General features: G+C 70.7%; 51 protein-coding genes, 1 tRNA gene, 1 pseudogene and 1 CRISPR repeat array (2 of these 54 only partly in view). Of the genes and pseudogenes, 32 read left to right on the top strand and 21 right to left on the bottom strand.

Translation table 11 applies throughout. From position 1 onward, the window contains the following. From mfd to DP939_RS19615, 15 genes are all read left to right on the top strand, one after another. Positions 1–208 carry the final stretch of a transcription-repair coupling factor gene (gene mfd, locus DP939_RS19685; protein ID WP_113982172.1) on the top strand. Its footprint begins 3,335 nt before the window's first position, so 208 of the gene's 3,543 nt are visible here — the last part of the coding sequence; the start codon falls outside the window, past its left edge; its stop codon occupies positions 206–208. Between the two features lie 32 nt (positions 209–240). After that, a complete protein-coding gene (locus DP939_RS19680; protein ID WP_147268051.1) occupies positions 241–924 on the top strand; it encodes a SurA N-terminal domain-containing protein in 684 nt (227 codons plus the stop codon). Between the two features lie 19 nt (positions 925–943). Next, a complete protein-coding gene (locus DP939_RS19675) occupies positions 944–1,894 on the top strand; it encodes a MazG family protein (RefSeq protein WP_113982170.1) in 951 nt (316 codons plus the stop codon). 65 nt (positions 1,895–1,959) lie between these two features. Beyond that, positions 1,960–3,957, top strand: a complete 1,998-nt coding sequence (locus tag DP939_RS19670) for a serine/threonine-protein kinase (RefSeq protein WP_113982169.1) — start codon at positions 1,960–1,962, stop codon at positions 3,955–3,957. Between the two features lie 65 nt (positions 3,958–4,022). After that, entirely contained in the window at positions 4,023–5,300 is a 1,278-nt protein-coding gene (eno, locus tag DP939_RS19665) for a phosphopyruvate hydratase (RefSeq protein ID WP_113982168.1), read from the top strand. Between the two features lie 75 nt (positions 5,301–5,375). Continuing rightward, positions 5,376–5,762, top strand: coding sequence for an FtsB family cell division protein (locus tag DP939_RS19660; RefSeq protein WP_113982167.1), 387 nt, complete (start codon positions 5,376–5,378; stop codon positions 5,760–5,762). A gap of 56 nt (positions 5,763–5,818) precedes the next feature. Then, a complete protein-coding gene (locus DP939_RS19655) occupies positions 5,819–6,361 on the top strand; it encodes a DUF501 domain-containing protein (protein WP_113982166.1) in 543 nt (180 codons plus the stop codon). Then, positions 6,358–7,275, top strand: a complete 918-nt coding sequence (locus tag DP939_RS19650) for a Ppx/GppA phosphatase family protein (protein WP_113982165.1) — start codon at positions 6,358–6,360, stop codon at positions 7,273–7,275. The genes DP939_RS19655 and DP939_RS19650 overlap by 4 nt, the downstream gene beginning before the upstream one ends. 168 nt (positions 7,276–7,443) lie before the next feature. After that, positions 7,444–8,829 (top strand): hypothetical protein, encoded by a 1,386-nt coding sequence (locus DP939_RS19645; RefSeq protein WP_113982164.1) that lies wholly within the window; start codon positions 7,444–7,446, stop codon positions 8,827–8,829. A gap of 78 nt (positions 8,830–8,907) precedes the next feature. Next, positions 8,908–9,717: a uracil-DNA glycosylase gene (locus DP939_RS19640; protein ID WP_113982163.1), complete on the top strand. Its 810-nt coding sequence runs from the start codon at positions 8,908–8,910 to the stop codon at positions 9,715–9,717. Between the two features lie 111 nt (positions 9,718–9,828). Then, positions 9,829–11,157, top strand: coding sequence for an NAD(P)/FAD-dependent oxidoreductase (locus DP939_RS19635; RefSeq protein WP_113982162.1), 1,329 nt, complete (start codon positions 9,829–9,831; stop codon positions 11,155–11,157). A gap of 546 nt (positions 11,158–11,703) precedes the next feature. Then, positions 11,704–11,776, top strand: a tRNA-Leu gene (locus DP939_RS19630). 548 nt (positions 11,777–12,324) lie between these two features. Then, positions 12,325–13,107: a Bax inhibitor-1/YccA family protein gene (locus DP939_RS19625; RefSeq protein WP_113982225.1), complete on the top strand. Its 783-nt coding sequence runs from the start codon at positions 12,325–12,327 to the stop codon at positions 13,105–13,107. A gap of 244 nt (positions 13,108–13,351) precedes the next feature. Then, positions 13,352–13,576 carry a DUF4287 domain-containing protein gene (locus DP939_RS19620; RefSeq protein WP_111168973.1) on the top strand — a complete coding sequence of 75 codons (225 nt, stop codon included), beginning with the start codon at positions 13,352–13,354 and terminating at the stop codon, positions 13,574–13,576. Positions 13,577–13,660: 84 nt separating this feature from the next. After that, positions 13,661–14,071 carry a PPOX class F420-dependent oxidoreductase gene (locus DP939_RS19615; RefSeq protein WP_113982161.1) on the top strand — a complete coding sequence of 137 codons (411 nt, stop codon included), beginning with the start codon at positions 13,661–13,663 and terminating at the stop codon, positions 14,069–14,071. A gap of 2 nt (positions 14,072–14,073) precedes the next feature. Here the strand turns inward: DP939_RS19615 and DP939_RS19610 are convergent, their stop codons facing one another. The 4 genes from DP939_RS19610 to DP939_RS19595 all read right to left on the bottom strand — a co-directional run bounded on the left by DP939_RS19610 (position 14,074) and on the right by DP939_RS19595 (position 20,073). Next, positions 14,074–16,323, bottom strand: coding sequence for a polysaccharide lyase 8 family protein (locus tag DP939_RS19610; protein WP_113982160.1), 2,250 nt, complete (start codon positions 16,321–16,323; stop codon positions 14,074–14,076). A 15-nt stretch (positions 16,324–16,338) separates the two neighbouring features. Continuing rightward, positions 16,339–17,556 (bottom strand): acetyl-CoA C-acetyltransferase, encoded by a 1,218-nt coding sequence (locus DP939_RS19605; RefSeq protein ID WP_113982159.1) that lies wholly within the window; start codon positions 17,554–17,556, stop codon positions 16,339–16,341. Between the two features lie 115 nt (positions 17,557–17,671). Next, entirely contained in the window at positions 17,672–19,039 is a 1,368-nt protein-coding gene (locus DP939_RS19600) for an outer membrane protein assembly factor BamB family protein (protein WP_113982158.1), read from the bottom strand. 50 nt (positions 19,040–19,089) lie between these two features. Then, on the bottom strand, positions 19,090–20,073 hold the full coding sequence (locus tag DP939_RS19595; RefSeq protein ID WP_113982157.1) for an SGNH/GDSL hydrolase family protein: 984 nt from the start codon (positions 20,071–20,073) through the stop codon (positions 19,090–19,092). 160 nt (positions 20,074–20,233) lie between these two features. On the opposite strand from DP939_RS19595, the gene DP939_RS19590 reads away from it, so the two are divergent. Further along, positions 20,234–21,604 (top strand): cystathionine beta-synthase, encoded by a 1,371-nt coding sequence (locus DP939_RS19590; RefSeq protein WP_113982156.1) that lies wholly within the window; start codon positions 20,234–20,236, stop codon positions 21,602–21,604. A gap of 5 nt (positions 21,605–21,609) precedes the next feature. On the opposite strand, the gene DP939_RS19585 is transcribed toward DP939_RS19590, so the two are convergent. After that, entirely contained in the window at positions 21,610–22,770 is a 1,161-nt protein-coding gene (locus tag DP939_RS19585) for a sensor histidine kinase (protein ID WP_113982155.1), read from the bottom strand. Between the two features lie 213 nt (positions 22,771–22,983). Here DP939_RS19585 and DP939_RS19580 point away from each other — a divergent pair, with 213 nt between their 5' ends. Then, positions 22,984–23,616, top strand: coding sequence for an NYN domain-containing protein (locus tag DP939_RS19580; RefSeq protein WP_113982154.1), 633 nt, complete (start codon positions 22,984–22,986; stop codon positions 23,614–23,616). A 37-nt stretch (positions 23,617–23,653) separates the two neighbouring features. Continuing rightward, entirely contained in the window at positions 23,654–24,790 is a 1,137-nt protein-coding gene (locus DP939_RS19575; protein ID WP_113982153.1) for a cystathionine gamma-synthase, read from the top strand. Between the two features lie 7 nt (positions 24,791–24,797). On the opposite strand, the gene DP939_RS19570 is transcribed toward DP939_RS19575, so the two are convergent. Then, a complete protein-coding gene (locus DP939_RS19570) occupies positions 24,798–25,226 on the bottom strand; it encodes a DUF2269 family protein (protein WP_113982152.1) in 429 nt (142 codons plus the stop codon). A gap of 46 nt (positions 25,227–25,272) precedes the next feature. Next, on the bottom strand, positions 25,273–25,416 hold the full coding sequence (locus DP939_RS46220) for a hypothetical protein (protein ID WP_158578622.1): 144 nt from the start codon (positions 25,414–25,416) through the stop codon (positions 25,273–25,275). A 266-nt stretch (positions 25,417–25,682) separates the two neighbouring features. Between DP939_RS46220 and DP939_RS19565 the strand changes: the two genes are divergently transcribed. After that, complete coding sequence (locus DP939_RS19565) at positions 25,683–26,087, top strand: DUF6292 family protein (RefSeq protein WP_225878368.1); 405 nt, start codon at positions 25,683–25,685, stop codon at positions 26,085–26,087. Between the two features lie 4 nt (positions 26,088–26,091). On the opposite strand, the gene DP939_RS19560 is transcribed toward DP939_RS19565, so the two are convergent. Together DP939_RS19560 and DP939_RS19555 are read right to left on the bottom strand one after the other, a co-directional pair. After that, positions 26,092–28,038 (bottom strand): vWA domain-containing protein, encoded by a 1,947-nt coding sequence (locus tag DP939_RS19560; protein ID WP_113982150.1) that lies wholly within the window; start codon positions 28,036–28,038, stop codon positions 26,092–26,094. 21 nt (positions 28,039–28,059) lie between these two features. Continuing rightward, positions 28,060–29,469: a sigma 54-interacting transcriptional regulator gene (locus DP939_RS19555; protein WP_113982149.1), complete on the bottom strand. Its 1,410-nt coding sequence runs from the start codon at positions 29,467–29,469 to the stop codon at positions 28,060–28,062. Between the two features lie 189 nt (positions 29,470–29,658). Between DP939_RS19555 and DP939_RS19550 the strand changes: the two genes are divergently transcribed. Both DP939_RS19550 and DP939_RS19545 read left to right on the top strand, forming a co-directional pair. Beyond that, the gene (locus tag DP939_RS19550) at positions 29,659–30,852 is read left to right on the top strand and encodes an FIST signal transduction protein (RefSeq protein ID WP_225878367.1); all 1,194 of its coding nucleotides are present in this window, start codon (positions 29,659–29,661) and stop codon (positions 30,850–30,852) included. A 1,477-nt stretch (positions 30,853–32,329) separates the two neighbouring features. Then, positions 32,330–33,772 carry a hypothetical protein gene (locus DP939_RS19545; protein WP_147268050.1) on the top strand — a complete coding sequence of 481 codons (1,443 nt, stop codon included), beginning with the start codon at positions 32,330–32,332 and terminating at the stop codon, positions 33,770–33,772. A 175-nt stretch (positions 33,773–33,947) separates the two neighbouring features. Here the strand turns inward: DP939_RS19545 and DP939_RS19540 are convergent, their stop codons facing one another. Continuing rightward, positions 33,948–34,418, bottom strand: a complete 471-nt coding sequence (locus DP939_RS19540) for an NUDIX hydrolase (protein ID WP_113982147.1) — start codon at positions 34,416–34,418, stop codon at positions 33,948–33,950. Between the two features lie 312 nt (positions 34,419–34,730). Between DP939_RS19540 and DP939_RS19535 the strand changes: the two genes are divergently transcribed. Further along, a complete protein-coding gene (locus DP939_RS19535) occupies positions 34,731–35,525 on the top strand; it encodes a hypothetical protein (protein ID WP_147268049.1) in 795 nt (264 codons plus the stop codon). Positions 35,526–35,625: 100 nt separating this feature from the next. Here the strand turns inward: DP939_RS19535 and DP939_RS19530 are convergent, their stop codons facing one another. The 4 genes from DP939_RS19530 to DP939_RS19515 all read right to left on the bottom strand — a co-directional run bounded on the left by DP939_RS19530 (position 35,626) and on the right by DP939_RS19515 (position 38,166). Then, on the bottom strand, positions 35,626–35,886 hold the full coding sequence (locus DP939_RS19530) for a hypothetical protein (protein ID WP_113982145.1): 261 nt from the start codon (positions 35,884–35,886) through the stop codon (positions 35,626–35,628). A gap of 294 nt (positions 35,887–36,180) precedes the next feature. Beyond that, the gene (locus DP939_RS19525) at positions 36,181–36,756 is read right to left on the bottom strand and encodes a hypothetical protein (RefSeq protein WP_113982144.1); all 576 of its coding nucleotides are present in this window, start codon (positions 36,754–36,756) and stop codon (positions 36,181–36,183) included. Then, the gene (locus tag DP939_RS19520) at positions 36,753–37,349 is read right to left on the bottom strand and encodes an RNA polymerase sigma factor (RefSeq protein ID WP_199565267.1); all 597 of its coding nucleotides are present in this window, start codon (positions 37,347–37,349) and stop codon (positions 36,753–36,755) included. Before DP939_RS19520 ends, DP939_RS19525 begins: the two co-directional genes overlap by 4 nt. Before the next feature lie 46 nt (positions 37,350–37,395). Then, entirely contained in the window at positions 37,396–38,166 is a 771-nt protein-coding gene (locus tag DP939_RS19515; RefSeq protein ID WP_199565266.1) for a siderophore-interacting protein, read from the bottom strand. 148 nt (positions 38,167–38,314) lie between these two features. Here DP939_RS19515 and DP939_RS19510 point away from each other — a divergent pair, with 148 nt between their 5' ends. Next, entirely contained in the window at positions 38,315–38,980 is a 666-nt protein-coding gene (locus DP939_RS19510) for a TetR/AcrR family transcriptional regulator (protein WP_225878366.1), read from the top strand. 4 nt (positions 38,981–38,984) lie between these two features. After that, the gene (ilvA, locus tag DP939_RS19505; RefSeq protein ID WP_113982141.1) at positions 38,985–40,199 is read left to right on the top strand and encodes a threonine ammonia-lyase; all 1,215 of its coding nucleotides are present in this window, start codon (positions 38,985–38,987) and stop codon (positions 40,197–40,199) included. Between the two features lies 1 nt (position 40,200). Here ilvA and DP939_RS19500 read toward each other — a convergent pair whose 3' ends face one another. Together DP939_RS19500 and hppD are read right to left on the bottom strand one after the other, a co-directional pair. Further along, entirely contained in the window at positions 40,201–41,643 is a 1,443-nt protein-coding gene (locus tag DP939_RS19500; RefSeq protein WP_113982140.1) for a M1 family metallopeptidase, read from the bottom strand. Positions 41,644–41,742: 99 nt separating this feature from the next. Beyond that, positions 41,743–42,843: a 4-hydroxyphenylpyruvate dioxygenase gene (gene hppD / locus DP939_RS19495; protein WP_113982139.1), complete on the bottom strand. Its 1,101-nt coding sequence runs from the start codon at positions 42,841–42,843 to the stop codon at positions 41,743–41,745. A 104-nt stretch (positions 42,844–42,947) separates the two neighbouring features. Between hppD and DP939_RS19490 the strand changes: the two genes are divergently transcribed. Both DP939_RS19490 and DP939_RS19485 read left to right on the top strand, forming a co-directional pair. After that, positions 42,948–43,433, top strand: coding sequence for an Lrp/AsnC family transcriptional regulator (locus DP939_RS19490; RefSeq protein WP_113982222.1), 486 nt, complete (start codon positions 42,948–42,950; stop codon positions 43,431–43,433). 125 nt (positions 43,434–43,558) lie between these two features. Next, the gene (locus DP939_RS19485; RefSeq protein ID WP_225878365.1) at positions 43,559–45,664 is read left to right on the top strand and encodes a transglycosylase domain-containing protein; all 2,106 of its coding nucleotides are present in this window, start codon (positions 43,559–43,561) and stop codon (positions 45,662–45,664) included. Between the two features lie 24 nt (positions 45,665–45,688). Here DP939_RS19485 and DP939_RS19480 read toward each other — a convergent pair. Continuing rightward, a pseudogene (locus DP939_RS19480) lies at positions 45,689–47,667 on the bottom strand (thioredoxin domain-containing protein). 73 nt (positions 47,668–47,740) lie between these two features. After that, positions 47,741–48,040, bottom strand: a complete 300-nt coding sequence (locus DP939_RS19475) for a hypothetical protein (protein ID WP_113982138.1) — start codon at positions 48,038–48,040, stop codon at positions 47,741–47,743. 132 nt (positions 48,041–48,172) lie between these two features. Between DP939_RS19475 and DP939_RS19470 the strand changes: the two genes are divergently transcribed. Then, a complete protein-coding gene (locus DP939_RS19470; RefSeq protein ID WP_113982137.1) occupies positions 48,173–49,321 on the top strand; it encodes a hypothetical protein in 1,149 nt (382 codons plus the stop codon). A 6-nt stretch (positions 49,322–49,327) separates the two neighbouring features. Here DP939_RS19470 and DP939_RS19465 read toward each other — a convergent pair whose 3' ends face one another. From DP939_RS19465 to mca, 3 genes are read right to left on the bottom strand one after another with little or no spacing between them, the layout of a single operon-like run. After that, the gene (locus tag DP939_RS19465) at positions 49,328–49,651 is read right to left on the bottom strand and encodes a GNAT family N-acetyltransferase (protein WP_113982136.1); all 324 of its coding nucleotides are present in this window, start codon (positions 49,649–49,651) and stop codon (positions 49,328–49,330) included. Then, a complete protein-coding gene (locus DP939_RS19460; RefSeq protein ID WP_113982135.1) occupies positions 49,651–49,857 on the bottom strand; it encodes a hypothetical protein in 207 nt (68 codons plus the stop codon). The genes DP939_RS19465 and DP939_RS19460 overlap by 1 nt, the downstream gene beginning before the upstream one ends. A gap of 48 nt (positions 49,858–49,905) precedes the next feature. Continuing rightward, on the bottom strand, positions 49,906–50,832 hold the full coding sequence (mca, locus tag DP939_RS19455; RefSeq protein ID WP_225878364.1) for a mycothiol conjugate amidase Mca: 927 nt from the start codon (positions 50,830–50,832) through the stop codon (positions 49,906–49,908). 159 nt (positions 50,833–50,991) lie between these two features. Here mca and DP939_RS19450 point away from each other — a divergent pair, with 159 nt between their 5' ends. The 5 genes from DP939_RS19450 to DP939_RS19430 form a co-directional block, all read left to right on the top strand. After that, positions 50,992–51,429: a DUF4307 domain-containing protein gene (locus tag DP939_RS19450; protein WP_113982133.1), complete on the top strand. Its 438-nt coding sequence runs from the start codon at positions 50,992–50,994 to the stop codon at positions 51,427–51,429. 112 nt (positions 51,430–51,541) lie between these two features. Then, positions 51,542–52,042, top strand: a complete 501-nt coding sequence (greA, locus tag DP939_RS19445; protein WP_225878363.1) for a transcription elongation factor GreA — start codon at positions 51,542–51,544, stop codon at positions 52,040–52,042. Between the two features lie 408 nt (positions 52,043–52,450). After that, entirely contained in the window at positions 52,451–53,737 is a 1,287-nt protein-coding gene (locus DP939_RS19440) for a C40 family peptidase (protein ID WP_225878362.1), read from the top strand. Positions 53,738–54,469: 732 nt separating this feature from the next. Next, a CRISPR array of direct repeats spans positions 54,470–54,863; the repeat unit is 28 nt; unit sequence GTGCTCCCCACGCTCGTGGGGGTGAACC. 269 nt (positions 54,864–55,132) lie between these two features. Beyond that, on the top strand, positions 55,133–55,720 hold the full coding sequence (locus DP939_RS19435; RefSeq protein ID WP_225878361.1) for a hypothetical protein: 588 nt from the start codon (positions 55,133–55,135) through the stop codon (positions 55,718–55,720). Positions 55,721–56,294: 574 nt separating this feature from the next. Beyond that, positions 56,295–57,671: the 5' portion of an aminotransferase class V-fold PLP-dependent enzyme gene (locus tag DP939_RS19430; RefSeq protein ID WP_113982130.1), read on the top strand. Its footprint extends 336 nt past the window's final position; 1,377 of the gene's 1,713 nt are visible here — the first part of the coding sequence; its start codon is at positions 56,295–56,297; the stop codon falls past the right edge of the window.

Raw genomic sequence — 57,671 nt, 5'->3', positions numbered from 1 at the left:
CAGGCTGGCCGAGTCGCAGCAGGTGCGGCAGCAGCGGCTCTACCCCAAGGCCCTGTACAAGCAGGCCGTGCAGACCCTGCTGGTGCCGGTGCCGAAGACCAAGCCGCTCGGCGGGCAGCCGCTGCGCGACCTGGATCTGCTGAAGTGGTGCGGCGACCTGGTCCAGGCGATGTTCCTCGAATCGGCTCCCGTCAAGCAGGCACGGTAAGGTAGGCGGGATTTGTCGGAAGGGATCCCACCGTGAAGACTCCAACGCGTCTGGCTGTGGCCGTGGCGGCCTGCGGCGTCGTCCTGCTCACCGCGTGCTCCCCGATGCAGGCGGGCGCGGCGGCGATCGTCGGCGACCAGCGGATCAGCACCGCTGACGTCGAGGACAGCGTCCGCGAGGTGCAGAAGGCCCTCCAGGCCGTCCCGCAGGCCCAGCAGCAGCTCCCGCGCCCGGTGCCGCAGTCGGTGCTGCTCCAGCTCGTCGAGACCAACAGGTACGCGCAGCTCGCCGCGCGCGAGAAGGTCAAGGTCACCGACGGCGAGATCGACGCCTTCATCGCCAACCAGAGCGGCGGCAACCCGCGCCAGATCGAGCAGGCCCTGCTGGTGCAGGGGGTGCCGCCGTCGCAGAGCCGCGACTACGTGCGCGCCTTCCTCACCGGCCAGAAGCTGATCGTCGAGCTGGGCGGCGGCACCGACGACGCGTCCCTGCAGCGCGGCCAGCAGGCGCTGGTCCAGAAGATCCAGCAGGTGCCGGTCACCTTCAACCCCCGCTACGGCCAGTGGGACCAGCAGCAGGGCACGTTCCTGGCGACCGAGCGCTTCGGCAAGGCCCCGCAGCAGGCACCGCAGCAGGCACCGCCCGGCCAGGGCATGCCCGAGCAGGGCGGCCCGCAGCAGGGCGGTCCCGAGGGCCAGTTGCCGCAGGACGGCTGACCCGGCGGGTGATGCCGACATGCCGCTGATCCTCATCACCACCTCGCCCCGGGTCGCGCCGGGGCTGCTCGGGCACGACGCCTGGCGGCTGCTGCGCGAGGGACGGACCTACACCGGCTCGGCCGGCCATCCCTGCCTGCCCTACCTCGCCGAAGCCGGGGTCCAGGTCGAGGTGATCGACCCCGAGCCCTCCCGGCTGGTGGCCGAGGCCCGGCAGGGCCAGGTCGTGTGGCTGGCCGCCCAGGACGGCGACGCCGACGTGCTGCGCGCGGTCGGGCAGGTGGCCGTCGGCCAGGACGACCCGCCGGTGATCGAGGTCGTGCCCGGCTCCTATGACCTGCCGGGCGCGCGGGTGCTCGACCTGGTGGGCGTGATGGACCGGCTGCGCAACGAGTGCCCGTGGGACGCCAAGCAGACCCACGAGACGCTGGTCCCGTACCTGCTCGAAGAGGCGTACGAGGTGCAGGAGACCGTCGAGGACGGCGACTACCCGGCGCTGCGCGAGGAGCTGGGCGACGTGCTGCTCCAGGTCGCCTTCCACTCCCGGCTGGCCATGGAGCGCGACGACGGCTTCGACATCGACGACGTGGCCGCGGGCATCGTGGACAAGCTGGTGCGCCGCCACCCGCACGTGTTCGGCTCGGTCGAGGTCGGCGGCGAGGCGGAGGTCACCGACAACTGGGAGGTCATCAAGGCCGCCGAACGGGCCGCCAAGGGCAAGGAGTCGGTCCTTGACGGCGTGCCGCTCGGTCAGCCGTCGCTGACGCTGGCGGCCAAGCTGCAAAGCCGCGCCGAACGCATCGGCGCGCCCGCGGACCTGCCAGGCGAGGGCGTCTCCGCGCTGGGCGCGCGGCTGTTCGAGCTGGTGCGCCAGGCGCGCGCCGAGGGCCTGGACCCCGAGGCCGAGCTGCGCGCCGCGGCCCGCGCCTACCGCGACCGCGTACGCGCGTGGGAGCGTACGACCGGCTGACCGGCCCCATTCTGTAGGGCCTCATCCCGTAGAGCCGCACCCGGTAAGAGGGAGGCGCCGCACCCATGGACGGCCGGAAGGCGCACATCGATCCGTTACGCCCGGGAGACCCGCCCATGCTGGGCCCCTACCGGCTCCTCGGGCTGCTCGGCGAGGGCGGCCAGGGCACGGTCTTCCTGGGCGAGGCCCCCTCCGGCGAGCGCGTCGCGGTCAAGCTGCTGCACGCCAGGCTCGCGAACGACGCCACCGCGCGCGAACGCTTCCGGCGCGAGGTGGAGACCGCGCGCAGGGTCGCCAGGTTCTGCACCGTCCCGGTGCTCGACGCCGACGTGCGCAACGACCACCCGTACGTGGTGAGCGAGTTCGTCGACGGCGTCCCGCTGGACCGGCTGGTACGCGAGCACGGCCCGCTCGCCGGCGGCGAGCTGACGCGCCTCGCGGCCGGTACGGCGACGGCCCTGGCCGCGATCCACCGCGCCGGGGTCGTCCATCGCGACTTCAAGCCCAGCAACGTCCTGGTGGCCACGGACGGGCCGCGAGTGATCGACTTCGGCATCGCCCGCGCCCTGGACATGGCCACGGCCACCACCACCAGCTCGGTCATGGGCACCCCGGCCTACACCTCGCCCGAGCAGATCTCCGGCCACCCGGCGAGCCCGGCGTCCGACGTGTTCGCGTGGGCGATCACGATGGTCTTCGCGGCCAGCGGGCGCCCGGCGTTCGGGGCCCAGACGATTCCCGCGGTGCTCAACCGCATCCTGAACACCCCTCCCGACCTCTCAGAGGTCCCAGAAGGCCCGTTGCGCCACCTGCTGGAGGCGTGCCTGGCCAAGGACCCCGCCGAGCGCCCTACGGCCGCTGAGGCGCTTCTGCGGCTGGTCGGCCCCGCGAGCCTCCCGGAGGACCCCGCCCCGGCTCCGCGCGCGAGCGGGCGGCGGGCGTGGATCGCGTCGGCGGCGGGGGCCCTCGCGCTGGCGGTCGCCGGGGTGATCGTGGTGCCCCGCCTGCCGGCGGGCGGCACCAAAGGCGGCACCAAAGGCGGCACCGAAGCCGGTACACAGGCGAGCCCGACGCCCGCGGACACCCCCGTCCCCACACCGACCGGCCCCCTGCGCGCAGGCCCCCGCTTCGGCCAGGCGGGCACGGTCTACACCCGCCACTCCGACGAGGTGACCGCCGTGGCCGCCGCCCGCCTGCAGAACCGCGACGTCGCCATCTCCTCCGACCGCAACGGCCGGATCATGGTCTGGGACCTCAAGACCAGCGCCCCGATGGGCCGCCAGTTCTTCGTCGGCTCGGAGGTGCTCGCCGAAGTCGAGGTGATCGACCTGAACGGCCGCCCCACCGGCGTGCTCGGCGGCTACGACGACGCCGTACACGTCTGGGACCTGGCCACCGGCGAGACGGTCAGCGTCTTTCGCGGGCACACCAGCGACGTCACCTCGGTCGCCGTCGTCCGCCTGTCCGGCAGGCCGGTGGTGGTGTCCGCGGGTCCTGGCGGCACCCGCCTGTCGGACCCGGCCACCGGCCGCCAGATCGGCGGCGTGATGCTCGGCCACAGCGGCGGCGTCCTGTCGACGACCGTCGCGGAGCTGCGCGGCAGGCCCGTCATCGTCACCTCCGGCGTGGAGCGGGACGGCCGGCTCATGATCTGGGACGCGGCCACCCAGCGGCGGATCGGCCCCGCCTTCAACAGGCCCGGCAGCCAGAAACTGGTCTCCAGCGCGGTGGCCGGGCGCCCGGTGGTCGCGATGGAGAACGAGAAGACGATCACCGTGCTGGACCTGGAGACGGGCAGGCCGCTGTACGCGCCGCTGCGCGGCCACGAGGCCCCGGTGTCGGGGCTGGCGGCGGCCACGCTCGGCGGGCATCCGGTGCTGCTGTCGTCGAGCTGGGACATGTCGGTGCGGGTCTGGGACCTCGCCAAGGGCGTCCTGCTGGGCCGTCCGCTGGGCGGGGCGGAGGACTGGGTGCTCGACGTGGCCGCGGGCCGGGTGGACGGCCGGCTCGTCGCGATCGGGGCCGTCGAGGACGCCACCGTACGGACGTGGTGGCTCGAATAGAACCACGCCGAGCGTGTCGATAGGCTGCTCACCGCCAACCGTACTTCCGAACCAAGGAGCGCTTCGTGGCTGCCATCGAGGCCGTTAACGCTCGCGAGATCCTCGACTCCCGGGGCAACCCCACGGTGGAGGTCGAGGTCCTGCTGGACGACTACAGCACCGGCCGCGCCGCGGTCCCGAGTGGCGCCTCCACCGGCCAGTTCGAGGCCGTGGAGCTACGCGACGGCGACGAGCGCTACGGCGGCAAGGGCGTGGAGAAGGCGGCGCTCGGCGTCACCGACGAGATCGCCCCCGAGATCGCCGAACTCGACGCCGAGGACCAGCGGCTGATCGACCAGACGATGATCGACCTGGACGGCACCGACAACAAGTCCCGGCTGGGCGCCAACGCGATCCTGGGCGTCTCGCTGGCCGTGGCCAAGGCCGCCGCCGACAGCGCCGACCTGGAGCTGTACCGCTACCTGGGCGGCCCGAACGCGCACCTGCTGCCGGTCCCGATGATGAACATCCTGAACGGCGGCGCGCACGCCGACACCAACGTGGACATCCAGGAGTTCATGATCGCGCCCATCGGCGCGAGCACGTTCTCCGAGGCCGTGCGCTGGGGCGCGGAGGTCTACCACACGCTGAAGGCCGTGCTGAAGGAGAAGGGCTACGCGACCGGCCTGGGCGACGAGGGCGGCTTCGCCCCCAACCTGCCCTCCAACCGCGACGCGCTCGACCTGATCATGGTCGCCGTCGAGCGGGCCGGTTACACCCCCGGTGAGGACATCGCGCTGGCGCTCGACGTGGCGGCCACCGAGTTCCACTCCGGCGGCACCTACACCATCGACGGCAAGGGCCTCACCACCGAGGAGCTGATCGCCTTCTACGCCGACCTGGTCGACTCCTACCCGCTGGTCTCCATCGAGGACCCGCTGGACGAGGAGGACTGGGCGGGCTGGAAGGCCATCACCGCCTCACTGGGCGCGCGGGTCCAGCTCGTGGGCGACGACCTGTTCGTCACCAACCCCGAGCGGCTGGCCAGGGGCATCGCCGAGGGCGCGGCCAACGCGCTGCTGGTCAAGGTCAACCAGATCGGCACCCTCACCGAGACTCTCGACGCGGTCGAGCTGGCCCACCGCAGCGGCTACCGCTGCATGATGAGCCACCGGTCCGGCGAGACCGAGGACGTCACGATCGCCGACCTGGCGGTGGCCACCAACTGCGGCCAGATCAAGACCGGCGCCCCGGCCCGCTCCGACCGGGTGGCCAAATACAACCAGTTGCTGCGCATTGAAGAACATCTGGGAGATTCCGCCCGCTACGCGGGTCGCGCGGCCTTCCCGCGTTTCACTCGCTAGCGTTGGGGGCGGCGGTCCGGTCTGGGCACGGGCCGCCGCACCCCGAGCGGGTGCCCGACGCAGGGAGGGCAGTGCATGAGCAGGCGGCCGCAACTGACCGGTCGGGCCGCGGTGCTCGCGGTGGTGGTGTGCGCGATCGCGATGAGCCTGGCCTATCCGGTCAGGGAGTTCATCGCGCAGCGCCGCCAGATCGCCGAGTTGCAGCAGCAGCAGGCCAAGGAGCTGGACGCGCTGCGCAAGCTGCGCGATCGCGGCAGGCAACTGCAAGATCCCGACTACACCATGCGGCAGGCCAGGGAGCGGCTGTTCTACTGCGAGCCGAACCAGAAGTGCTTCGTGGTGATGGACCGCGGAAAGGCGCCCGCCGCCCGTAAGCCGGGGCGCGCCCCCAAGCCCAAGGCGCCGTGGTACGAGTCGCTGTGGAAGTCGGTCGAACTGGCCGACCACGGCGTCTCCCGGTGACCTCGCCCCGGCTTTCCGCACTGGTTTCCGCACTGGTTTGCACTGGAGGACGGCCGATGGCCGATCGAGACGACGACCTCGGCACGGCGGAAGACAACGTGGAAGATGTGGTCGAGCGCCAGCTCGGCCGCAGGCCGCGGGGGATGCGCGGGGTCGCGCACCGATGCCCCTGCGGGCTGCCCGACGTGGTGGAGACCGCGCCGCGGCTGGCCGACGGCTCCCCGTTCCCCACGCTGTACTACCTCACCTGCCCGCGGGCGGCCTCGGCGATCGGCACGCTGGAGTCCTCGGGGCTGATGCGGCGGATGCAGCAGCGGCTGGCCGAGGACCCCGACCTGGCCGCCGCCTACACCGCCGCGCACGACGACTACATCGCCCGCCGCGACGCCGCGGCCGAGCGCGACGGCCTCGCGCCGCTGCCGCGCGGCACGCAGAGCGCGGGCGGGATGCCGGACCGGGTGAAGTGCCTGCACGCCCTGGTCGCGCACGAGCTGGCCGTACCGGGGGCCAACCCGCTCGGCCGCGAGGCCCTTGACCTGCTGCCGAAGTGGTGGGCGGACGGCCCCTGCGTGCCGCCAGAATCAGAGGAGGCTTCATGACCCGCGTGGCCGCCGTGGACTGCGGCACCAACTCGGTCCGCCTGCTGATCGCCGACGTCTCCGGCGGCACGCTGACCGAGATCGAGCGCCTGATGGAGATCGTCCGCCTGGGCGAGGGCGTGGACCGCACCGGCAGGCTGGCCCCCGAGGCGCTGGCCCGTACGTTCGCCGCGATGCGCGGCTACGCCAAGCTGATCGCCCGGCACGGGGCCACCGAGGTGCGCGTGGTCGCCACCAGCGCCACCCGCGACGCGGAGAACCGCGACGAGTTCCGGCACGGCGTACGCGAGATCTTCGGCGTCGATCCCGAGGTGGCCACCGGGGCCGAGGAGGCCGCGCTGTCCTTCGCGGGCGCGACCAGAGACCTGACCGGCCACCCGGGGCCGTTCCTGGTGGTGGACATCGGCGGCGGCTCGACGGAGTTCGTCGTCGGTCCCTCGCCCGCGGGCGCGCTGTCGGTGGACATCGGCTGCGTACGCCTGACCGAACGGCACCTGAAGGGCGGCGACCCGCCGTCCGCCGAGGCCGTGCGCGCGGTCACCGCCGACATCGACCGGGCGCTGGACCGCGTCGAGGCCGAGGTGCCGGTCCGCGCGGCGCGCACACTCGTGGGCCTCGCCGGGTCGGTGACGACGGTCGCCGGAATCGCGCTGGGGCTGCCTTTCTATGACCCCGAGCGGATTCACCATTCATTCATCGCGGCCCGTGACGTGCACGAAGTCACTCTCCGTCTCCTGGAAAGCACCCACCAAGAACGAGCGGAGTTGCGTGTGATGCATCCCGGCCGGGTCGATGTCATCGGTGCGGGCGCGCTCATCTTGGACCGCATCGTCACCCGTTTCGGATTCAGTGACGTGGTGGTCAGTGAACATGACATTCTCGACGGTATCGCCTGGTCACTGGCCGGAGTGTGACACTCTGTAGACGACCGGCGCATTTACTGGTAGTTGAGCGGTTATCGCGTTTGTGGTTAGGTAGGGGGGCTTTTCCGAAGCTTTGCCGTGGGGCCCGGCACAGCTCCGTGCCGGGGCGGCAACCGTTTCGCGAAGCACTCTTTTCTTTTCTGAACGGAGCATGCCCTCATGAAGTCCACCGGTTTAGTCCGCCGGCTCGCCGCGCTCGGCGCGGGCGTGGCCATGGCGGCGACCATGGCCACCGGGGTGCTCGCCTCTCCGGCGGCAGCCTCTGTGAGCAAGTCGTCCGCCAAGCCGAAGGTCTCGGCGAACACCCCCACCGCCTCTCCCCGGCACTACGAGGGGGAGTGTCCGGTCAAGGTCACCTTCTCGGCCAAGGTCAAGGTCAAGGCGGTCAAGAAGAAGACCACCCTCGTGTACCGCTGGCTGCACGGTGACGGTTCCAAGAGCAGGGTCAAGTCCTACACCCTCAAGGGCAAGGGCACCAAGCACCTCACGCTCAAGGAGCAGGCCACCTTCAAGCGCGACACCAAGGGCTGGCAGCGGCTCCAGGTGCTGTCGCCGCGCAAGGTGACCACGGCCAAGCGCTACTTCAGCGTCGACTGCGAGGGCCGCCCGCCGGTCCACCACGACCCGCAGTACGTGCGGACGTACGTGAACGTCGAGCCGGACCGCTACGTCGGCGAGTGCACGCCGTCCACCCGCATCGGCGTCAAGGGCGTCATCTCGGTCGGCCGCCCCGCGTGGGTGCGCTACCGCTGGGTCCAGAACGGCCACGTCGTGGACTACGGCAAGACCAAGGTCTACGACAGCAAGCGGGTCTACTACTCCTTCAAGGCCCGTGACACCCACCGCGGTTACGTGGCGCTGGAAGTCGTCTCGCCCGAATACTCCAAGGCCAAGGACTACTACAGCGTCTACTGCAAGGACGAGCGGCCCGAGCCGCGCGTCAGCGCGCGGGTCAGCGGCCCGTCGGACTACGCGGGCACCTGCCCGGTGGCCCGGACCTTCAACGGCAGCATCAGCGTCAACACCGACCGCACCGCCGTCGAGTACCGCTGGGCCGGCCCCGGCTACCGCGGCCCCGTGCAGCGGGCGTACTTCCGGCACGCGGGCAGCGAGTCGGTGAACCACACGGTGCGGGTCGGCGAGAGCGACCGGGTGCACCGCTGGATCGAGATCGTCGGCCCTGGTGACGAGCGCTCCAACACCGCCACCGCGCGCGTGCGCTGCGCCTCCGAGCCCGACGCGAAGGCCTGGATCGTCAGCCTGTCCAACAGCGCCGACAAGACCACCTGCGACGGCGAGACCGGTCCGTCGGTGAAGCACGTGGCCAAGGTCCGCGTCACCGGCGCCACCACCCTGTCCTACCGCTGGGAGGTCAACGGGTCCGCGTCCACCGAGATCGAGCGTTCGGTGAAGGGCCCCGGCACCGAGTCCCTGGCCTGGGGCAGCGGCCCCGACCAGGGCGACACCACCAAGGGCACGGTGCGGCTGGTCCTCACCGCCCCCAACGGTGACACCGCGAGCGACACCTTCTCCTACACCTGCTGACACACCCGTCAGCGGACTACCGGGGCGCGGCACCCTTCGGGGCGCCGCGCCCTGCGTGTTGCTGGCACGATCGTCTGCATGAGTTCCGTTCCGCCGGGCACCGGCTGGCCCGAAGATCCCGCCACCGCCGCGACGCCGGTCGCCCACGATCCCGACGACGTCGTGGCGCTGGCCGCGGGCGGCGACAGCCCCGCGGAGCTGGCCGCGCGGCAGTCGGTGTGCCGGGCCTGCCCGCGGCTGGTCGCCTGGCGGGAGGAGGTCGCCGACGTCAGGCGGCGGGCGTTCGCGGCGGAGACGTACTGGGGGCGTCCGGTGCCCGGCTGGGGCGACGACGAGCCGCGTGTGGTGATCGTGGGGCTGGCCCCCGCGGCCCACGGCGGCAACCGCACCGGCCGCATCTTCACCGGCGACCGCAGCGGCGACTGGCTGTTCGCCGCGCTGCACCGTACGGGTCTGGCGGCCATCCCGACCAGCGTGCGCGCCGGAGACGGCCAGCGCCTGATCGGGGCCAGGGTGATGGCGGCGGTCCGCTGCGCCCCGCCCGCCAACAAGCCCACCCCGCAGGAGCGCGCCACCTGCTTCCCGTGGCTGGCCAGGGAGCTTGAGCTGGTCGCGCCGGGCACCAGGGTCGTGGTGACGCTCGGCGGGTTCGCCTGGCAGGCGGCGTGGCCGGCGCTGCGCCAGGCGGGGTTCGCGCTGCCGCGCTCGCGTCCGCCGTTCGGGCACGGGGCCGAGGTCGAGATCGCCTACCGGGACGCCCCGGTACGCCTGATCGGGTGCTACCACCCGAGCCAGCAGAACACCTTCACCGGCAGGGTCACCGAGCGGATGCTGGACGACGTCTTCGCCCGCGCCGCGGCCCTGGCCGGGCTCTCCCCGCCAGTGTGACGCCAGAGTGACGAACGTCGCAACCCCCCGGTTGGCATCGGTGGACGAGTCGGGCGTAAGCTTGTGAATGTATTCACAAGGTAGGGCCAGTGCGAGAGGTGGGCACCCAAGGTGAACCACGATTCCAAGCACATCTTGATCATCGGCGGCGGCTACGTCGGCCTCTACACCGCGCTGCGCCTGCAGCGCAAGCTGCGCGGGTCTCTGCGGAACGGCAGTGTGCGCATCACGCTGGTCGACCCGCAGTCCTACATGACCTACCAGCCGTTCCTGCCCGAGGCCGCGGCCGGCAACCTCTCCCCGCGCCATGTGGTGGCCCCGCTGCGCCGGGTGCTGCCCAAGGTCCGCATCCTCAACGGCCGGATCACCAAGCTGAACCACGCCGGCCGCACCGCGACGTTCGAGCCCAACGAGGGCTCGGCCCGCGAGATCGGCTACGACATCGTGGTGATGGCCGCGGGCTCGATCTCGCGCACGCTGCCGATCCCCGGCCTGACCGACATCGGCATCGGCTTCAAGACCATCGGTGAGGCCATCGGCCTGCGCAACCGGGTCCTGCGCCAGCTCGACGTGGCCGAGTCCACCGACGACGAGGAGGTCCGCCGCAGGGCGCTGACCTTCGTCGTGGTCGGCGCGGGCTTCGCGGGTGTGGAGGCGCTGGCCGAGCTGGAGGACATGGCCAAGGACTCCACCCGCTACTACCGCAACATCGCCCCCGAAGACCTGCGCTGGGTGCTCGTCGAGGCCACCGAGCGGGTGCTGCCCGAGGTCGGCCCGGAGATGGGCCGCTGGACGCTCGGCGAGCTGCGCGGGCGGGGCATCGACGTACGGCTCGGCACCCGCCTGGAGTCGTGCGTGAACGGTCACGTGGTGCTCTCCGACGGCGACGCCTTCGAGGCCGAGACCCTGGTCTGGACGGCGGGCGTCAAGCCCAGCCCGGTCATCAACGCCACCGACCTGCCGCTGGACGAACGCGGCCGGATCAAGGCCACCACCCGCCTCACCGTGGCCGGCCACCCGGACGCCTTCACCGCGGGCGACATCGCGGGCGTGCCCGACGTGACCAACCCCGGGCAGTACTGCGCGCCCAACGCCCAGCACGCGGTGCGCCAGGCCAAGGTCCTGGCCGACAACATCGTGCGCCGGCTGCGCGGCGAGGAGCTGCTGGAATACCGGCACAAGTACGTCGGCTCGGTCGCCGGGCTCGGCCTGCACGAGGGCGTGGCCAACGTCTACGGCATCAAACTCCGTGGACTGCCCGCGTGGTTCATGCACCGCACGTATCATTTGTCCCGGGTACCAACCCTGAACAGGAAGGTCCGCGTCGTCGTGGAGTGGACTCTCGCGCTGTTCTTCAAGCGGGAGACCATCTCCCTGGGCGAGATCCATCGCCCGCGCGATGAGTTCCGCGCCGCGGTCGCCGCTGACCGCCGTCGCTGAACGGGATACTATTCCGCACGCCGTGCCCCACGTCCCGCGGGGCGTGGGCGGCGTGTGAGGGGAGAAGATGGTGGGGCTGTCGCCGACGAGCGCGCTCGCGCCCTGCCGTACGGCGTCCGGCCCCTTCTCCCTTCCCTTCGTTGCCTCTGCCATCGCCGCCGGGTGTCGGCATGTTCGGCCTTTGACCGGTATCCGAGGAAAGTTCTGGATGTCCAAGGTCGGACACTCTCAGTACGCCCGCTGCGGCGTTCGAGTCACCCTTTACGGGCCGCCTCAACCGGTCACCATTCATGCCCGTGACCGCGGCCCGCGCCGCATTCCGCACCGGGGGCGCCGACTGTGCGCCCTGATGCGCGCCGATCGGCCCGCGACCTGCGACGCCTTACACCGCAGCGCGGACATCTGCCACTAAACCCCGCCAAGGGGTCTCCTCTTGACCCCTGGTGGCTTTAGACTTCGTCCGTAATCGGCGTTACGTCATCTCCTGTGACCCCTGATGCGAAACTGTGCTCCTCTTATGAGTGGTCCATTACGTATGATTGCGGCGCCCCCGTAGCCCAATGGCAGAGGCAAACCCCTTAAAAGGGTTGTAGTGCGGGTTCGAGTCCCGCCGGGGGCACCTCTGCTGAAGCGTCTAAGAATCGTCGCCCACGTGCGCATTCGTAGTTAGACGCGAGGTTGGGTCACCTTCGACGGCCTCTTTGGACTCTCCGGGATACCCCCGCTCGTAGCGCAACGTACGCTCCTCGTCGCGGAAATAGATCGGCCCAGGTAAACCGAATGACTTTCTGTCGGTCGCGACGTCGCGTTGCGGCTTCTTCATCAATTCGTCTCCGCGCCGACCTCGCCCCGTTGTAATCGGACACGACGCTGGAAGGGGCGGCTCAGGGACCGTAGTGACGACGGTGACGTAAGTGGCGAAGCCGGAGTCATGGGGCACACCGCCCGGCTGCTTGGAAACTTCCCGCTCGGGCCGGGAACCACCGGCCCCCGCGGAACGTTGACCAGAGCGCCCCGGCCCGCCGTGCCGGGGACCGCGTCGCGGCGTCCGACGTCCGCGGGGGGTTCCACCAGGTCCAAAAGTGAAGACACAAATCGCTCGATAGGGCTCTGTGATGCGTGATCTACTACCCTGATCGCGTAGCCGGCCGCAGCGTGGAGGAAGCGATGGAGAGCAAGAACCCGATCTTCAGTCGGCAACGGAAGGGCGGGCAGGCGTGGGGCGGCCCCACCCCGAGCCCCGAACAACTCCAGGGCATGTACGACGCCCCGGCGTACGCTCCGCCGGCGCAGCGCCCGATGACGATCGACGACGTCGTGGTGCGCGGGTTCATGACCCTCGGCACGCTCGTCGTGACGGGTGCCGCGGCCTGGGTGCTCAACGTGCCGCTGGGCATCGCGGTCGCCTGTGCGCTGGTCGGCGTGGTGCTCGCGCTGATCGCGTCGTTCAAGCAGAGCACCAACCCGGCGCTGATCCTCGGTTACGCCGTCTTCTACGGCGTCTTCGTGGGCGCGCTGAGCCACCAGTACGAAATGTTCTACAACGGCATCGTGCTGCAGGCGGTGCTCGGCACGGCCTTCGCGTTCGGCGCGGTGCTCGCGGTCCACTCACTCAAGATCATCCGGGTCACCCCCAAGCTGGTCCGGTTCGTCAGCGCCGCGGCCATCGCCGCGCTGGCCCTGATGCTGGTCAACCTGGTCGTGGGCTTCTTCAACGACGGCGGCATCGGCATCCGCACCGACAGCCCGCTCGGCTGGGTCTTCAGCATCGCGATGATCCTGCTCGGCTGCTTCTTCCTGCTGCTCGACTTCGACTCGATCGAGCAGGCGATCCGGATGGGCGCCCCGGAGAAGTTCGCCTGGCAGGCCGCGTTCGGGCTCACCCTGAGCCTGGTGTGGATCTACCTGGAGGTGCTCCGCTTCGTCAGCTACTTCACCTCCAGCGACTGACGCGACTGGCGGCGGCTGACGGCCGCCGGCAGCGAGTGATCACCGGCCCGGCGCGCCGAAGGGCCGCCGGGACCGGGGATTGCGGAGGAATGACCCCGCTTCGGCGGGGTCTTCCGTTTTGTGGTGGTTCGTCGGTAGAACGAAATGATCTACGGTTGTTCGGCGAAGAGATGTGACTCCGGTCTTGCCATTTGGCCGCCCATGTTGCAGGGTCGAGCAAAGGAGCTCATCCGTGGAGGTGCCCATGTCGCTGAACCACTCACCGGAGATGCAGAACAAGCTGATCGCCAGGGTCGCTACGATCACCGGGCGCGAACTCCCAGAGTGGTTCCAAGCCATCGACAACGGCCCGGCTTTCCTGCGCTGCGAGGAGCGCGCGAACTGGCTCGCCGACGAGCACGGGCTGTCCCACGGCTATGCCGCCGCGATCGTGCGCGAGCACGAGCGGCACCGCCGTCACCGCATGTAGTCGTCCTCGATGCCCGCGCCCCGCGTTCGGCGCGGGCGTCGTTTCGAGCGGCCCCCGGCGCCCGCGTTGCGCCATGATGGGGCCATGGATCTCGACAGCGCACGCGCGTTCGTGCGCGACAACAACAGAGCGGTCCTGCTGACCAGGCACGCGGACGGGCGGCCACAGATGTCGCCGGTCACCGTGGGCGTGGACGACGAAGGACGGCTCGTCATCAGCAGCAGGGAGACCGCGGTCAAGGTACGCAACCTGCGCCGTGACCCCAACGCCGTGCTCTGCGTGTTCACCGACGCGTTCTTCGGCGAGTGGATCCAGGTCGAGGGCACCGCGGACCTCCTGCCGCTGCCCGAGGCGATGGACGAGCTGGTCGCCTACTACCGGCGGATATCCGGCGAGCATCCCGACTGGGACGACTACCGCGCCGCGATGGTGCGGGACCGCCGGCTGCTCATCCGCATCGAGCCGGTCAAGGCCGGCCCCGACGTCCACGGCTGACGTCACAGCCGGACGGTGACCGTGTGCGAGGCCCCTTCGTCGTCGGCCATCCCGCCGAACGTGAGGGTGAGCCGCGCGCCGGTCCCGGCATCCGCGAGCAGCCGGTGGCCGCGCAGCACTCGCCGTACCGGCCGGTCCCAGGTCACCGTCAGCCCGTCGAGCGCGCGGCGCGGATCGGCCACCGTCACGGTGGCCGTGCCGTCGCCGCGCTCGCGGACCAGTACGGCGCACGGCGCGGACGCGCCCAGCGGGCCCGCCGTGCCCTCCTGCCAGAAGTTCACCGCGGTCAATCCCAGCGCGGGCACCCGCACGCCCTGCCGCCCGGCGGTGTTGGCCAGCACTCGCATCCAGCCGGGGTCGGCCGCGCGGGCCCGGGTCGCGGCCCGCGTCGCGCCCGGCATCAGCAGGTAGACGTAACCCGCGCCCTGCGGATCGGCGCCGTGGTCCAGCCACAGCGTCACGTAATCCCTGGTCACCGTCCCGGCGGTACGGGCGGCACGCAGCGTGCGCAGCGCGGGACCGCCCGGCAGCACATAACCGCCGTGCCCGGCCAGGTGCGCCCAGCCGCGCTCGACCGTCAGCGGCGCGGTGGTCCGGCGGTTGTCCACGATCGTCTCCACCGGCACACCGTCGCCCGCGGTGATGCCCGCGCCCAGGCAGATGACCGCGTCGTCCAGGAACACCCACGTCTTGAACGCCTCAAGAGTGCTCTCCAGCCCGTTGAGGTGCTGGCCGGCGGTCGCGTACTCGCCGTCGGTGGCGCCGCCGACCCAGCGGCCCGGCGGGCAGGTGTCGCCCCACGAACCGCCCGCGCCGTCGGGCAGCCGCAGCGTGGACACCGTCGTGCCGGGCAGGCGGTAGGGGTCGGCGGTGGCCCAGAAGGCGTCGGAGTAGTGGTCGCCGTGGCCCTCGGCCCACCAGTAGAGCATCCCCGAGCCGGTGTGCCAGCCGCGGAGGTTCTCGCCGTTGCCGTATTCGTAGTGGCCGACCCGGTGGGAGGCCATGCTGAGCGCCGCGCACCACCCCGGACGCCGGTGCACGGCACGCGCGCTCATCGTCATCAGCCGGTGCCCGGTGGGCTCGGCGGCGGCCGGGATCGCCTCGTCGTCCAGGATCGCCGCGAGCCGGGCGTGAAAGGCCAGGTCACTGCGCTCGGCGGCGGGCAGCATGGGTTGTGCGGTGTCGCGTACGGCCCAGCCCTTGACCATCGCCCGCCAGCGCGAACGCGTCGTCGCCGACGCCGACTCGGCGAGCTGCAGGATCGCCGCGGCGAGCTCCCGGCCCCTGCGGTGGTCGCCGAACGCCTGCCTGGCGATCGACCGGCCGCGCACCAGGTCCATCACGAAACCGTCGTGGACGAACGGTGCGAACGACCGCTCCACCGCGTCGAACACCCGCTGGTCGGCGACCGGCCACGGCGAGCCGCGCAGCACCGCGAACAGCGTCGCCAGCCCGGTCAGCAGCGTCACGCCGTACGCGCCCTGGTAGGGGATCGTGGTGTGCTGGATGAACGAGCCGTCGCGGTAGAACCCGTCGCCCGCAGAAACCAGCGGGAACACGGGGGCCAGCGCGGCGGCGGCCAGCGCCGCCCTGCCGTGGTCGTCGTCCAGCATCGCGCGCAGCAGCATCACCGTGCACAGATCGACCCGGTTGGCCGCGGTGCTGGTGCCGGTGTAGGAACCGAGCACGCTTTCCGGGACGAACCGATCCACCGCATCGCGCAGCCCGGCCCGCTGCCGCGCGGTCAGGTGCGGGCCGATCAGCAGGGCCGCGTCCAGCAGCGCCCGGGGCACGCCGATCCGCCAGTGCCACCAGTTGCCGACCTGCTCGGCGTCGGCGGAGTAGACCCGGGCGCGGTAGTGGTCGATCCCGGTGGCGACCGCCGTGGCCAGCGCGGCGTCACCGGTCAGCCCGGTGCCCGGCAGTACGTGGGCGCGGGCCATCGCCCGTAGCCGGGCCGGTGTCGCGACGAACGACGGGAACGCCTGGTCGGGCCAGAGCCACCCGTCGGCGGGGGCCATCGTGTCGCGGTATCCGGCGGCCTGCGCGCCGAGCCGGGCCAGCCCGGTCCGGTACGGCTCGGCCGCCGGGTCGAACGGCGTCGCCGCCGTCACCGCGAGCCAGCGGCGGCGCAGCGCGACGAAGGAGGTGTCCGGGGCGTGCGCGGGCGGCGCGGGGAACAGCGCCCCCAGCGCCCCGGCCGCGCCGAGCGCGCCGAACCGGAGCAACACCCGCCTGGGATGGCCGCGCACCCCAGGATCATCCCACTACGACAGCCGCTCCAGCAGCATCGCCATGCCCTGGCCGCCGCCCACGCACATGGTCTCCAGACCGATCGTCTTGTCGTGGAAGCGCAGGCCGTTGAGCAGGGTGGAGGTGATCCGGGCCCCGGTCATGCCGAACGGGTGGCCCACCGCGATGGCCCCGCCGTTGACGTTGAGCCGGTCGAGGTCGATGCCCAGCTCCCGGTAGGAGGGGATGACCTGCGCCGCGAACGCCTCGTTGATCTCCACCAGATCGACGTCGCCGATCGCCATCCCGGCCTTGGCCAGCGCCTTGCGGGAGGCCTCGACCGGGCCGAGGCCCATGATCTCCGGCGACAGCCCGGTCAGGCCGGTGGAGACGATCCTGGCCAGCGGAGTGATGCCCAGTTCGGCCGCCTTGGTGTCGCTCATCACGACGACCGCCGCCGCGCCGTCGTTCAGCGGGCAGCAGTTGCCCGCGGTCACCGTGCCGTCCGGGCGGAAGGATGGCTTGAGCCCGGCCACCTTCTCGTACGTCGTGCCGGGCCGCGGGCCGTCGTCCTTGCTCACGACCTCGCCCGAGGGCAGCGTCACCGGGGTGATGTCGCTCTCCCAGAACCCGTTCGCCAGCGCCTTCTCGGCGAGGTTCTGGGAGCGGACGCCGAACTCGTCCTGCTCCTGGCGGCTGACGCCCTTGAGCTGGGCGACGTTCTCGGCGGTCTGGCCCATGGCGATGTAGACGTCGGGCACCTGGTCGTCCTCGCGCGGGTCGGACCAGGTCAGCCCGCCCTGCGCGTACTTCGCGGTACGCGCGCCCGCCTCCTCGAACACCGGGTTGCGGGTGTCGGGCAGCGAGTCGGAGTTGCCCTTGGCGAACCGGGACACGCACTCCACGCCCGCCGAGACGAACACGTCGCCCTCACCGGCCTTGATGGCGTGGAAGGCCATCCGGGTGGTCTGGAGCGAGGAGGCGCAGTAGCGGGTGATGGTGGTGCCGGGCACGCCGTCCAGGCCCAGCAGGGTGCTCACCACCCGGCCCATGTTGAACCCTTGCTCGCCTCCCGGCAGCCCGCAGCCGAGCATCAGGTCGTCGATCTGGGCCGGGTCCAGCTCGGGGACCTTGGCCAGGGCGGCGGTGATCATCTGCGCGGCGAGGTCGTCGGGGCGGATGCCGGTGAGCGAGCCCTTGAAGGCGCGGCCGATGGGCGAGCGTGCGGTGGCGACGATTACTGCCTCGGGCATGGGGCACTCCTGTGTGATTCGGCGCTCTGATGCGGAGATTACCTCGCGGGTCCGTGCTCGTCCCGGCCGGGGGCCGGATAACAGAACTTTGTACTACGCGGCTCCGGCGGCGCGCTCAGCCGTACATGCCGGGGGCCGACACCGCGCCGTCCTTGATGCCGTGCAGCGCGCCGCGCTCGTCGCGCCACAGCCGCCAGCCGTCCTGGCTGCCGGTGAACCAGGGCGGCGGGGGGCCCTGGCTCTCCGCGCGCTTGCCGGTGCCGAGGTCGTACTCGCACAGGGCGGCCACCGAGTAGAACCCGGGCGGCTGGCCCTTGATCGGCAGCGGCTTGGGGTCGGTCACGCAGAACGACCAGGCGTGCTGCTTCTCCTGCTTGGCGGCGCGGCCGGTGGCCAGCTCGTAGGCGGCGCCCTGCGCCCCGTGCTTGAGGAAGCCGATGCGGTCCATCCGGGGCGGGAAGGCCAGCCACCAGCCCGATCCGGGGGCGTCGCCCACGCCGATCTGGCCGAGCACCCGCCCGGTCGCCGGGTCGAGCCGGGCGAAGCCGCCGTAGCGGCCCTGGTCGTCCACCGGGCGCACGATCGGGGCGAAGCCGGGGTTGCCGCTCGGGTAGACGCGTACGACGCTGGGGCGCATCCAGTTGATCGAACCGTCCTCCAGCCGGACGGAGAAGATGCCGAAGGCGGAGACCTTCCGCTTGCGCGTGTCCGGGTAGGGGGCGATATATCCGACCAGGTCGTCTTGTGCGGGCCCGAAGGCCCATCCGCCCGACATGTCCACTCCGTCGCCGAGCGCCCGTTCCACCGGCTGCTGCCAGACGACCTTCCTGGACTTCAGGTCGTAGCTCTCCAGCACCGGGTGGCGGGCCAGCCGCAGCACCACCACGCGCGTGGCGTCGGACCACTCCACCTCCGCGATGCCCGGCAGCCGCCACAGGGTCTTTCCGGTCGCCGGGTCGAGCATCACCGTGCGCGCGGCGGCCGTCGCGGTGTGCTCGGTCAGGCACAGGTAGGGGCCGCAGCTCTGCGGCCCGAACGACGAGTGGACCGGGCGGCTCCAGCGCGGGCCGCCGGTACGCGCGTCGCGCGCCACCAGCGTGGCGTGCCACTTGCCCTTGCGGGCGGGCGGGTCCAGCGACGCGACCACCGTCTCGCCCTTGCCGGTGGTGACGGCGGCGGGCGGGGCCACGCCCATGCCGGGCAACCGGCCCGCCATCGTGGCCGGGGCCGTCCACAGCCGCCGTCCGGTGGCGAGTTCGGCGGTGAAGGTCTCCATACCGCCGTCGGGCCGCAACGCGGTGGCGGCCAGCACCCCTCCTGCGGTGGCGATCCTGCTCACCGCGTTGACCTGGCCGTTGGACCAGGTGGGGGCGGCCTGCGTGGCGGCGTCGCTGCCGGTGCAGCCGGCCAGGGCCAGCACGCCCGCCAGTGCGGCGGCGGGTCTCTTCAGGCGGTGGGCGGGGTGGGGGCGGATCACGGGCATTCACTCCTAGAGGCAGGGAGTGACGGCCCTGGGGCGGAGTGTGAGCGAGGTCAGGCGTCGTCGGGCAGGGCGGTCGCCCGTCTGCGAAGAAACCTGACCCGGCGTCGTTGTGGCGCGGCCGTACGGCCGGCGACGTCGGTACCGGTGACCTCGGTGCCTGACTCCTCCGCGGCCAGGGCCGCCGCAAGGTAGATCGACTTCGATCTCGCGCCACGCTCGGGCTCGGGCTCGGGCCAGAGCCCCAACGCGGTGCATACAGAAGGTAGCACCGCGTAAGCAGCCTGTTGGTAACCTCTGGCAGATGGGTGATATCGATCGGGTCCGAACATCTCGCCCGGGTTTGTCGCGAATTCCGGTCCTAGCAGGTCCGCGAACGCCACCGTACGCCCGCCCGCCTCGACCACCGCGACCGTCTGCGCCGCGGCCAGCTCCCGGCACCAGCGCCGGGTGATCCAGCGCAGCGGCTGCGCGATCGGCCGGACCGTTCCCAGATCAGGGCAGGTCCCGACGACCACCTCCGCCCCCGCGTCCACCAGCCGCCGCACCGCCTTGCTCAGATGCGCCACGGCCTGCGCGGGCCGGGTCTGCGTGGTGACGTCGTTGGCCCCGATGAAGATCACCGCGATGTCGGGGCGCGTCGCGATGGCCTGGTCCACCTGGCCTTCCAGGTGGGCGGACTCGGCTCCGGACATGCCCGCCACGGTCAAGCGCACCGGGCGCTCGGCCACCGCCGCCAGGCCGTTCGCCAGGATCACGGCCGGAGTCTCCGCCGGGTCGTTCAGCCCGATCCCCACCGAGGTCGAGTCGCCCAGCATGACCAGGCCGATCGGCTCGCCGGGACGGTCGCCGTAGATCCCGTCGGCGGGCGGCCCCTGTTCGGCCACCGGCCGCCCCACCAGCCTGCGCGCCAGCAGCCCCTCGGCCACCAGCAGCCCGTAGGCGACCGCCCCCACCGCGGTCAGCCCGCCCCCGCCGAACGCCGCCGCCGTGGCGATCCGCCGCGCCGCCCGCGCGACCCCCGGAGTCCAGATCACGCTGCCCCCTTGTACCGATGACCACGTGCGTAGTGGTCTTTCTCGGTTCTTCCTCGGAGAACAGCAAGTAGACGCGCCTCGATCATCCTTCTTTTCGTGCTGGTCACGGTAGCTTTGGGAACAAGACAAGCGCTTTCGTGGGCAAAGGTGGTTTCGGGCGGTGCGCGTACATGACTCGCTGATCGAGCTGATGGGGAACACCCCCCTCGTCCGGCTGCACAACGTGGCGGCCGGGGTGCCCGCGCAGGTGGTGGCCAAGGTGGAGTACTTCAACCCGGGCGGTTCGGTCAAGGACCGCATCGCGCTGCGCATGGTGGAGGCGGCCGAACGCTCGGGAGCGCTCCAACCCGGCGGCACGATCGTGGAGCCCACCTCGGGCAACACCGGCGTCGGGCTGGCCATCGTCGCGCAGCGCAAGGGCTACCGCTGCCTGTTCGTGGTGCCCGACAAGGTGGCCCAGGACAAGGTGGCGGTGCTGCGCGCGTACGGGGCCGAGGTGGTGGTCTGCCCGACCGCCGTCTCACCCGACCACCCCGACTCCTACTATTCCGTCTCCGACCGCCTGGCCCGCGAGACGCCGAACGCCTGGAAGCCCGACCAGTACTCCAACCCGGAGAACCCCGCCAGCCACTACCACTCGACCGGGCCGGAGATCTGGGAGCAGACCGAGGGCCGGATCACCCACTTCGTGGCGGGCATCGGCACCGGGGGCACGATCAGCGGCGCGGGCCGCTACCTGAAAGACGTCTCCGGCGGCCGGGTCAAGGTCATCGGGGCCGACCCCGAGGGGTCGGTCTACTCCGGCGGGTCCGGACGCCCGTACCTCGTGGAGGGCGTCGGCGAGGACATCTGGCCGGACACCTACGACACCGGCGTGTGCGACGAGGTGATCGCGGTCGCCGACCGCGACTCCTTCGGCATGACCAGGCGGCTGGCCCGCGAGGAGGCCCTGCTGGTCGGCGGCTCGTGCGGGATGGCCGTGGTCGCCGCGCTGCGGGTGGCCGCCGCCGGGAGCCCGGACGACGTGGTCGTGGTGCTGCTGCCGGACGGCGGGCGCGGCTACCTGTCGAAGATCTTCAATGACGACTGGATGGCCGACTACGGCTTCCTGTCCACCTCGACCGACGAGGGCGCGGTCCGCGACGTACTGGGCCGCAAGTCCGGACAACTGCCGCAGTTCGTGCACACCCACCCGCACGAGTCGGTGGGCACCGCGATCGAGATCATGCGCGAGTACGGGGTGTCACAGCTCCCGGTGATGAAGGAGGAGCCGCCGGTCATGGCGGCCGAGGTGATCGGCTCCATCGTGGAGCGCGAGCTGCTGGACGCCCTCTACCACGGCCGGGTGGACGCCTCCGACCCGCTCGCCGGGCACATGTCCGCGCCGCTGCCGATGATCGGCGCGGGGGAGCCGGTCTCCATCGCGGTCGCCGCCCTGGAGAAGGCCGACGCGGCCGTGGTCCTGGACGACGGCAAGCCGGTCGGCATGGTCACCCGCCAGGACATCCTGACCTTCCTCACCAATCACTAGCCTCTCTATGCGGCTGCGGCGGGGAGCTGGGCGATGACCTCCCAGGCCCCGTCGGGCGCGCGGCCGGCGAACAGCCGGCCGCCCAGCGCCTCGACCCGCTCGCCCATGCCCACCAGCCCGAACCCGCCGCCCAGCCGCAGTGTGCGGCCCTCGCCCGGCGGGCTCTCGTTGCGCACCCGCATCCACAACCAGCCCTGAACCAGCCGCAGGTCGATCTCCACCCACCCGGCGTGCGGCGCGTGCCGCCTGACGTTGGTCAGCGACTCCTGGAGCACCCGGTGGAGGGTCGTCCACGTCTCCTGCGGCAGCGCGGCCTCGCTCACCCCGCGGCCCACCTCGAAGACCGCCTTCGTCCGGCCGCCGGTGTTGAAGCGTTCCACCAGGACGCGCATGTCGGCGAGCGCCACGCCCGGCGTACGGGAGGCGTCGTCCTGCGCCCGCAGCACGCTGACCAGGCGGCGCATCGAGGTCAGCGCGTCGGCCCCGGCGGTGGCGATGGCGTCCAGGGCGGGCACGACCGCCTCCGGCTTCTGCTCGGCGACCGTGCGGGCGGCCTGGGCCTGCACGACGATGCCGGTGATGTGGTGGGCCACCAGGTCGTGCAGCTCCCTGGCGAGTTCGAGGCGCTCGGCCCGCCGTACGGCGTGCGTGGCCTGGTCCCGGCGCTCGCGTTGAAACCGCAGGTAGGCCCCGGTGCCCGCGGCGAACGACCAGGCCATCAGGCTGAGCAGGCCGATGGCCAGCGCGGCGACCTCCTCCGACCGGGTGCCCGACGCCACCACCAGCACGATCATGGACGCCAGCGCCAGCAGCACCGCCCGGCCGATCGGCTCCACCCAGCGCAGCGTCCCGACCGTCAGGAACAGGATCGCCCAGCCCTCGGTCATCCCGATGTACTGTTCCGAGCCCACCGGCCCCATGGCGTTGATCACGATCGACGCCACCAGTGACAGCCCGAGCAACCCCGCCAGCGCCTGCACCCGCCACCGGGCCCGCGTCAGCACCGCGACGAACCCGGCCACCCCGCACACGAACGGCAACAACGCCACCGGCCGCTGGGCGAGCCCCATCCCGAGATCGCCGATGAGCAGCAGACCCATCCAGCCGATCAACGTGATCCGGCCGAGCCTCCTGCCCCAATAGACGAGCCGATTGGTGTCACCCACGGCATCGAGCCTAAGGGGCCCGCCACCGGCCCGTATCAGCCGTTCGGCCGAACATGGTGTGCGCAAAGTAGCCACTCGATCGCGCATCGTGAGTTACGATCGGGATGCGGTTCGAACAAAGGCTCGAAAAAAGAGACGGCCCTCAAAAGAGGGCCGTCGGGCCAGGGACGTCAATCCCTGACCGGGATGACTTCAGAATAGGTCAGGTCCCCCATGACGCACAACCAGAATCCCAAGTCAGAGGCGGTTGCCGCCTACATTGACGGGTTCAATCTCTATCACGGCATTCGTCCATATGGTCGGCGTTATCTCTGGCTCGACCTGGAAGCGATGACGCGCCGGCTGCTCCGGCCGCATCAGCGGCTCGCCTCCGTTCGCTACTTCACCGCACCGATCAGAAACGACCCGGCCGCACAGACCCGGCAGAACGCCTACCTGGGCGCGTTGCAGGCGCACACCTCCGTGGACATCGTGCTCGGCCGGTTTCAGGAGCGCCGCAGGCAGTGCCATGCCTGCGGCGCGACCTGGCGCACCTACGAGGAGAAGGAATCCGATGTCGCCATCGCCCTGGCGATGATCGAGGACGCGGTGCGGGGAGGGTTCGACAAGATTCTGCTCGTGTCCGGCGACAGCGATTTCTGCGTGGCCGTCCGCGCGGTCCGCCGGTTGAATCCGGCGGTGGGAGTGATCGTCGTCTTTCCTCCCGGCAGACGTTCGGACGTGCTGGGACGCGCCGCGCACGGGCGCTTCTTCCTGGGCATCGACACCATCAGAAGGTCCCAGCTACCCCCATTGGTCCCCGGACCTGCCGGGCTGACCTATACGCGGCCGAAGAGCTGGAGTTGACCGTTGTGCGGCGGGGGCGGGAGGGTACGGTGGCCGCATGGGCAATGGATTCGAGACGCTGGCCATCCACGCTGGTCAGGAGCCTGACCCGGTCACGGGTGCGGTCGTGCCGCCGATTTACGCCACCTCCACCTACAAGCAGGACGGCGTCGGCGGCCTGCGTTCGGGATATGAGTACAGCAGGTCGGCCAACCCGACGCGGGCCGCGCTGGAGGAGTGCATCGCGGCGCTGGAGGGCGGGGTGCGCGGGCTGGCGTTCGCGTCCGGGCTGGCCGCAGAGGACACCCTGCTGCGCACGGTGTGCAAGCCGGGCGATCACGTGCTCATCCCGCACGACGCCTACGGCGGCACGTTCCGGCTGTTCGCCAAGGTGCTCGACGGGTGGGGGCTGGCGTTCGACCCGGTGCCGCTTTCCGACGTGGCGGCCGTGCGGGCGGCGGTCACCCCGAAGACCAAGGTCATCTGGGTGGAGACCCCGACCAACCCGCTGCTGAGCGTCGCCGACATCGCCGCGCTGGCCGAGGTCGCGCACGAGGCCGGGGCGCTGCTGGTGGTGGACAACACATTCGCCTCGCCCTACCTGCAACAGCCGCTCGCGCTCGGGGCCGACGTGGTGGTCCACTCGACCACGAAGTACGTCGGCGGGCACTCCGACGTGGTGGGCGGCGCGCTGGTGGTCGCCGACCGGGAGCTGGGCGAGAGGCTGACCTACCACCAGAACGCCATGGGCGCCGTCGCCGGGCCGTTCGACGCCTGGCTGACGCTGCGCGGCATCAAGACGCTCGCCGTGCGCATGGAACGCCACTGCGACAACGCCGAGCGCGTGGTCGAACTGCTGAGTGCGCACCCCAAGGTGACCCGCGTGCTCTACCCGGGCCTGCCCGGCCACCCCGGCCACGAGATCGCCGCCAAGCAGATGCGGCGGTTCGGCGGCATGGTGTCCTTCCAGGTCGCGGGCGGCGAGGAGGAGGCCGTGCGGATCTGCGGCCGGACCCGCCTGTTCACCCTCGGCGAGTCGCTGGGCGGCGTCGAGTCGCTGATCGAGCACCCGGGCCGGATGACGCACGCCTCAGTCGCAGGGTCGCCGCTGGAGGTGCCCGCCGACCTGGTACGGCTCTCGGTCGGCATCGAGTCGATCGACGACCTGCTCGCCGACCTCACCCGCGCCTTCTAGCGGCGTCCTAGAACCACACCATCAGCACCAGGATCGCCAGGAACAGCAGCGCGACGATGCCCGACAGGGCCGCCACCCTGCCGGACTGCACCTTGGCGTCGTCCTCGGGGCTCTCGCTCGACAGCACCTGGATCGCGGTGCTCTGGTCACGGTCGATGATGACCAGCAGCACCGCGGCCACGATGAACAGCGTCATGGAGACCGAGAGGTACGGCTTGGCGAGCGTGCCACCGCCCATCGTCACGCCCAGGATGAGCCCGAACAGGAAGACGCCCAGCGCCAGCACGCCGAACAGGCGGGTGCTGCGGTGGAGATAGCGCAGGACGTTGACGTCCTTCGCGCGGATGTAGCGCGGTGTGGCGCTCGTCACCGCGACCACCGGGCCGATCGCGAAGATCGCGAAGGCGATGTGCAACCAAAGCAGCAGCGTACCCATAGGCCAGAAGACTAGCCTCCCGGTGATCGCACCGGGAGGTTCGTCCTCACCCCGCCGGCGGCGCGTCGCGCCCCTCAGCGGTGACGACCTCGTCTCCCGCCTCCGGGCGGCAGCGGGAGAGGGCGCCGAGACAGAACTCATAGGACACGCACGCGACGACCATCAGCACGATCAGGACTACGGCGATCATTCCGCTCACCCCTTTCCGACTCGCCGGGCCCCCTGCCGGAACGTCGTACGCACCGATGTGACGACCACCGCGGCCGGGCATTTCGCCGCGCCCCGGAGCCGGGCGTGACTCCGGAACAGGTCGCCTGTCAGATGCGTCGATTACCGCCCCCGCTCACCCCTTGCCTGAGTAGGATTCCCTACGTGCTCGACCCTTGGCGGACGCGGGCGGGCCACATTTAAGTCACCTTTCCGATGGTTCCGCCATGGCACAAGGAGGTGCCGCTCGTGGCGGTCAGGCATGTGGAGCCGTTCACCGACGAGTGGCGGCGGCAGCCCGGCTTCTATCTCAGGCGCGTCGTCGAGGCGCTCGGCGACGCGGTGGACGACTGGTCGGAGGAAGACCCGAGCGGCGGCGGGCCGCGCTCGGCGACGCTCCGGCTCACCGACGGCACGCGGTTGCAGTGGGACGAGGAGAGCGGCTGGCGGCACCTGTGCCCCGGCGCGGCGGTCGCCCGCTACCTGTGCGGGGGCGTGCTGCCCCGGCCCGAGCGGGTCCCGGGCGCGCTGGCCGACGCGCGTGCGGGCGGCGGCGGGAGTACGGCCTGGCGGCCCTGCTACCGCTCCCACCGCCACCAGCGCGACGGCTTCGACCTCGCGCTCGCCGACTACGCCACCCTGCAGACCGCCTGAACGGCTAGCGCCGGGCGCGCCTGCTGCGGAGGAAGTCGCTGACGACGTACTCCCCGAGCCGGTCGGCGCTCGCCGAGAACACCCGCCCGCCGTTGCGCCGGGCGACCTCATCGACGAACTCCTTCAGGCGTTCGTCGGCGGCCAGCATGAACACGTTGAGGGTGGCCCTGCGCCGGGTCATCTTGTCCACCTCGGCCAGGGTCAGCTCCAGCGTCTCGGCCGACGGCGGCCACTCGAACGCCGAACGCCCGTTGCGCAGCAGGTGCGCGGTCGGCTCACCGTCGGTGACCACCAGCACCACCGGCTCGAAGTCGGGGTGCCGGTCCAGGTGGCGGCCCGCGATCAGCAGCGCGTGGTGCAGGTTGGTGCCCTGCACCATGTCCCACTCCAGCCCGGCCAGCTCGTCGGGCTGGAGCACCCTGGCGTAGTTGGAGAACCCGACGATCTGCACCGCGTCCTGGGGGAACTTCGACGCGACCAGCGCCTGAAGGGCCAGCGCGGTCTGTTTGGCCGCGGCCCAGGTGCCGCGTAGCGCCATCGAGTACGACAGGTCCACCAGCAGGCAGACGGCCGCCGCGCTGCGGCGTTCGGTCTCGGCGACCTCGAAGTCGTCGACCGCCAGCCGTACCGGGGAGCCGCCGCCCCGCCGCACGCCGTTGACCACCGTGCGGACCACGTCGAGCGGCTGCTCGTCGCCGAAGTGCCAGGCCCGTGAGGAGCCGGTCGGTTCGCCCGCCGCGCCCGCGTCGCGCTGGTCGTGGTCGCCGCGGCGGCCCGCGTCGAGCGAGGAGAACACCCGGCGCAGCGCCGTCTCGCCCAGCCGGCGCACCGCCTTGGGGGTCAGTTCCAGCTTGCCGCGCTGGCGGCGCAGGTAGCCCTGTTGTTCCAGCTCGCGTTCGATCCGGCGCAGGGCCGCGAGGTCGTCCACCGCGGAACGGCCGAGCGCCCGCCGGATCGCCGCCTCGTCGATGTCGTCGAGCCGGGCCCCGGGGTAGTCCTGGCGGAGCGCGGCTTCGAGCTGGGTGAGGTCGGCCAGCTCGGTCAGCGCGCTGACCGCGTCGCCCATGCCCATCGGGTCGTCCCCGGAGAACCGCTCCGGGGTGCTCCACGGCAGGTCGGGACGGCGGGCGTAGAGGGCGTCGCCGAGCCTGCGCATCTGCTCGGCGAGCCCGGCCGACTCCAGCGTCTGGTCGATCAGCGCGCCCAGCTCCTCGCGCTGCTGCGGGGTCATCGAGGCCAGCATCCGCTGCGCCGCGGCGGCCCGGCGGGCCAGGGTGTCGACCAGCTCCTCCAGGTTGCGGGGGCGCTCGGGGAACATGTCCCCGTACTCCTCCATGAACCTGTCGAAATCCGCCTGGGTGTGCTCGCCGCGGGCGTCGCGGTCCAGCATGTCGTTGAGGGACGACATCATCCGCCGGACGCGTTCCATCGCCTCCGGGTCCGGGTTGGCCAGCGCCTCCCGCATGCCCGCGAAGCGGCTGTCCAGCACCTCCCGGCGCAGCAGGTCGCGCAGCTCCTCGTACGTCTGCCGGGCCGCCGCCGAACGCCACTGGTAGTCGCGCAGCGCCTGGATGGCGCTCGCGGTGTCGTCGGGCAGCGTGTCCAGCTCGGCCTCGCGCAGCCGGGCCTCGTCGGCCGGGTCGGGGAACAGCTCCGCCCGCTCCTGGCCGATCGCCTTGTCCAGCAGCGCCCTGGCGCGTTCCAGGGTGCCGTCCAGCCGGCCGCGTTCGCGCAGCTCGTTCCTGCGCCGCCGTACCTCGCGCAGCAGGTCGTCGAGACCGCGCCGGTCGGGAGCGCCCGGCAGGCCGCGCTTCAGCAGGTCGCGCAGCGCGTGCAGGGGCGTGGAACCGGACAGGATCGCGTCGCCCATCTCGTCGAGCGCGGCCCGCACGTCATACGGCGGCGCCAGTGGGTCCGGCCCGTCGTTGTACTGCCCATACCGGTAGGTCATCCGATGCCCCCTAGGACGGCGTCAGGTGCGGTAGATCGCGTTGCCCTCGGTGACGTCCTTGGACAGGCGGCGCATCAGGAACAGCCCTTCGAGCGCGAACTCCAGCGCCGCCGCCGCGTGCCCGGGGGACTCCTCGCCCTCGCCCATGCCCAGTTTGGACATGATCTTGGCCAGGCCGTCCACCGGGCCGATCCGGCGCAGCAGCTCGCCCGCCTTGATCAGCTCGCCCGACTCAACCTGCGCGCCGTCGTCGAACTTCGCCAGCAGCGCGCTGAGGTCCATGCCGCCCAGCGTGCCGCGGAACGTCTCCGCGGTGGCCCTGCGCAGCAGGTGGGTCAGCACGTCGGTCTCCCTGCCCTCCTCGCTGACCTCGAACTCGACCTTCCCGCGCAGCGTGTGGACGACCGAGGGCAGGTCGCACACGCGGGTGACCGCGTGCTCCTCGCCGGTCAGCGCCGCCCGTCGTACGGCCGAGGCGGCGGCGGACTCGGCGGCGGCGATGGAGAACCGGGCCGACACCCCCGAACGCGAATCGACCGCCGTGGACTCACGGACCAGCCGGGTGAACCGGGCGATCACCTCGACCAGGTGGTCGGGCAGCTCGGCGCCCAGCTCGGACCAGTCGAGCGTGGCCTCCTGGCGGATCAGCCGCAGCTCGGTGTCGAGGTCGAGCGGGTAGTGGGTGCGGACCTCCGCGCCGAAGCGGTCCTTCAGCGGGGTGATGATGCGCCCGCGGTTGGTGTAGTCCTCGGGGTTGGCGCTGGCGATGAGCAGGATGTCGAGGGGGAGCCGCAGGTTGTACCCGCGTACCTGGATGTCGCGCTCCTCCAGCACGTTGAGCAGCGAGACCTGGATGCGCTCGGCCAGGTCGGGCAGCTCGTTGACGGAGAACACGCCGCGGTTGCTGCGCGGGACCAGCCCGTAGTGGACCGTCTCCGGGTCGCCCAGGGTGCGGCCCTCGGCGATCTTGATCGGGTCGACGTCGCCGATGAGGTCGCCGACCGAGGTGTCGGGGGTGGCGAGCTTCTCGCCGTAGCGCTCGTCCCGGTGCTTCCAGGCGATGGGCAGGTCCTCGCTCGCCTCCGCGGCCAGCCTGCGGCAGCGCACGCACGACGGCGCGTAGGGATGGTCGTTGATCTCACACCCGGCGACGATCGGGGTCCACTCGTCGAGCAGGCCGGTCACGGTCCGGATCAGGCGGGTCTTGCCCTGGCCGCGCTCGCCCAGAAGGACCAGGTCGTGCCCGGCCAGCAGGGCGCGCTCCAGATGCGGCAGCACCGTGTCGTCGAAGCCGACGATGCCGGGGAACCGGTCCTCGCCCGCCCGCAACCGGGCCAGCAGGTTCGCACGGATCTCCGCCTTCACCGTGCGGTGAATATGGCCGCTCTGGCGCAGCTCACGCAGAGTGTGGAGCTCTGGGTTTTGATGCACGGGTTCGAGACTACGTCCATGGAGGGGGCCTCGGCAGCCCGATCGGCCTACTTGGTGCGCCCACACCCCCGCTGAGCGGGGGTTTGAGCATCGATATGGGGATTGGCACGCGTGCTTGTCGATTCAGTGGGGAGAATCGGGCCAAGGGGACAGTTCCTGTCATTGCCGGTAGTTGAGGAGGCGAGTCCGGTGGCACTGCTGACGAGCCGCTTCGCCGACGGCCTCGCGGTCGGACCCGACCTGGAGGAGGCCGCCGAGGCGGCGATCGGCCAGGCCCTGTCCGGCCTGAGCGCGCCGGCCGAGCTCGTCTGCTTCTTCATCTGCGGCGAGGACCCGGAGGACGTCGCCAGGGCCGGGCACCGCGCCATGCGGATGGCCCCCGGGGCGCACGTGATCGGGTGCAGCGCCACCGGCGTGATCGGCGACGCCAGGGGCGTGGAACTGAACCCGGCGGTCAGCGCCTGGGCCGCGACGCTGGACGGGGCGCGGGTCACGCCGTTCGCGCTGGAGACGCTGCGGACGCACGACAAGTTCGTGGTGGTCGGCCTGCCCGAACGCGTCCACGACGACCGCGTGGCGGTCATCCTGGCCGACCCGTACAGCTTCCCGACGGACGCGTTCGTCGAACGCTCCGGCGAAGTCCTCGGCGACCTGCCGCTGATCGGCGGGCTGGCCAACGGGATGCGGGGGCGGGGGTCGGTACGGCTGTTCGCCGACGGTGAGGTGTACGAGGAGGGGGCCATCGGCGTCATCCTCGGCGGCCCGATCGCGGTGAGCACCGTCGTCAGCCAGGGCTGCCGACCCATCGGCCCGACCATGGCCGTCACCCGCGCGGAGGACAACCTGCTGCTCGAACTGGCCGGGCAGCCCGCGCTGGGGCGGCTGGAGGACATCGTCAGCGGGCTGGAGGAGGACGAACGCGAACTCGTCGCCTCCGGGCTGCAGATCGGCGTGGCCATGGACGAGTACGCCGAACGGCACGAGCGGGGGGACTTCCTGATCCGGGGCGTACTGGGCATCGACCCGGAGCGCGAGGCGGTGGCCATCGGCGACGTCCTCGACATCGGGCGGACCGTGCGCTTCCAGGTCCGCGACGCCCGTACGGCGGACGAGGACCTGTACGAACTCCTGGACGCCCACCGGCAGGAACACGGGAGCGTGGACGGGGCCCTGCTGTTCTCCTGCAACGGGCGCGGCTCGTCGATGTTCGGCAGCGCCGACCACGATCCCATCGCGGTCCGCGACACCCTGGGACCGATCGGGGTGGCGGGCTTCTTCGCGGCCGGCGAGGTCGGCCCGGTAGGCGGCCAGAACCACGTCCACGGCTTCACCGCCTCCCTCCTCGTCTTCTCCACCCCCGGCGACCCTGCCTACGACCTCTGACCCCCTGCTCTTCGCCCCCCGGGCTTGCCTTACAAGGCCCCCCACCCCCGCCGCCCAATGGCCTTCGCTCCGCTCAGCCCGCTCTTCCTAGGGCCCGGCATGACGCTCAGGTATCTCCCTCGTGCCAGGCTCCTGTACGGCGGAGCCCAGTAGTCCCCGCCCGCCGTGCCCAGTTACGCCCTGGTGCCCGGTGTTTCGCGTGTGTCATGGCCGCTCGCCGTTCCAAGCACCGGCTAAGAAGGGCCCTTTCCAGACCACCGCGGCGTCGTACGCTGCCTCGCCGTTCCCCCACCGCCCCTTTGGGGCGATGCCCCCGCCTCCGGCGGACCCGCCGCGCTCCACGCGCCACCAGCGGCCTTCGCTTCGCTCAGCCGTATTCCCTTGGCCGGGCTTCGCCCGGCACCCGCGCTCCGCGCGATGGCCCTCGCATTCGCTCGGACGCCTTGCCCATGCCGGGCTCTGCCCGGCGCTACCGCCACCGGCTTGACCCGGCCCCCGCGCATGTCCACATCAGCCGCCACCATGGCCAAGAGCACAAACCCGCTCACCCAACCCGGGAGGCGACGAGCACACCCACCGTCCCTGGCAAGCCACCATGCTCACGGCCCTTGCGAGATATCGTTTCTCTAGATGGACCCGCCTTACCTCCACAGCGGCAGGCTGCACCCTGGCGCCCACGAGGAAAAGGGCCACGCTGGCGGAAATGTCCGTTTCGATGAAAGTCGTCGAACTTGGTCTACGTCGGAAGAACCCGCAGGCCAGCAAGGGTGCTCCCCGTGTACTCGGGGATGGTCCCAGCCCCAGACCGCCCCCCCGGAATGCGTGCGGTGTGCTCCCCGCGCAACAACGCGGGGATGGTCCCGTCCTGACCTCCTGCGAGGGCAAGGCCGCTGAGTGCTCCCCGCGCACGCGGGGGTGGTCCCGGCCGCACCCTGGACGTGAACACCGAGAAAGGGTGCTCTCCGCGCACGCGGGATGGTCCCAGGTCGGTGTCGACGTTGCAGAACGTCGCGGTGTGCTCCCCGTGTGCACGGGGATGTTCCGATGCTCTGCACCAGGGAAGATTTTGAAGCGGGCGCGCCCCGTGCCCCTGCGTGAGAATGGCCCCGAAGTCCCGTCCGCGCCCGATGTGTTGGCCGGGCTCCCTGCACATGCAGAGGGCTTGAAGGCGGGCCCTAGCACCAACATGCAGATGTGCTCACAGCGCGGAGTGTTCCCAGGCGTAGTCCAGCCCGATGATCATGCCGTTGTGCTTCCTGCGGGTGGGGATGGCTTCTGTGACGACTGACGGAACACGTACTCCGGTCACGCGAGGTGAATGCTGACCGGAGCCCGTCCGTTCGTCCCCATCCAGGCAAGGGCCCCGAAGGCTATAAGTTTCTCCGGCGAACAGCCTCATGGAAGAGTATCCGTATGGATACTTAGAGTGAAGCCGTGCTTTAGGTCTCGTTCCTAAACCTCCGTCAAAGGCGGGCCGATGGGCAAAAGCGACAATCTCCCGGCATGGGCCTTGCGCCTGCGCGCGGAACGCAAGCGGCGGCGTTGGGGACGTACCCGCCTGGCCCAGGAGATGCTGAAGATCGCCGACCCCTACACGCTGCCCAAGCTGAAGTCGGTCGTCGGAAGCATTCGGGGCCATGAGACCGGACGACATCACCCCAGCGCCGACGTGTATCGCCCACTGTACGCCCGCATCTATGGCCGGACCGACGCCCACCTCTTCGGCTCGGAACACACCCTGTCGGAACTCACGGTCGGCCCGACCGGCACCCCTGACGCCGACGCGAGCGAACAACTGGCGCAAGCCATGGCGGTGGCAGAAGTCGAGCGGCTCTGTCCCGACAATGCAGACAAGACTGTCCCCATAGCCACCAATGCAGGAAGTAGCCTCAAAGAGCCCGTCATTGGTGGTGCCCAGATGAAACGCCGCGCAGCGACACAGATCCTCGCCGCGCTGACCGCCGGCGTGGCCATTCCGCTGGATGCGTTGGAGACGCTGCTTTCCGCTCTCGGGCACGAGCTGGGCATGGCCGACGATTACACCCTGGACGACTGGGACCGCACCGTACACGAGTACGCCTGTGCCCTGCCCCTGACGTCCCCGGCCGCATTGATAGGCGTCCTGGCCATGGACATCGCCTCATTTCGCGGCGTGATCGACCGCCGTCCGGAGTTCGATCTGCCACGGGCGCACCGGGTGGGGGCTCGGCTCGCGGCGCTGATGGCGATGGCACTCACAGAAACAGGCGACTTCGCCACGGCGTCGCGGTGGTGGCGGATCGCGCGGCGGGCCGCCGAGTCCTCCCGGGACGAGGAGTTGGCGACATGGGTGCTGGGGCGGCACGCGCTCGTCGCGCAGACCATCGGCATGAAGAGCGTCGCGCTGGCCCTCGCCGACGACGCCGAGCGGCTTGCCGGTGGTCGTCCGTACGCCGGTGTGGCCGAAGCGTGCGCGGCACGCGCGAAGATTTTCGGGTTCCAGGATCCACTGGCCGCCCGGCGTGCGCTCGATGACCTTGACGGACTGTTCGGGCGGCTGCCTGAGAGTGTCACCGGCGAGCGTGTCGCGGTCTGGGGTTATCCAGAGGAACGGCTGTTGTCCTGCCGTACCGGCGTACTGACCGCGCTGGGCGACGCCGGCGTCGCCGATGATCTCGCCGACGAGATGGCGCGCAGTGAGCGGATCGCCCCGCGTGCGCATACGCGGGCCGAGCTGAAGCTGGCCTGGTACCTGGCCAAGAGCGGCGACCGCGAGGGTGTCGGACTGGCCGTGCGGGCGATGGCGGCCCTTCCGGCCGACCAGCACACCACGGCCATCCGGCGGATGGGCGCCCGTGTCCACGGATCGCTCACGAGTGAGGCCCGCCTGCTGCCCGAGGCTCAGGACCTGCGAGCGCTCGTGGCCAAGTCGTCGCCCTGACGGCGGCGACCCGGCGTACGGCGGAGCGCAGTGGACGCCGCCCCGCCGTGCCCGGTCACGCCCTGTCCCCGGTGTTTCGCGTGTGTCGTGGTACCTCGTCGATCCGAGCACCGGCTGACAGGGCCGCGCGCCGTGCCCCCGGTGCGGTCCCCCCGGCCACCAGGGCCCGTCATTATCAGCCGATGTACGGCTGGTCTCTGTTTTCCATGAGGTGTCTGAGCCTCATTCGCTGTGTCCGGTGCATAGGCAACGCGTCAAGCTCCGCGGCCGGTACCCAGCGAAGCTCGGTGGACTCGTCGCTGATCGCCATTTCCCCGCCCACGATCCTGCCCGCGAGGCAGATGTTGAACTGCCGCCGTACTTCGCCGTCGCAGTAGGCCATGATGTGCCGGGCGTCGGTGTAGAGCCCGGTCATGCCCGTGATCTCCACGTCATAACCGGTCTCCTCCTTCACCTCTCTCCGGCCCGCCTCGGGCACCGACTCTGTGAGGTCCATGCCACCTCCCGGCATGGCCCACAGGCCGTTGTCGGCCCGGCGTTGCAGCAGTACGCGCCCCTGGTCGTCCCGGATGGCGACCGAGACGCCCACCACGAGGCTGTTCGGTGGGGGCGCGTCCGGATCGTCGTAGTACTCGGTGCGTGCCACGGGTCAGGTGCTCCTCACGGACCGGGACTGCTCCTATACGGTCTCGAAGTTTCAGCGTAGACATCGAAAAGGCCGAGCTCGCGCATCTGCGGCCTCGACTGGGCATCGGGTACATCGACGTCCTCGATCCGGCCACGTTGACAGCGGTGCCGGCCATCACGCGATCGTGGGACTCCACCTCGGGCGGCACACGGCGGCTTGAAGGCGTCATCATCCTGGGCCGGTTGCACGGCGTCGACCTGTGACCTCGCCGAGATCCATGTGTAGAACGATCTCCCCTGTTCCAGTCCATCGACTTGGGAGACGATCACGATGCGGCGAGCAACGATGATCACGCTCACGCTGGCGGTGCTCGTCGCCACCGGTCCGGGTGCCACCGCGCACGCCGCCCACGGCCGGCAGGTGGGACCCGACCCGGTGGCGGCGCTCGAACGGATGCTGATCAACGGGCACGGCATACGCTTCTTCGTCACCGGACGGACCGTCGAGGCGACCGGCGACGGGCAAAAGGATGAGCGACCCCGCAGGACGGAGTACGGGCGCGTCGAGTTCCGCAATGGAGGACTCCAGGCATCCGACCTCACCAGCCACACTCCCGGTAACGAAGAGGATCCATGGCCGACGCGGTGGATCACCTTCACGGGGCAGCACTACGTCAAAAGCCGCGATATCAACGACGACGGCACATGGGGGTCGTACGACTGGACCAGGGTGAAACTGGACTACCTACGGCCCCAACTGGAGATCGGCTACATAAGCCTGCTTCACGTGCCCACGTTACGTGCGGTGCTGGCCAGCACGAGGGCGCGGCACACCACATCGGCGGGCACGGTCCGCCTGGACGGCATCATCACCTTGGCCGCGCTGTACAAGGCCGACCCGCGCATGGACGACGACCTGATCGACAAGCCCACCGCCAAGGAGCGGCGGCTGAAGGTCGCATGGCGGCTGTGGATCGGGAAGGACGGACTCATCCGCCGGGCGTGGGCCTCATGGACCCATCCGCTGGAATCTGGCGGAACCGTGACACAAGCCCACAACATGCGGATCACCGGCTGGGGAAGCAAGGTCAAGATCTCGCCTCCGCGCTCGTACCCCGGCGACTGATCAACGGCCCCCTGACGCGCCTCCGCGCTCCCCGGCGCGCGGAGGCACCTCTCGCCGCCCCCAGATTCCCCCGACGACGCCGCCCGGGACGCCCGTCGGCTCAGTCGATATAGACGCCCTTGTAGAAGTAGCCGCGGGCCTCGTGCCAGCACTGGGTGACCCAGGCGTGCGACCCAAGCTGGAGCGCGATACGATCGCGCTCCACTTGGCACTGCGCCAGTGTGGCGAAGGGGCCGCGTTGGAACCCCGGGAGAGGCTCGGGGTCGCCGGCGAGGGCGGCGGCGGGCGCCGCGCCGGTCAGGGCGGCGGTTCCCAGTGCTGCCGCGAGCAGGGCCGCGGCGGACAAGCTGCGGATCTTCATGGGGCTCCTCAAGGTCGAGTGGACGACACCCTCAGAGCAGCATTGATCGCCGGGTGCGGGGACCCTCCGGTTCTTCCTATTCCGGCCGTATGGTCCCTGCTCTGCCGGCTGTTCGGCAGGGCCTGAACGTGGCCGGTCAGGGCTTCTGTACGGCGGAGCGCAGTGGACGCCGCCCCGCCGTACTCGGTCACGCCCTGCCCCCGGCGTTTCGCGTGTGTCGTGGTACCTCGCCGTTCCGGCACCGGCCGACACGGGCCGTCGCGGTCAGCCGATGTACGGCCGAAGGCAGGTCGATCAGTGATCCAGCGGGGCGCCTGGGGTGTCGGTCAGAACGCAGTCCGCCACCGGGCCTTCGGCGACTCGGGCCCAGATGCCCGCGACCCGCGCGCCGTCCTCCTCCTCGGAGACGCTGAACTCCAGTACGCCCGTCCGCCCCTGCCCGATCACCTTCGGGTCGATGACGAACGACGTCTCGTGTCCCTGCGGCGGCGGGAACACCGACAGTGCCGCCTCCTCCTTGCTCAGGAAGTGGGCCGCGCGGGGTTCCGGGCCGCACTTCTTGCCCTTGGGGACGTAGTCGACCACCACGTTCGCGCCCAGGGCTCGCAGGTCGGCCTGGAGGCGGCCGGGGTCCTTGGCCTCGTTGATGGTGATGTCGATCAGGCCGCCGGGCAGTTCGGTCACCGCGTGGGCCGGGGTGCCCATCAACAGCGGCACGGCCACGGCCACGGCGGCGGCGAGGGCCCCCACAGGGGCGAGCAGCTTGAGGCGGGACCTCACAGTGGGCGTGTTGGCGATCTCGGTCATCACGAACTCCTTGAGCAGGCGGTGACGGCCCGCGGGAAGATCGCGTTCTGCCGGCGTGTTCATCGCATCTCCTCCTTGGCGGAGCCTCGGTCACCTATTACCTGTCTGGACGCGGGCGGCGGTTCCGCGAACCCCCCGAAATCAGCGAGTTTCTTGCGCGCCCGGGACAGCCGGGACCTGACCGTGCCCACCGGAACGCCCAGTGCCTCCGCCGCGTCCGCGTACCCGAGTCCGGCCCAGACGCACAGCGCGAAGACGTCCTGCTCCTGTTTGCGCAGCCGCCCGTACGCCTGCCTGACGGCCGCCAGCCGTTCGGCGTCGTCGATGCGCCCGATCACCTCCTCGGCGAAGTCGGGCACGCGTTCACCCCGGGGCAGCCGGGCCAGCGCGTCGTCGTGCCGCCGGGCCGCCCTGCGGGTGTTGCGGGCGACGTTGGTGGCGATGCCGAGCAGCCAGGGGCGTAGCGATCCCCCCTCGGGGTCGATCCTGGCTCTCAGCCGCCAGCCCTCAAGGAACGTCAGCGCCGTGACGTCCTCGGCCTCGCTCCAGTCGGCGGTCAGGCGGTAGGCATGGTTGTAGACGGCCTTGGCGCACTCGTCGAAGAGCCGCGCGAAGGCCGCCTGATCCCCATCACGGATCCGGGCACGCATCGACATGTCCACACCTGGGTACTGTCCGCTCCAAGCCCGAGGTTCCCGACGATCATCCGGGGCTGGAGCGGCCCTGCCGCCAGTAGCCGAAGAAGGCGATGTCGCTCTTGGCGGCGGCGCGGTCGTTGACCAGGTGGCGGCGCAGGCCGGTGGCGAGCCGGGATTCACCCGCCACCCAGGTGTAGAAGCGGCCCTCCGGCAGGGTGGCCTGCCGGACCGTTTCCAGGGCGAGCGCGCCCGGGACGGCGGTCGCGGCGTCGCGCGGCAGCCAGTGGATGCGGGCGCCCTCGGGGTGGACGATGTCCTTGCGGATGTCGGCGGTCTCCGGTACTTCCAGGAAGACCTCGGCGTTCAGCGACTCCGGCGCGTCCTCCAGGATCGCCAGGACGGCCGGCAGCGCGCTCTCCTCGCCCACGAGCAGGTGCCAGGGGAGGCCGGGCGGCGGCAGGTACATGATGCCGATGTCGAAGATGCCCGCCGGGTCGCCGGGCCGGGCGCGGGAGGCCCAGGCGGAGGCCGGGCTCGTGTCGCCGTGCAGGACGAACTCGATGTCCACCTCGCCGGCCTCCGGGCGGAAGCGGCGGATCGTGTAGTTGCGCACCCACGGGCGGCGGGACTTCGGCATGAGCATCAGTTCGGCCATCCACGCCTCACTGGAGAGGGCCGGCATGCGCAGCCGTTCCTGGCCCTCGCGGGGGAAGAACAGTCGTACCGTGTGGTCGAAGCCGGTCGGGTTCAGGTGGGCGAGTTCGGGGCCGCCGAGGGTGATGACGGCGAAGTGCGGGCTCAGTCTGGTGTTCCTGACCACCTCCAGCGTGATCATCCGTCGGGTCTCCGGCCGTCGCACCTTCGGTAGCACGTGACCCTCCTGTTCAATTCCTGCCCCTGAAATACCTGGTCAGGGCACTATTATGAGCAATACCTCGCTTTGTTGGCTACTCGCTTTCCCGCTCATGACCAGGAGGTACGCGGTGTCGGGCAGACCACGGCTGGAGCCGCGCAAACAGCCCCGCCAGGCGCGGGCCGAGCTGACCCGGCAGCGCATCCTGCGGGCCGCTGCTCGCGTTTTCGCCGAGTACGGCTACGCCGCCGGGACCACCAACCGGATCGCCGAACGGGCCCGTGTGTCGATCGGTTCGCTGTATCAGTACTATCCGAACAAGGACGCGATCCTGGCCGAGCTGATGACCGGCCATCTCCAGGCCGGCATGGCGCGCAGCCGCCGCGACCAGGCCGAGGAGCCGCCCGGTGACATCGAGGCGATCATGCGCGTGCTGGTACGGGCGGCCATCGAGAACCACCTGGACGACCCCCAGCTCCTGCGCGTGATGATCGAGCAGGCCCCGCGCACCCCGGACCTGGTCAAGAAGGTGCACGAGTACCACAACGCGGACGTCGCCCACGCCCAGACCCTGCTGCGCGGCCACCCCGACGTGCGCGTCGGCGACGTCGATCTCGCCGCCCGGATCATCGTCACCACCATCGAGTTGGTCGTCCACCAGCTCACCGCGACGCACGACCTGGTCGGGCAGCCCATCGACCTGGCCCGCTTCGAGGACGAGCTGGTCGCGATGTTCACCCGCTATCTGACGGCCGCCCCGCCCGCCGTGGCCCCTGCCGGTGACATGGGACACTGACGGTATGACCGACGCGCGGGTGACGTATGACGACGTGGTCGCCGCCAGGGAGTTGCTGGCCGATGTCGTGGTGCAGACACCGGTGTTGCACTCGCGCATCCTGTCCGAGGCCGTCGGCGGCCCGGTCCATCTGAAGTGCGAAAACCTGCAGCGGTCCGGTTCGTTCAAGGTGCGCGGGGCGTATGTCCGGATCGCGCGGCTGACCGACGAGGAGAAGGTCAGGGGAGTGGTGGCGGCCAGCGCCGGCAACCACGCCCAGGGGGTGGCGCTCGGGGCCGGGCTGGTCGGGGCCAAGTCCACCGTCTACATGCCGGAGGGCGCGCCGCTGCCCAAGGTGGCCGCCACCCGCGCGTACGGGGCCGACGTCGTGTTCGCCGGGCACACCGTCGATGTGGCGCTGGAGGCGGCCAAGGAGCACGCCGAGCAGACCGGGGCGGTGTTCATCCACCCTTTCGACCACCCCGACGTGGTGGCCGGGCAGGGCACCATCGGGCTGGAGATCATCGAGCAGCTGCCCGAGGTCGGCACGATCGTGATCCCGGTCGGCGGCGGCGGGCTGGCCGCGGGGATGGCGCTGGCGGTCAAGTCGCTGCGGCCCGGGGTGCGGATCGTGGGGGTGCAGGCCGAGCGGGCCGCGGCGTTCCCGGCCTCGCTGGCCGCCGGGCGTCCGGTGATGGTCGAGCCCGCCTCCACGGTGGCCGACGGGATCGCCGTCGGGCGGCCCGGTGACCTGCCCTTCGAGCTGATCCACTACCTGGTGGACAGCGTGGTGACGGTCACCGAGGAAGAGCTGTCCCAAGCGCTCGTCCTGATGCTGGAACGCGGCAAGCTGGTCGTCGAGCCCGCCGGGGTGGCCGGGGTGGCGGCCCTGCTGGCCCGGCCGCACGCCTTCGAGCCGCCCGTGGTCGCCCTGCTGTCCGGCGGCAACATCGACCCGCTGCTGATGGCCAAGGTGCTCCGGCACGGCCTGGCCGCCGCCGGGCGCTACCTGGCCTTCCGCATCCGCCTGGCCGACCGCCCGGGCGCGCTGGCCAACCTGCTGAGCAGGCTGGCCGGCCTCGGCGCCAACGTGCTCGACGTGGTGCACGAGCGGGTCGGCGTGCGGCTGCACCTGGACGAGGTCGAGGTGCTGCTGCAACTGGAGACCAAGGGCCCGGGCCACTGCGAGGAGGTGCTCGGCGCGCTGCGCCGGGACGGCTACAAGCTGATCTTTGGCTGAGTCACCAGTTCACCGGCCGCTGCGGGGTGAACAGCCACGCCTTGAACAGCCCGTCGAGCTGCTTGCCGGACCGTTCCTCCGCCATCGTGATGAACTCGTCCGTGGTGACGGCGCCGTACTTGTACCGGGCGGTGTAGGCGCGCAGCAGGTCGAAGAACGTCTTGTCGCCGATCCGCTGCCGCAGCGCGTGCAGGGTCATCCCGCCGCGCGTGTAGACCGAGTTGTTGAACAGGTCATCGGGCCTGGCCTTGCCCGGAGGGTACTGCCACATCGGGCTCTCCAAACTGCCGTAGTGGCGCTGGAAGATCTGCTCGGCGGTCTCCTCGCCCTTGTGCTCCGACCACAGCCACTCGGCGTAGGTGGCGAACCCCTCGTTCAGCCACAGCTCCTCCCAGCGCTTGATGCTCAGGCTGTTGCCGAACCACTGGTGGGCCAGCTCGTGCGCGATGATCCCCTCGTCGGGGTCGAACCCCCCGTACATCGGCTTGGTCTGGTTCTCCAGCGCGTAACCGGCCGCGTAGTCGTCCACCACGCCGCCCGTCGAACCGAACGGGTAGGGCCCGAACACCGTGCTCCAGTAGTCGGTGATCTTCCCGGAGAGCGTGTAGAGGCCGTTCAGGGCGGAGGCGTACTTGGGGTCGGCGGCGGCCAGGTTGGGCAGGCCCGCCGCGGTGCGGCCCTCGCGCAACCGGAACTTGCCGAGCGTCATCGTGGCCAGGTACGTGACCATCGGGTGCCGCTCGCGCCACACGAACGTCGTCTTGCCGCCGGACTCCCGCGGCCGGCCCGCCATCTCGCCGTTGGCCAGCGCGGTCACGCCCTTGGGCACGGTGATCTCAAAGTCGAAGGTGGCCTTGTCGGCCGGGTGGTCGTTGGCCGGGAACCACGTCTTGGCCCCGTTGGGCTGGCAGGTCACGAACGCGCCGTCAGCGGTCGGGATGAACCCGTACACGCCCAGGTTGTCGGCGTCGCGGATCGGCTCGGGCCGCCCGCCGTACGCGACCCGGACCGTGAACGGGCGGCCCGCCGTCAGCGTCTTCGCGGGGGTGACGGTCAGCTCGTGGCCCTCCCTGCCGAACGTCGCGGGCGCGTCGTCCACCTTGATCGAGTGGACGTCAAGCCCGGCCAGGTCCAGGTTGAACCGCGACAGGTCCTGGAGCGCCGTGGCGTCGATGGACGCCACGGCGTCCAGCCGCTTGGCGGCCGGCTCATAGCCCAGTCTCAGCCGGTAGTGGCGGACGTCGTAGCCGCCGTTGCCGTCCTTGGGGAAGTCGGGGTCGCCGATGCCGGGCGCCCCCGCCGTGCCCGGGGCGGTGGACGCCGGCTTGGAACTCGGTCCCGCCCCGTTGTCCCCGCTCTCGCCGCTGGAGGCCGTGCAGGCGGCGGAGGCGATCAGGCTGAAAATCGTCGTGGACGCCAGAGCGAGCCGGCCGATGTCGCGCATGGACCTCTTTTCCCGGGTGCCGATGGCCCGGGGAGGAGCCCCGGGCCGTTGACCAGCAGCCTACGGGAGGTGCGGCGATGGCTCGCTGTGACGCGCCCGTCACAGGTTGCCGCGCAGCTCCTGCTCGCGCTCGATGGCCTCGAACAGGGCCTTGAAGTTGCCCTTGCCGAACCCGCTGGACCCGTGCCGCTCGATCAGCTCGAAGAAGACCGTGGGACGGTCCTGGACCGGCTTGGTGAAGATCTGCAGCAGGTAGCCGTCCTCGTCGCGGTCGACCAGGATGCGGCGCTCGCGCAGCTCCTCCACGGGCACGCGTACCTCGCCGATGCGGGCGCGCAGCTCGGGGTCCTCGTAGTAGGAGTCGGGGGTGTCCAGGAAATCGACGCCGGCGGCCCGCATGCGGTCCACCGCCGCCAGGATGTCGCCGGTGGTCAGCGCGATGTGCTGGACGCCGGGCCCGCCATAGAACTCCAGGTACTCGTCGATCTGGGACTTGCGCTTGGAGATCGCGGGCTCGTTCAGTGGGAACTTGACCTTCCTGCTGCCGTCCGCGACGACCTTGGACATCAGCGCGGAGTAGTCGGTGGCGATGTCGTCGCCGATGAACTCCGCCATGTTCGTGAAGCCCATGACGCGGTGGTAGAACTCCACCCACTCGTCCATCCGGCCGAGTTCGACGTTGCCGACGCAGTGGTCGACCGCCTCGAAGTACGGCTCGGCGTGCGGGGTGACGATCGGCTCGGCGGCCACGTAGCCGGGCAGGTACGGGCCGCTGTACTCGGAGCGGCCGACCAGGGTGTGGCGGGTGTCGCCGTAGGCGGCGATGGCCGCGAGGGTCACCTTCCCGTGCTCGTCGGAGATCGTGTACGGCTCCACCAGGCCGGTCGCGCCCTCGGAGATCGCGTGCCGGTAGGCGGCCTCGACGTCCGGTACGTCGAGGGCGAGGTCGATCACTCCGTCGCCGTGTTCGGCGACGTGCTTGGCCAGGTCGGTGCCTGCGCGTACCGGGGCGCGCAGTTCGAAGCGGGCGGTGCCGGAGGTCAGCACGTAGGCGGTCTCGTCCCGGCTGCCGTTCTCAGGTCCCCGATACGCCTCTAGGCGCATCCCGAAGGCGGTCGAGTAGTAGTGGGCGGCCTGCTTCGCGTTACCGACGGCGAAGACGACGGAGTCCATGCCGTTCACGGGAAAGTTGTCGCTCATAGCAGCCACTGTCGATTTCACTGGCCTGGTTGCGCAACACTTACTTGAATCAGTGGACAATGTGCTCAATGTCCGGCACATGATGGCAAGGAATGCTGTGCACCATGACGATCGACGCACTCGACGCGCGGATCATCGCCCTGTTCGCCGCCGAACCGAAACTGGGTGTATTGGAGTGCTCCCGGCGGCTCGGAGTGGCCCGGGGGACGGTCCAGGCCCGGCTGGACCGGATGGCGGCCCGGGGGGTCATCATAGGTTTCGGTCCGGAGGTGAATCCGGCGGCGCTCGGCTATGTGGTGACCGCCTTCGTGACGCTCCAGATACGTCAGATCGGCGGACGCGCGTCGGTGGCCGACCGGCTGGCGGCGATCCCGGAGATCCTTGAGGCGCACACCATCACCGGCGGCGGTGACATGCTGTGCCGGGTGGTGGCGCGCGGCAACGCCGATCTGCAACGGGTCATCGACCTCATCGTCGAGGTCGGGGGAGTGGTCAGGACCTCCTCGGTGATCGCGCTTGACACGCCGATTCCGCACCGCGTGATGCCGTTGGTGACCGATGCCCCCCGGCATGGCGCCACGGGGACGTAAAGTCATGGGGTAAGGCACGGGCATTGTTATAGATCGTTTACCCTCGGACGCTTGCGATGGTGGTCAGGGGGCCGCCGCGCACGGGGATTCGGGGGTTGCGCATGCGGGAGGCTGAGGAGAAGGGCATGCGGAAACGGCGCGTCCTGCGATCCGCGCTCATCGCGCTGGGCGCGGGCATCGTGGCGGCGGTGGCGCTGTTCGCCGTCGCCTGGGCGTTGACGCCGATCCCTGAGGCGGCCCAGAAGCAGGCCGTGGCCCAGGGCTCGGTGATCTACTACAGAGACGGCAAGACCGTTCTGGCCAAGCAGGGCGTCAACCGCAAGACCGTCAAGCTGGAGCGGGTGCCCAAGCACGTCCGCGACGCGGTGATCGCCGCCGAGAACCGCTCCTTCTACCAGGACACCGGCGTCTCGCTGCGCGGCACGGCGCGGGCGATCTGGTCCACCGTCACCGGCAAGCAGGTGCAGGGCGGCTCCACGATCACCCAGCAGATGGTCCGCAACTACTACAGCGGCCTGGACCAGGAGCGCTCGATCGGGCGCAAGTTCAAAGAGATCATGGTCGCGCTCAAGGTCGACCAGTCCAAGTCGAAGGACTGGGTGCTCCAGCAGTACCTCAACACGATCTACTTCGGCCGCGGCGCGTGGGGCGTCCAGGCCGCCTCCCAGGCCTATTTCGGCAAGGACGTCGACAAGCTGTCCATCGCCCAGGGCGCCTACCTGGCCGCGGTCATCCAGCAGCCCACCCGGTACGCCGCCCCCAAGGGCGAGGTGCTGACCGAGGTGACCGGCCGCTGGCGGTGGGTGCTGGGCGCGATGGCGCAGATGCGCGCGATCACCCCCGAGGAGGCCGCCGAGCAGCGCTTCCCCAAGCTCAGCGCGACCAAGAGCACGCTGACCCCCAAGGGCCAGGACAACTTCATGCTCGTCCAGGTGCGCGCCGAGCTGGCCCGGCGCGGCTACGACGACGAGGACATCAACCAGGCCGGGCTGAAGGTCACCACGACCTTCGACAAGGGGCTGATGGCCGCCGCGGAGAAGGCGGTCACCTCCACGCTGCCCGACTCGCTGCCCAAGAAGATCCGCACCGGCCTGGCCGCCGTCGATCCGGCGACCGGCGAGGTCCTGGCCTTCTACGGCGGCCGGTACAAGACCTCCCAGCAGTACGACACCGCGTTCTCGGCCAAGGTCCAGGCCGGGTCCACGTTCAAGCCGTACGCGCTGGCCGCCGCGCTGGAGAACGGCTACGGCCTGGAGACCCGCGTCAACGGCAACTCACCCATGACGGTCGCCTCCCGCCCGGTGGAGAATTCCGGCGGCACCTCCTACGGCATGGTCAACCTGGTCACCGCGACCCGAAACTCGATCAACACCGCGTTCGTGGACCTGGGCGAGAAGGTCGGCCTGGACAAGGTCGCCGAGGTGGCCAAGGCGTCCGGGCTGCCCGCCGCGCAGATCGATCCGCACAAGTCCGCGGCCACGTTCCCGATCGGCGTGGCCTCGCTCAGCGCCGTGCAGCAGGCGTCCGGTTTCGGCACCTTCGCCGCGAACGGCATGCACCAGGAGGCCCACGTCATCCGCTCGGTGACCGACGCCGACGGCCGGACGACCGAGGTCGTGCCCACCGCGCGGCGCGCGTTCTCCGAGCAGGCCGCCGCCGACGCCACCTACGCGATGACCCAGGTCGTCGAGGGCGGCACCGGCAGCGCGGCCCGGCTGTGGGACCGCCCGGTGGCCGGCAAGACCGGCACCGCCGACAAGTCGATCGCGGCCTGGTTCGCGGGGTTCACCCCGCAGTTGTCGACCACGGTCAACATGTTCCGCGACGACAACAAGCCGGTGGTCGTGCCCGGGTACGGCGAGATGTACGGCGGCGCGCTGCCGGCCCGGATCTGGCGGGCGTTCATGACCGAGGCGATGGAGGGCCAGCCGGTCAAGGAGTTCCCCGATCCGTCCAACCGCGGCTACGCCGAGGATTACGGCGACGAGGAAGACCAGTACTGGGACGAGGGCGAGTCCGACGACGACTACCCCCGGCGCCCGGAGCCGACCGACACCCCGCCGACCGAGCCGACCACCCCCGAGCCGACCGTGGGCCCGACGGAGGAGCCCACCGAGCCGCCCACCAGCGAGGAGCCGCCGGGCCCCGAGGAGACCCGCGGCCCCGACCCGCAGTCGCCCGACGAGCTCCCCAGCGACGGCCCGGCCCCGCTCTTCGGCGACCGCACCTGACCTCCGGCCGACCGGCGGCGGAGGTCAGCCGCGCAGCTCGGACTTGAGGGCGGCGACGGTGGTCACCGGCATGCGGCAGGTGAAGCGGCGGCAGACGTACGCGGCGGCCTGGCCGTTCACCAGGCCCCGGTCCGCGAGCAGCGGGACCTCGGCCCGCCCGTTGCCCGGGCCGCGGGCGATCACCAGGCCCGGCACGTCGGCCAGCAGCGCCGCGCGGTGCAGCGCGGCGGCCGACGGGTCGTCGTCGGCGCCCACGATCGCCACCTCCACCGGCCCGGCCAGCGCGGCCCGCGCCACGGCCAGCCCCCAGCCCGCGAACCGCGCGTGCTCCGCGGCCAGCACCGACACCGTGCCCAGGGCGGCCTCGGCGGCCTCCCGGTGGCGCGCTTCGCCGGTGAGCGCGGCGTACGACAGCAGCGCGCCCGCCGCGGCGAACTGGCCGGACGGCGCGGCGTTGTCGGTCGGGTCCTGGGGGCGCTGGAAGAGGCGTTCGGCGTCGTCGGCGGTGTCGAAGAACCCGCCCTCGCCGTCGCCGAACCGGTCCAGCACCGCGTCCAGCAGCTCGCCCGCCCGCCGGAACCAGCGGGTCTCGCCGGTGACGGAGTAGAGGGAGAGCAGCCCTTCGGCCACGTCGGCGTAGTCTTCGAGCACCCCGGCGTGGTCGGACGGCCGCCCGTCGCGCGAGGTGCGCACCAGCCGCCCGCCGTCGGCGTGCACATCATCGAGCAGGGCCGCCGCCTGCCGGGCGGCCTCGATCAGCTCGGGCCGCTCGAACGCGGCCCCGGTCTCGGCGAGGGCGGCCACCGCCAGGCCGTTCCAGGCGGCGACCACCTTGTCGTCGCGGCCCGGACGCACTCGCCGCTCGCGGGCGGCCAGCAGACGCTCGCGTACGGAGGCCAGGCGCTCGGCGTCGTCCGGCTCACCGAGCAGCTGGAGCACCGAGCTGCCGTGCTCGAACGTGCCCGCCTCGGTCACCTCGAACACCGACGCCGCCCAGGCCCCGTCGTCGTCACCCAGGACCTCGCGCAGCTCGGCCGGGGTCCAGACGTAGAACTTGCCCTCCACGCCCTCGCTGTCGGCGTCGAGCGCCGAGGCGAAGCCGCCCTCAGGCGTGCGCATCTCGCGCAGCAGCCACCCGGCGGTCTCCAGCGCCACCCTGCGGGCCGACGGCGACCCGCCCGCGCGCCACCAGTGCGTGTAGACACGCAGCAGCAGCGCGTTGTCGTAGAGCATCTTCTCGAAGTGCGGGACCACCCACCCCGCATCGACACTGTAGCGGGCGAAACCGCCGCCGAGCTGGTCGTAGATGCCGCCCCTGGCCATCGCGTCGAGCGTGGCCGAGGCCATCTCCACCGCGTCGGCCGACCCCTCGCGCAGCAGGAACTCCAGCACCATCGACGGCGGGAACTTCGGCGCGCCGCCGAACCCGCCGTTCGCCGCGTCGAAGGACCCGGCCAGCCCCCGCACGGCGGCGGTCAGGGTCTCCGCGGTCGGCACCGGCCCGCCCGGCAGCGCGGCCCGCCGGTTCAGCACCTCCACGACCTGCGCGCCCTGCCCGACCACCGCGTCACGCTCGCCCTTCCAGGCGTTGGACACCCCGGCCAGCAGCCGCTGGAACTGCGCCCTGGGGAAGTACGTGCCGGTGTAGAAGGGATGCCCGTCGGGGGTGGCGAACACGGTCATCGGCCACCCGCCCTGCCCGGTCATCGCCTGCGTGGCCGCCATATAGACGGCGTCCACGTCGGGACGCTCCTCCCGATCGACCTTCACATTGACGAAATGCTCGTTCATCAACGCGGCGGTCGCGTCGTCCTCGAAGGACTCATGAGCCATGACGTGACACCAGATAACCAGTGGCATGATGAATAGCCCACTGAGATCAACAGTGGCACATCACGCCTACTCGCTTCCCGCATCGCCTCCTCTCCCCAAGGCCACCAGTCGACGGGGTTGGCGGCATGCTGGAGGAGGTAGGGAGAGGTCTCACTACCGAGCCTGTTCACAAGACCACACTCTCATACCTCAGAACAGGACGACGCGAGAGAGGATCACCTGCTGGTTCTTCCTGTCGACGCGCTACTCGGCTATCCCGTGGCCCCGGGGAATGAGACGGGCGATGTCGTCCATCGTCGTGGTGGGAAGGGTCCCGGCTTCGGCCGATGCCCGGATGCGGTCGCGATCGGGGTCGGTGTCCAGCATGGCGCGGCCCCACCAGGCGGTCAGCACGCCGTCGAGCTCCGGGCCCTGGCGCGCTCCCAGCAACTCGGCGAAGAACTGGGCCCGGCGGCTTCCGCGCAGCGCGCTGGAGATGCCGCCGATCGTCCTCGGTACTCGCGGATGGCCCGGCCCGTCGCCGTGTGCGACCTGAGCGTTCATGGCAATCAGGGTATGACGCGACCGCGGTGTTCGCATGCCACCCAAGGCAGATAAGGCGAATCATCCGGATGAGCGTGAGCCGGGTCGGGCGGGGGCTGTCGTGGGGGCCGGGCAGGCGTAGGCTCAGGTTGTGTGGATCTCGAATTCGTCTGCACGCATGCGGGACGGCCGGCTTCGGCGCTGACCCGCAGGGATGTGGCGCGTGCGCTGCTCGCCGTACCCTCCGGGGTGGCGCTCGTCGCGCTGCCCGAACTCCGCCGCGCCCTGATGGGCGCGAGCAACCCGCTGTCCGCCACGTTCTGGGACTCGGCCAAGGCCACGCTCGGCGCGATCGAGTCCGGGGCGGCGACCGTGGGCGACGTCCAGCACTGGCTGGAGGCGACCGGCACCGAACCGATACTGCTGACCCGCTCCTTCTACGTCTGGCCCGAGGAGGACGAGCGCGGCGAGACCACCGGCGAGATGTACGACCTGCTCGTCGCCCACCTGGAGACACGGGTGGCGGCCGGCGAGATCGACCCCGACGCGCTGGCCGCCGAAGACCCGGCCGCCCGCCTCGCCTACGAAGACCTCCAGGAGCGCTGGCTGACCACGCCGATGCCCGGCGACGGCCGGGTGCCGCTGGAGGCGCTCACCGACGAGCAGGAGAAGGAACTGGAGGAGGCCTGGGACGAGGAGGAGGCCTACGCGCTGAGCGAACTCCGCCGGGTCGTGGGCGAGCTGCCCGAGCCGCCGCTGCCCGAGCGGGAGCTGCGCACTGCCGCCGCGCGGCTGCGCGAGATGCTGACCGACAGCGGCTACCCCGGCAGCGTGCTGCGCGCCTGCGCCGGGTTCGAGGGCGAGGCGCTGCCCGACGACGACACCGACCTGTGGCTCGCCGTCGCCGCGGGCGTCTCCGGGCCGATCTCCGACCTGCCGGAGGAGGACGACACCCTGGAGGAGTTCGTCGACCTCGACGGCGACGTGTCGCACGAGGACTCGGTGCTCGCCGCGCTGTGCGCGATCCACCACGCCGACTGGCTGGCCGCGGTGACCGCGCTGGCCAGGCGGGGGCCCGGGGTGCTGGCCTCGGCCGAGCGGATCGCCCGGCTGATCGCCGAGTCCGACGACGTGGAGGCGGACGTCGACCCCGACGACGTCGAGGCGACCGAGATGCTGTTCATGTCGGTGACCCCGCTGTGGGCCGAACTGGGCATCATCGACCGCGACCAGGTGCTGACGCCGCTCGGCTGGTGGGGCCTGCCCAAGGCGCTCGAACGCGCCTGGAACCCCGGCGACTGACCCTTCTCAGTCGCCGGACGGCCTGCCCACGGCCTCGCGGTAGTCGTCGGCCACCAGGTCCATGTACTCGGGGTGGCGCCGGATGTACTCGGCGATGAACGGGCACACCGGGACCACCGACAGACCGGCGTCGCGGCCCGCGTCCAGGGCCGCGGCGGCGAGCCTGCCGCCCAGGCCGCGCCCGCCGTACGCGTCATCGACCTCGGTGTGCGGCAGCACGAGCCGGTCGGCGCGCAGCCGGTAGTCGGCGAAGCCGGCCGGCTTGCCGTCCACGAAGACCTCGAAGCGGGAGGCCTCCTGGTTGTCGACGACGCGGATCTCCTCGGCCATCAGTGGACCCCGTTGGGCTTGGGCTCACCGTTGGCCGGGCGCCGCTGGGGCTCTTCGTCCTCGTACGGCACCTCGATCTTGGAGATCTGCTTGTTCATCGACTTGATGAGCAGGAAGAGAGCGGCGCCGAGCGCGGCGACGACCAGGAATCCGAGCAGGCCCGGACTGACGTCGCCGCGAGGCGCGAGAACGAGTAGCGTGGTCACCCCACCCAGTCTGCCACCTGCCCCCGGCGGTGCCGCTGCTGCGTCCGGCTAGTTGCCGACCGGCGCCTGGGTGCGCTCGTCGCACTCGGCGGGCGTGCCGGACTTCGTGCGCGCCGCGCCCTCGATGCCGGCGAACAGGTCGTCCTCCGGCGGCTCGGTGTCCACCAGGGACCTCGCCAGGTGGAAGTCCTCGGTCGGCCAGATCTCCATCTGCAGCTCGCGTGGGCACACGAACCAGAAGCCGTCCGGATCGACCTGCGTGGCGTGCGCCTTCAGCGCGAGGTCGCGGGTCTCGAAGTAGTTCGCGCACGGCACGCGGGTGGTGACCGGCCACTTCTGCGGGCGGTCCTCCCAGCGGGAGATCCAGTCCGCGTACGGCGAGCCCATGTCGCGCTCGGTCATCGCCGCGTGCAGCGCCTCGAACCGCTCCTTGCTGAACCCCATGTGGTAGTAGAGCTTGAGCGGCTGCCAGGGGTCGCCCGTGCCCGGGTAGCGGTCCGGGTCGCCGGCCGCCTCGAACGCCTCCACCGACACCCGGTTGGTCATGATGTGGTCGGGGTGCGGGTAGCCGCCGTCGTCGTCGTACGTGAGGATCACGTGCGGCCGGAACTCCCGCACCGCGGCCACCAGCGGCGCCGCCGCGACCTCAAGCGGCTGGAGGGCGAAGCAGCCCTCGGGCAGCGGCTCGCTGTCGTCCTCGGGCAGGCCCGAGTCGACGAACCCCATGAATCGCTGCGAGACGCCCAGGATCTCGCGCGCGCGTTCCATCTCCTGGCGCCGGACCTCGCCCATGTTGGCGAGGATCTCCGGCCGGTCCATCTTCGGGTTGAGGATGGAACCGCGCTCCCCACCGGTTAGGGTGCAGACCAGCACGTCCACGCCCTCCGCGACGTAGCGTGCCATGGTCGCGGCGCCCTTGCTCGACTCGTCGTCCGGGTGGGCGTGAACGGCCATAAGCCTCAGCGGTGCACTCACGGGCTCTGCTGTCTCCTTGCGATCGGACCTGCAGACCACAGGCGAACGGGACCGCCTCGGTCGTGCGGCGGTCCTTTCCCCCGGGCAGACGCGGAGGCGGGACCCCCGCGAGGGACAATTGTCTCGGATAACGCCGAGCAAGTGCAGGGAGATTCCACGATGGTCGCCAGCGAGGCCGGGCAGGGCGCGCAGACCGGGCCGGTGCTCGGGACTCCGGACGACTTTCCAGAACGTCCGGACGGCCCGGCGCGTCGCGGGCGCTTCGTCGTCCACCTGGTCATCGCGGTGCTGGTGGCGATCGTCGCGGGCGGCTGGGGCTATGTGATGTGGGCGTCCAAGGGGGACACCGAGGTGATCGATCAGGTGATCACCTTCGACGCGAGCCGCAGTGACACGGTGACGGTAACCTATGAGATATATAAGCCTTCCGATCGGGCGGCACTTTGCCGACTCCGCGCCACTGATGTACAGCACGTCGAAGTGGGCACCCGCGAGGTCACGATCCCCGCTGGTGAGGGGTATGTCCGGCGAACCGACCGGCTGGAGACCAGCGCGCAGGCCACTTCGGTTCACGTCCACTACTGCTATCTCGTATAGTGAGACATTTGGGGAAGCGTTGGCGGCGCTGGCTTGTTAGCCTGTCGAAATTCAGATGTGTCCGTGGCATCACCCAGAGCAGTGCCCCCGTACGAGTGAGCAAGGAGAACCCGTGGCCGACTCCCACGACCAGAGCGTCACCTGGCTGACCCAGGAGGCGTACGACCGCCTGAAGGCGGAATTGGAGCACCTCTCTGGCCCGGGGCGTACCGACATCGCCAAAAAGATCGAGGCCGCCCGGGAAGAAGGCGACCTGCGCGAGAACGGCGGCTACCACGCGGCCAAGGAGGAGCAGGGCAAGATGGAGGGCCGGATCCTCCAGCTCCGCCAGCTCCTGGACAACGCGCGCGTCGGGGAGGCGCCGCGCACCGAGGGCGTGGTCGGCCCCGGCATGACGGTCACCGTGCGGTTCGGCGGCGACGACGAAGAGGTCACCTTCCTGCTGGCCTCCCGTGAGGAGAGCGGGTCGCCGATCGACGTCTACTCGCCCAAGTCGCCGCTGGGGTCGGCGATCAACGGCAAGAAGATCGGCGAGAAGGCGACGTTCACGCTGCCCAACGGGCGCCAGAACACGGTCGAGATCCTTGAGGCCGTGCCGTACGTCGGCAACTGACGCGATCCACGCGCCGCGTGGCCCCCTGGGAACGGTCCCAAAACCGGTTTCCGTGGCGAGCGCGGCGCGCTGACCTGGCATCGACCTGGCATCGACCTGGCATCGACCTGGCATCGGGCCTGGCATAGACGGGCTACTGACCGGGTATTGACCCAGCGCCGACCCCTGGCACCGACTCTGGCACTGATCGACACGACACTTCGCGAGTGGGGATCCGCTGCGCGCGCCCATCGGCGCCGTGGCGGATTTTCCACGTCAGACCGGCATTTCACCGATAAGTTTCGCTAAGGCGTGCGTACCACGCCGTGCGTGCGGCATCCTCATAAGGGCGGAAGCCGGCGCGGGCCTCCGGACCTGTCGTGGTTCGGGCGGGCCCTTTTGGGCGGCCTTCGGACGGAAGGGGTTGGTGTGGTGCTCGGCGAGCGGGAGCATGCTCCCTTCGGCCGTCCCGGATCGCCCCACTGGCTACGGCGGCACGCCGTACCGATCATCGTGATCGCCCTCGTCGGCGTCATCACCGCCGACGTGGCGGTGCTCGGCGAGCTGTCCCGGCGGCGGTCCGCCCTGGAGGCGGCCGAGGCCGAGCCGTACACCCCCGGCCTGGGCCCCGGCGCGCGACCCGTGAGCAACGACAACGACTACGTCGTCAAGCCCGCCCCCCTCCAGAGCCCCGGAGCGTCCCCGCAGGCCGCCGCCCCGCGCCCGCAGGTCCAACCGCTCAAGTCCACCCACGCCCCCCACCTGTTCGCCGTGACGCGCAAGCCGCTCACCGAGGCGACGCTCAAGAAGGTCGCCAAGGTCGCCGGCATCCGCGCGATGGAACTGGCCGACGCCGCCGAAGTGACGATCGACGGCAAGCGGGTGCAGACCCTCGGCGTCGACCCGTCCACCTTCCGCGCCTACACGCCGCGTCCCACCGCCAAATCCGACGCCCTGTGGGGCAACATCGCGGGCGGCGACGTCGCGGTCTCGTTCGTGCTCGGCAACGACGGCGGGCTCCGCCTGGGCACTTCGGTCAACGCGGCGAACCGAACGCTGCGCATCGGCGCCTACGCCACCATGGGCATGGGCTCCATCGACGCGGTCGTCTCCCGGACCACCGCCCGCGACCTCGGCATCCCACAGAACAACGCGCTCGTCATCAGCGCCCCCAAACAGGACAGCGTCCAGCTCCGCAAGGCCGTTATGCGGGCCCTGCCCAAGGGGTCGCAGGTCGCGACCATCAACCCGGTCCTCAAGCGGCCCAACGGCACCGTCCAGCCCCAGGGACGCACCACCTGGCCGGTGGGGGCCCTCATGTCGGTGCCCCAGATCGAGACGGCCCTGCGGGCGGCGGCCTCCAAGCTGGGGCGTCCGTATGTGTGGGGCGCGGAGGGACCGGAGACCTTCGACTGCTCCGGCCTCGTGCAGTGGGCGTACGGGCAGGCGGGGGTCCGGATGCCCCGCGTCACCCACCAGCAGTGGGTCACGGGGCCGCGGGTGTCACTGGCCCAGGCCCAGCCGGGCGACCTGCTCTTCTGGCGGCACGACCCGACGAACCCGGGGTACATCTCCCACGTGGCGATCTACTGGGGCAAGGGCAAGATGCTGCACGCTCCCCGCACCGGCGACGTCGTCAAAATCGCCCCCATCTCCACCCGCAACCTCGCGGGCGTCGTCCGCATCAGCCCCCAAGTAGCCGCCCACGCCCGCTAACCCCTCTGTACCGCCCACCCCCTCTCAACCCTCGCCCCTCCCAAACCTCACGCATCCCCCTAAGTTCCCGCCTTCACCCACCCCCACCACCCTCCAACACACCCCCGCCCCAGCAAGCACCCCCTCCGCGCCCGGGGTCCGCCTCCGGCGGGATACGCACTTCGCGCGCTCGGGACCCGCCTCCGGCGGAGGTGACGCGCTTCGCGCGTGAGGCCTGCCTCCGGCGACGTATGCGCTTCGCGCCGTTGGTGCCGTCTGCGGCGAGGTATGCGCTCCGCGCCTGGGGTCCGCCTCCGGCGGGGTGTGCGCTTCGCGCCCTGTGGTCCTCGCTGTCGCTCGGCCTGTTCTTCTCATGTCGGGCTTCGCCCGACGCTGACGCCACTGGTCCGCCCATTGACACCTGGTGACCAACAACGACAACCCCCGCAGGACGCACTGTGCCCCGCCCGCCGCACACCGGTAGAGGTGACGCGCTCCGCGCGTGAGGTCCGCCTCCGGCGGGGTGTGCGCTTCGCGCCCTGTGGTCCTCGCTGTCGCTCGGCCTGTTCTTCTCATGTCGGGCTTCGCCCGACGCTGACGCCACTGGTCCGCCCATTGACACCTGGTGACCAGCAACGACAACCCCCGTAGGACGCACTGTGCCCGCCCGCCGCACGCCGCTAGAGTGGATCACCGACAAACCCCGACATACATAACGCCGCAGGTCGCGTACGTCTTGCCTGCTCGCAAAGGGTGCTCCCCACGCTCGTGGGGGTGAACCGGTGCGGATGTGTTTCCGAACGCCGGAGGGATCGTGCTCCCCACGCTCGTGGGGGTGAACCGCTCACGCCGATCCCCGCCCTGGCGACAGGCGGGTGCTCCCCACGCTCGTGGGGGTGAACCTTGCCCGCCTTGCAGGATCAGGAACTTGATGTCGTGCTCCCCACGCTCGTGGGGGTGAACCAGGATCATGCATTTCCGGTCCGGGTCCGCCTCCGTGCTCCCCACGCTCGTGGGGGTGAACCGGAGGGCCGCGGCAGCGATCGCCCCGGCCCCCAGTGCTCCCCACGCTCGTGGGGGTGAACCGGCGAGGGACCCGCGCCGGGTCGCCGTGTACTTGTGCTCCCCACGCTCGTGGGGGTGAACCGGCAACCACCTCTCCCGTCCAGGTCGCCGTCCCAGCAAGGTGTGGCTGAGGTCTGGTGTCCTACCAGGGGCCGGGGTGATGTCTGCGAAATGTCCGGATATCGACGTAGGCTCGTCAGTGACTCTTGGTGCGATTGGTGGGGGATTGAACGCTGTGACGACGCTGCCATCGCTTCCCGCGATCCAGAAGTCGGTCCCAGGTTGGTGATCCGCAAGCGCGCCGAGCGAGCCGCGCAGCGGATCGACGTGAGCCGCCTTCCCGAGGACGTCGTGGCGCTCATCGACGCCCTTGAACCCGGCGAGGCCCTTGCCGTCACACGGGACGGCCAGGCGATCGCGACGATCTCCAGCACCGTCGCGGTCATCCAGGGCACCATCGTCGATCGCGACGCGGCCGAGGGCACCGATGCGGCCGAGGAGCGACCGCCGACCGACTACGACGGTGTGACGGTCGTCGCCACCGCGATGGAGTTGTCGGCGAAGGCCCGGACGTCGCTGTCCGCCCAACTCGGTGCGGACTACGTCGTACTCGACATGAACGCCGCCCCCACGACGGCCGACGTACTGCTGGTGCCGTCGGTCAGCCCGCAGTTGATCGCGGCGCTTCGGCCGATGTTCCCGAAAGCCCGGATCATCGTCACCGAGATCGAGGACAGCGAGCTCGGAGTCAACTACCAGGGCCCGGTCCGGCGCCTGCTCGATGCCGGCGCCGATGCGTACATGCCTCCGTCGAACGTCCCTCACCTGGCCAGACAGCTCGACTACACGCTCACCCACGGAAACCAGCTCGTGGCCGGGGTCGCCGCACCGCTTGAGATCGCACCGGCCACGGAACCATCAGCTCCCGAAGGCGAATGACTCCGCTGTCGCTTCTCGCGGAGAGCAGTGGCGACCGGCGTGTTCACCTGGCTTCCCATCGGCAACCACGCTAGGTGAGCACTAGGGGCTGCTACTCGCCAGTCAAATCAGGATGTACTGGCAAATACAACGACATTTGCAACGCTCCCTCTCTGGCGAAGTGGAGGGAAAGCGGCGTTCTGTGATGCCGTAGGTTTTCGTTGTTCAGCGTGAGAGTGGCATCCCTGCGTGATCTTTTTAGCGCTCCCGTGATCACCTGGTCCAGATACCCATCGCCCACCGCGAACTGTCGGTCGGCGAACCCAATGCGATCACCCATCTCGTGCATTCGCTCGTTCGGCCAGCTCACGCCCCGCCCTGCGACCCAATTCCACATTCCATCCCATACCAAAATCCGCCAGACGGCCACGCCCTTGCCGGAATACGGGTAGTAAATAAGCGGAAAGGGCCGTCGAAACAATCTGTGATGTGATCATTAGGTCGGCCGCACGGGTGGGCCCGTTAGAGGAAAGGGATCAAAGGGTTCCTGGAGGGGGATGTCATGGGGTCATCGTCACATCGCTGGCCAGGTCCGATGGCGGTAGAAGCAAGCCAGGCGGAGCATCCGCTCATTCGGCGGGTCCGTCATTCGATCATCGGCGACGGCGAGGCGATCTGGGGCCCCTACGGCGCGCGCCGCATGACCTACGCCGACTATTCGGCCACCGGCCGGGCGGTCTCCTTCATCGAGGATTTCATCCGTGACGAGGTGCTGCCCTGGTACGCGAACACGCACACCGAGTCCTCAGGCACCGGCCTGCGGACCACGCGCCTGCGTGAGGACGCGCGGCAGGTGGTCAGGGAGGCGGTCGGCGGTGACGACGAGAGCGTGGTGATCTTCACGGGGTCGGGGGCGACGGGGGCCATCGACAAGCTGATCGGCGTCCTGGGGCTGCGCCTGCCGGCCGGGCTCGACGACGCCTACCGGCTCACCGAGGCGATCCCGCCCGACGAGCGGCCCGTGGTGTTCATCGGCCCGTTCGAGCACCACTCCAACGAACTCCCGTGGCGCGAGACGATCGCCGACGTCGTCACCATCCCGGAGGATCGCGACGGGCGCATCTCGCTGGCGGCGCTGGGGGAGGCGCTGCGCGCGTACGCCGGGCGTCCGCTGCGGATCGGCTCGTTCTCCGCCGCCTCCAACGTCACCGGCATCGTCACCGACACCGACGCGGTCTCCGCGCTGCTGCACTCCCACGGCGCGCTCGCCATGTGGGACTTCGCGGCCGCCGCGCCGCACGCCGACGTCGAGATGTGCGGTGGGGGCGGCGATCCGCGCGCCTACAAGGACGCGGTGTTCATCTCGCCGCACAAGTTCGTCGGCGGCCCGGGTACGCCGGGCGTGCTGGTCGTGCGCAGGGAGCTGTTGGGCAACCGGGTGCCCGCCGTGCCCGGCGGCGGCACCGTTGACTACGTCAACCCGCACGAGCACCACTACGTCACCGATTCGGTGCGGCGCGAAGAGGGCGGCACTCCGGCGATCGTGGAGTCCATCCGCGCGGGGCTGGTGTTCGGGCTCAAACAGGCCGTGGGCCCGAGCCTCATACGCGAACGCGAGCGCGACTTCCTGCGCCGGGCCCTCGCGTCGTGGCGCGCCGACCCCGACATCGAGATCCTGGGCAACCTCGATGTCGAGCGGCTGTCCATCGTGTCGTTCCTGGCCCGCCAGCCCGGCGGCCGGTACTTGCACCACAACTTCGTGGTCACCCTGCTGAACGACCTGTTCGGGATTCAGGCGCGGGGCGGGTGCTCGTGCGCGGGGCCGTACGGGCATCGGTTGCTGGGGATCGACCTGGACCGTTCGCACCGGTTCGAGCGGGAGATCACGGCGGGGTGCGAGGGGATCAAGCCGGGCTGGGTACGAATCGGGTTCAACTACACCCTTTCCGAGGCGGAGTTCCGGTACATCGTG

The sequence above is a fragment of the Spongiactinospora rosea genome, assembly GCF_003315795.1.
Classification (GTDB): Bacteria; Actinomycetota; Actinomycetes; order Streptosporangiales; family Streptosporangiaceae; genus Spongiactinospora; species Spongiactinospora rosea.
The sequence above is the reverse complement of the archived record's forward strand: the minus strand, read 5'-3'. Positions and strand labels throughout refer to the sequence as shown.

Bases quoted from the DNA above. Each gene is read 5' to 3' on its own strand.
- DP939_RS19570 (WP_113982152.1), bottom strand. From the start codon at position 25,226: ATGGGTACGCTGCTGCTTTGGTTGCACATCGCCTTCGCGATCTTCGCG.
- DP939_RS19580 (WP_113982154.1), top strand. From the start codon at position 22,984: ATGACGCACAACCAGAATCCCAAGTCAGAGGCGGTTGCCGCCTACATT.
- DP939_RS19620 (WP_111168973.1), top strand. From the start codon at position 13,352: ATGTCGCTGAACCACTCACCGGAGATGCAGAACAAGCTGATCGCCAGG.
- DP939_RS19485 (WP_225878365.1), top strand. From the start codon at position 43,559: ATGCGGAAACGGCGCGTCCTGCGATCCGCGCTCATCGCGCTGGGCGCG.
- DP939_RS19625 (WP_113982225.1), top strand. From the start codon at position 12,325: ATGGAGAGCAAGAACCCGATCTTCAGTCGGCAACGGAAGGGCGGGCAG.
- DP939_RS19615 (WP_113982161.1), top strand. From the start codon at position 13,661: ATGGATCTCGACAGCGCACGCGCGTTCGTGCGCGACAACAACAGAGCG.
- DP939_RS19515 (WP_199565266.1), bottom strand. From the start codon at position 38,166: ATGATCACGCTGGAGGTGGTCAGGAACACCAGACTGAGCCCGCACTTC.
- DP939_RS19530 (WP_113982145.1), bottom strand. From the start codon at position 35,886: ATGAAGATCCGCAGCTTGTCCGCCGCGGCCCTGCTCGCGGCAGCACTG.
- DP939_RS19655 (WP_113982166.1), top strand. From the start codon at position 5,819: ATGGCCGATCGAGACGACGACCTCGGCACGGCGGAAGACAACGTGGAA.
- DP939_RS19450 (WP_113982133.1), top strand. From the start codon at position 50,992: ATGGTCGCCAGCGAGGCCGGGCAGGGCGCGCAGACCGGGCCGGTGCTC.
- DP939_RS19645 (WP_113982164.1), top strand. From the start codon at position 7,444: ATGAAGTCCACCGGTTTAGTCCGCCGGCTCGCCGCGCTCGGCGCGGGC.
- DP939_RS19500 (WP_113982140.1), bottom strand. From the start codon at position 41,643: ATGCGCGACATCGGCCGGCTCGCTCTGGCGTCCACGACGATTTTCAGC.
- DP939_RS19545 (WP_147268050.1), top strand. From the start codon at position 32,330: ATGGGCAAAAGCGACAATCTCCCGGCATGGGCCTTGCGCCTGCGCGCG.
- DP939_RS19560 (WP_113982150.1), bottom strand. From the start codon at position 28,038: ATGACCTACCGGTATGGGCAGTACAACGACGGGCCGGACCCACTGGCG.
- hppD (WP_113982139.1), bottom strand. From the start codon at position 42,843: ATGAGCGACAACTTTCCCGTGAACGGCATGGACTCCGTCGTCTTCGCC.
- DP939_RS46220 (WP_158578622.1), bottom strand. From the start codon at position 25,416: ATGATCGCCGTAGTCCTGATCGTGCTGATGGTCGTCGCGTGCGTGTCC.
- DP939_RS19670 (WP_113982169.1), top strand. From the start codon at position 1,960: ATGGACGGCCGGAAGGCGCACATCGATCCGTTACGCCCGGGAGACCCG.
- DP939_RS19600 (WP_113982158.1), bottom strand. From the start codon at position 19,039: ATGCCCGTGATCCGCCCCCACCCCGCCCACCGCCTGAAGAGACCCGCC.
- DP939_RS19650 (WP_113982165.1), top strand. From the start codon at position 6,358: ATGACCCGCGTGGCCGCCGTGGACTGCGGCACCAACTCGGTCCGCCTG.
- DP939_RS19520 (WP_199565267.1), bottom strand. From the start codon at position 37,349: ATGTCGATGCGTGCCCGGATCCGTGATGGGGATCAGGCGGCCTTCGCG.
- DP939_RS19660 (WP_113982167.1), top strand. From the start codon at position 5,376: ATGAGCAGGCGGCCGCAACTGACCGGTCGGGCCGCGGTGCTCGCGGTG.
- DP939_RS19490 (WP_113982222.1), top strand. From the start codon at position 42,948: ATGACGATCGACGCACTCGACGCGCGGATCATCGCCCTGTTCGCCGCC.
- ilvA (WP_113982141.1), top strand. From the start codon at position 38,985: ATGACCGACGCGCGGGTGACGTATGACGACGTGGTCGCCGCCAGGGAG.
- DP939_RS19675 (WP_113982170.1), top strand. From the start codon at position 944: ATGCCGCTGATCCTCATCACCACCTCGCCCCGGGTCGCGCCGGGGCTG.
- DP939_RS19475 (WP_113982138.1), bottom strand. From the start codon at position 48,040: ATGAACGCTCAGGTCGCACACGGCGACGGGCCGGGCCATCCGCGAGTA.
- DP939_RS19640 (WP_113982163.1), top strand. From the start codon at position 8,908: ATGAGTTCCGTTCCGCCGGGCACCGGCTGGCCCGAAGATCCCGCCACC.
- DP939_RS19575 (WP_113982153.1), top strand. From the start codon at position 23,654: ATGGGCAATGGATTCGAGACGCTGGCCATCCACGCTGGTCAGGAGCCT.
- DP939_RS19465 (WP_113982136.1), bottom strand. From the start codon at position 49,651: ATGGCCGAGGAGATCCGCGTCGTCGACAACCAGGAGGCCTCCCGCTTC.
- DP939_RS19535 (WP_147268049.1), top strand. From the start codon at position 34,731: ATGCGGCGAGCAACGATGATCACGCTCACGCTGGCGGTGCTCGTCGCC.
- DP939_RS19525 (WP_113982144.1), bottom strand. From the start codon at position 36,756: ATGAACACGCCGGCAGAACGCGATCTTCCCGCGGGCCGTCACCGCCTG.
- DP939_RS19605 (WP_113982159.1), bottom strand. From the start codon at position 17,556: ATGCCCGAGGCAGTAATCGTCGCCACCGCACGCTCGCCCATCGGCCGC.